General features: G+C 64.0%; 51 protein-coding genes and 1 tRNA gene (2 of these 52 cut by a window edge). 23 read left to right on the forward strand and 29 right to left on the reverse strand.

The features are described from left to right. A protein-coding gene (locus A4R29_RS28690) for a hypothetical protein (protein ID WP_063173382.1) crosses the window boundary here: on the reverse strand, positions 1-749 show its 5' portion. 94 nt of this gene lie to the left of the window's left edge; only the first 749 of its 843 coding nucleotides appear in the window; it begins with the start codon at positions 747-749; its stop codon lies off the left edge, out of view. A 422-nt stretch (positions 750-1171) separates the two neighbouring features. On the opposite strand from A4R29_RS28690, the gene A4R29_RS28695 reads away from it, so the two are divergent. Together A4R29_RS28695 and A4R29_RS28700 are read left to right on the forward strand one after the other, a co-directional pair. Then, positions 1172-2395, forward strand: a complete 1224-nt coding sequence (locus A4R29_RS28695; RefSeq protein WP_063173827.1) for an argininosuccinate synthase — start codon at positions 1172-1174, stop codon at positions 2393-2395. A 5-nt stretch (positions 2396-2400) separates the two neighbouring features. Then, positions 2401-2922 carry a hypothetical protein gene (locus A4R29_RS28700; RefSeq protein ID WP_063173383.1) on the forward strand — a complete coding sequence of 174 codons (522 nt, stop codon included), beginning with the start codon at positions 2401-2403 and terminating at the stop codon, positions 2920-2922. Positions 2923-2994: 72 nt separating this feature from the next. Here the strand turns inward: A4R29_RS28700 and A4R29_RS28705 are convergent, their stop codons facing one another. After that, positions 2995-3792 (reverse strand): lytic murein transglycosylase, encoded by a 798-nt coding sequence (locus tag A4R29_RS28705; RefSeq protein ID WP_024504026.1) that lies wholly within the window; start codon positions 3790-3792, stop codon positions 2995-2997. 141 nt (positions 3793-3933) lie between these two features. On the opposite strand from A4R29_RS28705, the gene A4R29_RS28710 reads away from it, so the two are divergent. The 7 genes from A4R29_RS28710 to rpsP all read left to right on the forward strand — a co-directional run bounded on the left by A4R29_RS28710 (position 3934) and on the right by rpsP (position 10822). Then, the gene (locus tag A4R29_RS28710) at positions 3934-5175 is read left to right on the forward strand and encodes a flavin monoamine oxidase family protein (protein WP_063173384.1); all 1242 of its coding nucleotides are present in this window, start codon (positions 3934-3936) and stop codon (positions 5173-5175) included. A 91-nt stretch (positions 5176-5266) separates the two neighbouring features. After that, positions 5267-6364, forward strand: coding sequence for a zinc-binding metallopeptidase family protein (locus A4R29_RS28715; protein WP_013528805.1), 1098 nt, complete (start codon positions 5267-5269; stop codon positions 6362-6364). Positions 6365-6427: 63 nt separating this feature from the next. Then, a complete protein-coding gene (locus A4R29_RS28720) occupies positions 6428-7027 on the forward strand; it encodes a DUF1236 domain-containing protein (protein WP_063173385.1) in 600 nt (199 codons plus the stop codon). A 170-nt stretch (positions 7028-7197) separates the two neighbouring features. Beyond that, positions 7198-8148 carry a CPBP family intramembrane glutamic endopeptidase gene (locus tag A4R29_RS28725; protein ID WP_063173386.1) on the forward strand — a complete coding sequence of 317 codons (951 nt, stop codon included), beginning with the start codon at positions 7198-7200 and terminating at the stop codon, positions 8146-8148. 290 nt (positions 8149-8438) lie between these two features. After that, a complete protein-coding gene (gene ffh / locus A4R29_RS28730; RefSeq protein ID WP_063173387.1) occupies positions 8439-10049 on the forward strand; it encodes a signal recognition particle protein in 1611 nt (536 codons plus the stop codon). A 7-nt stretch (positions 10050-10056) separates the two neighbouring features. Further along, positions 10057-10383 carry a chorismate mutase gene (locus A4R29_RS28735; protein ID WP_013528801.1) on the forward strand — a complete coding sequence of 109 codons (327 nt, stop codon included), beginning with the start codon at positions 10057-10059 and terminating at the stop codon, positions 10381-10383. Between the two features lie 37 nt (positions 10384-10420). Then, entirely contained in the window at positions 10421-10822 is a 402-nt protein-coding gene (gene rpsP, locus A4R29_RS28740; RefSeq protein ID WP_013528800.1) for a 30S ribosomal protein S16, read from the forward strand. An 84-nt stretch (positions 10823-10906) separates the two neighbouring features. On the opposite strand, the gene A4R29_RS28745 is transcribed toward rpsP, so the two are convergent. From A4R29_RS28745 to A4R29_RS28755, 3 genes are all read right to left on the reverse strand, one after another. Then, positions 10907-11170: a YMGG-like glycine zipper-containing protein gene (locus tag A4R29_RS28745; RefSeq protein ID WP_013528799.1), complete on the reverse strand. Its 264-nt coding sequence runs from the start codon at positions 11168-11170 to the stop codon at positions 10907-10909. Between the two features lie 134 nt (positions 11171-11304). Then, on the reverse strand, positions 11305-11715 hold the full coding sequence (locus A4R29_RS28750; RefSeq protein ID WP_013528798.1) for a DoxX family protein: 411 nt from the start codon (positions 11713-11715) through the stop codon (positions 11305-11307). Between the two features lie 112 nt (positions 11716-11827). Then, positions 11828-12733 carry a bestrophin family protein gene (locus A4R29_RS28755; RefSeq protein ID WP_063173388.1) on the reverse strand — a complete coding sequence of 302 codons (906 nt, stop codon included), beginning with the start codon at positions 12731-12733 and terminating at the stop codon, positions 11828-11830. Positions 12734-12921: 188 nt separating this feature from the next. Between A4R29_RS28755 and A4R29_RS28760 the strand changes: the two genes are divergently transcribed. Next, positions 12922-13329, forward strand: a complete 408-nt coding sequence (locus tag A4R29_RS28760; protein ID WP_013528796.1) for an ACT domain-containing protein — start codon at positions 12922-12924, stop codon at positions 13327-13329. 156 nt (positions 13330-13485) lie between these two features. On the opposite strand, the gene A4R29_RS28765 is transcribed toward A4R29_RS28760, so the two are convergent. Both A4R29_RS28765 and A4R29_RS34700 read right to left on the reverse strand, forming a co-directional pair. After that, entirely contained in the window at positions 13486-14520 is a 1035-nt protein-coding gene (locus tag A4R29_RS28765) for an aspartate-semialdehyde dehydrogenase (RefSeq protein ID WP_013528795.1), read from the reverse strand. A gap of 106 nt (positions 14521-14626) precedes the next feature. Beyond that, on the reverse strand, positions 14627-14776 hold the full coding sequence (locus A4R29_RS34700; RefSeq protein ID WP_167355191.1) for a hypothetical protein: 150 nt from the start codon (positions 14774-14776) through the stop codon (positions 14627-14629). A gap of 198 nt (positions 14777-14974) precedes the next feature. Here A4R29_RS34700 and A4R29_RS28770 point away from each other — a divergent pair, with 198 nt between their 5' ends. Then, positions 14975-16849 carry a DEAD/DEAH box helicase gene (locus A4R29_RS28770; protein ID WP_063173389.1) on the forward strand — a complete coding sequence of 625 codons (1875 nt, stop codon included), beginning with the start codon at positions 14975-14977 and terminating at the stop codon, positions 16847-16849. A gap of 117 nt (positions 16850-16966) precedes the next feature. Beyond that, positions 16967-17677, forward strand: coding sequence for a DUF805 domain-containing protein (locus tag A4R29_RS28775; protein WP_063169563.1), 711 nt, complete (start codon positions 16967-16969; stop codon positions 17675-17677). Here the strand turns inward: A4R29_RS28775 and A4R29_RS28780 are convergent. From A4R29_RS28780 to leuD, 6 genes are all read right to left on the reverse strand, one after another. Continuing rightward, on the reverse strand, positions 17667-18089 hold the full coding sequence (locus tag A4R29_RS28780; RefSeq protein WP_244506877.1) for a GNAT family N-acetyltransferase: 423 nt from the start codon (positions 18087-18089) through the stop codon (positions 17667-17669). The two genes, A4R29_RS28775 and A4R29_RS28780, sit on opposite strands and share 11 nt — an antisense overlap. 69 nt (positions 18090-18158) lie before the next feature. Further along, positions 18159-19262 (reverse strand): 3-isopropylmalate dehydrogenase, encoded by a 1104-nt coding sequence (leuB, locus tag A4R29_RS28785; RefSeq protein ID WP_013528791.1) that lies wholly within the window; start codon positions 19260-19262, stop codon positions 18159-18161. Positions 19263-19435: 173 nt separating this feature from the next. Beyond that, on the reverse strand, positions 19436-19786 hold the full coding sequence (locus A4R29_RS28790) for a VOC family protein (RefSeq protein ID WP_063173390.1): 351 nt from the start codon (positions 19784-19786) through the stop codon (positions 19436-19438). A 13-nt stretch (positions 19787-19799) separates the two neighbouring features. Next, positions 19800-20183: a RidA family protein gene (locus A4R29_RS28795; RefSeq protein WP_063173828.1), complete on the reverse strand. Its 384-nt coding sequence runs from the start codon at positions 20181-20183 to the stop codon at positions 19800-19802. Positions 20184-20404: 221 nt separating this feature from the next. Next, positions 20405-21334, reverse strand: coding sequence for a hypothetical protein (locus A4R29_RS28800; protein ID WP_063173391.1), 930 nt, complete (start codon positions 21332-21334; stop codon positions 20405-20407). Positions 21335-21403: 69 nt separating this feature from the next. Further along, a complete protein-coding gene (gene leuD / locus A4R29_RS28805) occupies positions 21404-22009 on the reverse strand; it encodes a 3-isopropylmalate dehydratase small subunit (RefSeq protein ID WP_013528787.1) in 606 nt (201 codons plus the stop codon). 128 nt (positions 22010-22137) lie between these two features. Between leuD and A4R29_RS28810 the strand changes: the two genes are divergently transcribed. Further along, the gene (locus A4R29_RS28810) at positions 22138-22563 is read left to right on the forward strand and encodes a GNAT family N-acetyltransferase (RefSeq protein WP_013528786.1); all 426 of its coding nucleotides are present in this window, start codon (positions 22138-22140) and stop codon (positions 22561-22563) included. A 76-nt stretch (positions 22564-22639) separates the two neighbouring features. Here the strand turns inward: A4R29_RS28810 and A4R29_RS28815 are convergent, their stop codons facing one another. Genes A4R29_RS28815 through A4R29_RS28830 form a run of 4 tightly spaced genes read right to left on the reverse strand, consistent with a single transcriptional unit; the run spans position 22640 to position 27662 of the window. Next, positions 22640-23806, reverse strand: a complete 1167-nt coding sequence (locus A4R29_RS28815; RefSeq protein ID WP_013528785.1) for an NAD(P)/FAD-dependent oxidoreductase — start codon at positions 23804-23806, stop codon at positions 22640-22642. A 29-nt stretch (positions 23807-23835) separates the two neighbouring features. Beyond that, positions 23836-25437, reverse strand: coding sequence for an ATP-binding protein (locus tag A4R29_RS28820; protein WP_013528784.1), 1602 nt, complete (start codon positions 25435-25437; stop codon positions 23836-23838). Beyond that, complete coding sequence (locus tag A4R29_RS28825; protein ID WP_013528783.1) at positions 25428-26120, reverse strand: response regulator transcription factor; 693 nt, start codon at positions 26118-26120, stop codon at positions 25428-25430. Before A4R29_RS28825 ends, A4R29_RS28820 begins: the two co-directional genes overlap by 10 nt. A 3-nt stretch (positions 26121-26123) precedes the next feature. Continuing rightward, positions 26124-27662: a DUF4153 domain-containing protein gene (locus A4R29_RS28830; RefSeq protein ID WP_063173392.1), complete on the reverse strand. Its 1539-nt coding sequence runs from the start codon at positions 27660-27662 to the stop codon at positions 26124-26126. Between the two features lie 340 nt (positions 27663-28002). On the opposite strand from A4R29_RS28830, the gene A4R29_RS28835 reads away from it, so the two are divergent. Continuing rightward, on the forward strand, positions 28003-28878 hold the full coding sequence (locus tag A4R29_RS28835; protein WP_024504050.1) for an HpcH/HpaI aldolase/citrate lyase family protein: 876 nt from the start codon (positions 28003-28005) through the stop codon (positions 28876-28878). Between the two features lie 51 nt (positions 28879-28929). After that, positions 28930-29136, forward strand: coding sequence for a DUF1737 domain-containing protein (locus A4R29_RS28840; protein ID WP_013528780.1), 207 nt, complete (start codon positions 28930-28932; stop codon positions 29134-29136). A 187-nt stretch (positions 29137-29323) separates the two neighbouring features. Here the strand turns inward: A4R29_RS28840 and A4R29_RS28845 are convergent, their stop codons facing one another. Next, on the reverse strand, positions 29324-29746 hold the full coding sequence (locus A4R29_RS28845; RefSeq protein ID WP_013528779.1) for a metallopeptidase family protein: 423 nt from the start codon (positions 29744-29746) through the stop codon (positions 29324-29326). 182 nt (positions 29747-29928) lie between these two features. On the opposite strand from A4R29_RS28845, the gene A4R29_RS28850 reads away from it, so the two are divergent. The 3 genes from A4R29_RS28850 to A4R29_RS28860 are packed head-to-tail and all read left to right on the forward strand — an operon-like array spanning position 29929 to position 35730. Beyond that, positions 29929-30966 carry an ImuA family protein gene (locus A4R29_RS28850; RefSeq protein ID WP_063173393.1) on the forward strand — a complete coding sequence of 346 codons (1038 nt, stop codon included), beginning with the start codon at positions 29929-29931 and terminating at the stop codon, positions 30964-30966. Further along, complete coding sequence (locus A4R29_RS28855) at positions 30908-32386, forward strand: DUF6504 family protein (RefSeq protein ID WP_063173394.1); 1479 nt, start codon at positions 30908-30910, stop codon at positions 32384-32386. The genes A4R29_RS28850 and A4R29_RS28855 overlap by 59 nt, the downstream gene beginning before the upstream one ends. Beyond that, the gene (locus tag A4R29_RS28860; protein WP_063173395.1) at positions 32383-35730 is read left to right on the forward strand and encodes an error-prone DNA polymerase; all 3348 of its coding nucleotides are present in this window, start codon (positions 32383-32385) and stop codon (positions 35728-35730) included. The genes A4R29_RS28855 and A4R29_RS28860 overlap by 4 nt, the downstream gene beginning before the upstream one ends. 96 nt (positions 35731-35826) lie before the next feature. On the opposite strand, the gene A4R29_RS28865 is transcribed toward A4R29_RS28860, so the two are convergent. From A4R29_RS28865 to A4R29_RS28880, 4 genes are all read right to left on the reverse strand, one after another. Next, a complete protein-coding gene (locus A4R29_RS28865) occupies positions 35827-36066 on the reverse strand; it encodes a Trm112 family protein (RefSeq protein WP_013528775.1) in 240 nt (79 codons plus the stop codon). A gap of 9 nt (positions 36067-36075) precedes the next feature. Further along, positions 36076-36747: an LON peptidase substrate-binding domain-containing protein gene (locus A4R29_RS28870; protein WP_024504054.1), complete on the reverse strand. Its 672-nt coding sequence runs from the start codon at positions 36745-36747 to the stop codon at positions 36076-36078. A 106-nt stretch (positions 36748-36853) separates the two neighbouring features. Beyond that, complete coding sequence (trxA, locus tag A4R29_RS28875) at positions 36854-37855, reverse strand: thioredoxin (RefSeq protein ID WP_027162862.1); 1002 nt, start codon at positions 37853-37855, stop codon at positions 36854-36856. A gap of 84 nt (positions 37856-37939) precedes the next feature. Continuing rightward, positions 37940-38437, reverse strand: a complete 498-nt coding sequence (locus A4R29_RS28880; RefSeq protein ID WP_063173396.1) for a prolyl-tRNA synthetase associated domain-containing protein — start codon at positions 38435-38437, stop codon at positions 37940-37942. 255 nt (positions 38438-38692) lie between these two features. Here A4R29_RS28880 and A4R29_RS28885 point away from each other — a divergent pair. After that, a tRNA-Gly gene (locus A4R29_RS28885) sits at positions 38693-38767 on the forward strand. A gap of 195 nt (positions 38768-38962) precedes the next feature. Next, the gene (locus tag A4R29_RS28890) at positions 38963-39526 is read left to right on the forward strand and encodes a type 1 glutamine amidotransferase domain-containing protein (RefSeq protein ID WP_063173397.1); all 564 of its coding nucleotides are present in this window, start codon (positions 38963-38965) and stop codon (positions 39524-39526) included. A 43-nt stretch (positions 39527-39569) separates the two neighbouring features. On the opposite strand, the gene A4R29_RS28895 is transcribed toward A4R29_RS28890, so the two are convergent. After that, positions 39570-40361, reverse strand: a complete 792-nt coding sequence (locus tag A4R29_RS28895; RefSeq protein ID WP_244506878.1) for a SapC family protein — start codon at positions 40359-40361, stop codon at positions 39570-39572. Between the two features lie 233 nt (positions 40362-40594). On the opposite strand from A4R29_RS28895, the gene A4R29_RS28900 reads away from it, so the two are divergent. Beyond that, positions 40595-40990: a DUF6916 family protein gene (locus A4R29_RS28900; RefSeq protein WP_244506879.1), complete on the forward strand. Its 396-nt coding sequence runs from the start codon at positions 40595-40597 to the stop codon at positions 40988-40990. Positions 40991-41149: 159 nt separating this feature from the next. Here the strand turns inward: A4R29_RS28900 and A4R29_RS28905 are convergent, their stop codons facing one another. The 6 genes from A4R29_RS28905 to A4R29_RS28930 form a co-directional block, all read right to left on the reverse strand. Further along, a complete protein-coding gene (locus tag A4R29_RS28905) occupies positions 41150-41698 on the reverse strand; it encodes a GNAT family N-acetyltransferase (RefSeq protein WP_063173398.1) in 549 nt (182 codons plus the stop codon). 3 nt (positions 41699-41701) lie between these two features. Next, a complete protein-coding gene (locus tag A4R29_RS28910) occupies positions 41702-43015 on the reverse strand; it encodes a DUF8189 domain-containing protein (protein WP_063173399.1) in 1314 nt (437 codons plus the stop codon). Between the two features lie 27 nt (positions 43016-43042). Beyond that, positions 43043-43567 carry a phage tail protein gene (locus tag A4R29_RS28915; protein ID WP_013528766.1) on the reverse strand — a complete coding sequence of 175 codons (525 nt, stop codon included), beginning with the start codon at positions 43565-43567 and terminating at the stop codon, positions 43043-43045. A gap of 9 nt (positions 43568-43576) precedes the next feature. Beyond that, on the reverse strand, positions 43577-44077 hold the full coding sequence (locus A4R29_RS28920) for a phage tail protein (RefSeq protein WP_063173400.1): 501 nt from the start codon (positions 44075-44077) through the stop codon (positions 43577-43579). Between the two features lie 13 nt (positions 44078-44090). Next, positions 44091-44597, reverse strand: coding sequence for a phage tail protein (locus tag A4R29_RS28925; RefSeq protein WP_063173401.1), 507 nt, complete (start codon positions 44595-44597; stop codon positions 44091-44093). A gap of 139 nt (positions 44598-44736) precedes the next feature. After that, positions 44737-55452, reverse strand: coding sequence for a beta strand repeat-containing protein (locus tag A4R29_RS28930; RefSeq protein ID WP_244506989.1), 10716 nt, complete (start codon positions 55450-55452; stop codon positions 44737-44739). A gap of 269 nt (positions 55453-55721) precedes the next feature. Here A4R29_RS28930 and A4R29_RS28935 point away from each other — a divergent pair, with 269 nt between their 5' ends. Both A4R29_RS28935 and A4R29_RS28940 read left to right on the forward strand, forming a co-directional pair. After that, complete coding sequence (locus A4R29_RS28935; protein ID WP_013528762.1) at positions 55722-56312, forward strand: invasion associated locus B family protein; 591 nt, start codon at positions 55722-55724, stop codon at positions 56310-56312. A 68-nt stretch (positions 56313-56380) separates the two neighbouring features. Beyond that, positions 56381-56779, forward strand: the start of a protein-coding gene (locus A4R29_RS28940; protein WP_063173403.1) for a M24 family metallopeptidase. It continues 840 nt past the right edge of the window; 399 of the gene's 1239 nt are visible here — the first part of the coding sequence; it begins with the start codon at positions 56381-56383; the stop codon falls past the right edge of the window.

The following is a 56779-nucleotide window of genomic DNA, read 5'->3' on the forward strand; positions in this document are numbered from 1 at the left end:
GCGCGCACGCCGATCAGGACTTCGTGGCTTGAATAACCCGTTTCGGAGACCGTGGTCCGCTCGAACTGATAGCGCCCAAACAGCGACCACGGCGTATCGTCGAAGCGGTATGTGGCCTGAACGGCGGCGTCAAACATGTCCTCGTTGGAGCCCACGAGCGTTCTGTGGAAATCGAGTTCGGCATCCAAGCGAAAATTCTTCTGGACGAAATAACGCGCGACGCCGCGGACACCCCATTGGTCGAAACGTTCGATATCGAAATGTTCGGAATCGAAGGTGAACTGGCCATAATAGGCTTGGCCGTAAAGGGTCAAATTGCCGAGATAGACCTGGGCTTCCGGCCCCACCTGATAGTCGTACACACTTACGTCGCGAAGGAAATTGGAGCCATAGGATTTGTAGGCAGCGAAAACGCCAGCCGCAAAACTGTCGGGATCGCGATAATAGCCATGGATCGCGGCGCCGGTGCCATCCAGGTGAAAGTCGTCCTGCCAGATGCGGTCGTAGGTGAGGTCGCCTTGCAGGTTCCAGCGCCCGGCAAACGGAATGTTGACGCGACCTGCACCACCGCCGCCCCGGACCGTGTCGTCGTTGCCGTCGGGAAACCTTAGTCCGCCAAGGTAAAGTTCGCCGTAGCCGGAGATATGCGGCGTGACCACCGTTTCTTCTGCGATCGGCTGCAAGATGTCGGCCGCGTAGGAAGACGTCGCCACGACCAATGACGCGACGACAATAGGAAAACGCTGCATGTGACCCCCGAGTATTGCGAATATACTGATGCAGCTAACACGCGGAAGGTCCTAAAAGTAAAAAGAAATGGACGCGACCGCTCGACTTGGCCGATTGCAGCCAAGGTGCAGCATTTTTGCAACGAAAGCTTGTCTTCGGCCGCTAAAATCAAGTGCTGCCGCATCTTTCGCGTGTCTGAAGCACGCGCGGCGCTGTAACGCCAGCGTTCCGAGCCGGGTTGACGGCGAAGTTCTCAGAGGACTGAAAAGAGATAAATCGGAACCCACGCGATCAGCCAAGCCACAACAGCGAAAGCTCGTCACCCGCGTTCGTCACCCCTGCCGTGCGCCGTTCATCTCTTGCGCAAGGCCGTTCATCTCTTGCGCAAGCCGGAAACCCCGTGATACTCGCGCGCCAAGAACTCCTGTCGCGGAACCGCCAAATGTCCAAAACCAAAGACATCAAGAAAGTCGTGCTCTCCTATTCCGGCGGTCTCGACACATCCATCATCCTGAAATGGCTGCAGACCGAGTTCGGCGCCGAGGTCATCACCTTCACCGCCGATCTCGGTCAGGGTGAAGAGCTGGAACCGGCGCGCCGCAAGGCCGAGATGATGGGCATCAAGGACATCCGTATCGTCGATGTGCGCGAGGAATTCGTCGCCGACTTCGTCTTCCCGATGTTCCGCGCCAACACCGTCTATGAAGGCACCTATCTGCTCGGCACCTCGATCGCCCGGCCGCTGATCTCCAAGCATCTGGTCGATATAGCCCGGGAAACCGGCGCCGATGCGATCGCGCATGGCGCCACCGGCAAGGGCAACGATCAGGTTCGCTTCGAGCTCTCGGCTTACGCACTGAACCCCGACATCAAGGTCATCGCGCCGTGGCGCGACTGGACGTTCAAGTCGCGTACCGACCTGATGAATTTCGCCGAGCAGCACCAGATCCCGGTGCCGAAGGACAAGAAGGGCGATGCACCGTTCTCGGTCGACGCCAACCTCTTGCATTCGTCCTCTGAGGGCAAGGTGCTGGAAGACCCGTGGGTAGAGCCGCCGGAATTCGTTCATCAGCGCACCGTTTCGCCGATGGACGCGCCGGACAAGGTCACCGAGATCGAGATCGAGTTCCTGAAGGGCGATCCGATCGCGCTGAACGGCAAGAAATTGTCGCCGGCAACCATGCTGACGGCGCTCAACGATCTCGGCCGCGACAATGGCATCGGCCGGCTCGACCTGGTCGAGAACCGCTTCGTCGGCATGAAGTCGCGCGGCGTCTACGAAACGCCAGGCGGCACCATCCTGATCGCCGCCCACCGGGCCATCGAATCGATTACGCTCGACCGAGGTGCGGCCCACCTCAAGGACGAGTTCATGCCGCGTTACGCCGAGCTGATCTATAACGGCTTCTGGTTCGCACCCGAACGGCTGATGCTGCAGGCGATGATCGACAAGAGCCAGGAAGACGTCGAGGGCACGGTGCGGCTCAAGCTCTACAAGGGCAACGTCATGATCACCGGCCGCAAGTCGAAGAAGACGCTTTACTCCGATGCGCTGGTCACCTTCGAGGATGACCGTGGCGCCTATGACCAGAAGGACGCCGCCGGCTTCATCCGCCTCAATGCACTGCGGCTGAGAACGCTGGCAGCGCGCAACCGCGCCAAGTAGGGCGGATGCGCGGTTTCGGTCGCTGCCTGGCGCCGCTGATTGTTCTGGCGACGCCGGCGGCCAGCCAGGAGTTCGACCCCGCCTCTCTTGACCTTCCGGCGCTGATCGAGTGCAGGGCGGACGTTCCGACCTACAACGACTTTGCCCTGTGGCTATCCAGCGCACCGGGTGCCGTTGAAACGCTTGGCTGGAAGGAGGTTGCCTCCGGCAATCCGTTTCTCAGCCAATACGAACTGCCGGCCAAAATCCGCGTGTTCAACCGCGAGACAGGATCGATCGTGTTTACCGCTGCGGGGCCGATGGCCGTGCTCGACGGCGTTGCCGCGCCGGAGCTTGCAAAAGAACTCGACGTCATGGCCGTGTTTTCCACGCCGCAAAAATTCCTTGGCGAAAAGGTCGTTGTCCAAAGCACCGAAGAGTCGGAAGGATTGACCTTCTCCACCGACGTCAAGCTCAACGTCTCGACCGTCGAGTCCCATCCCGGCAAGACCCTGGCCGGCTGCTCCTACACGCTCGAAATCAAATAAAAACCCGGCATTCACGCCGGGTTTTCGATCAAGTCAAAAATGGCCGGGGCCTTCTGCCCGGTGCATGTTCCGTCAATCGCCGTCGATCGCCGTGGCAATGCGGGCGATGGCCTGCTGATAGACGCTCGCGGAATTCCAGCCGGCAATCGCGCCCATATTCGCACTCGCGCTCGCACCTGCCCGCCAGCCATGGCCCTTGAGGAAGTTGGCGGTGGAAGCCAGCGCCGTGCCCTTGTCGCGCAGGTTTCCGCCGCCGACGCCATATTTCAGGACGTTTCCTGGCAGGAACTGCGTGTGTCCGATCTCGCCATGCGCGGCCCCGACCGACGAGGCTGTCAGCGCCCCGCGATCGACCAGCTTCAGGGCGGCGATCGCATGCGGGTAGAAGAACCCCGGGCGGCGGCAATCATAGGCAAGCGTCAAAATGGCAGAGACGGTGTTCTGGTTGCCCATGGCCGAACCGAAGCCGGTTTCCATACCCCAGATGGCCAGCAACACGCCCGGCGACACGCCGTAATTCGCTTCGATCTTGGAGAACAGCGCCGCATTCGACTTTTTCAGCGACCGGCCCTTGGAGATAATCGCCGCGCCGCCGCGCCGCCGCATGAAATCGTCCACCGAGCCGCTGAAGGCCTTGTGAATGCCGCGGTCGACGGAGATGGTCTTTGTCGCGTAGTTCGCCCCGGCCAGAGCGGCCAGCCCCTTGGCGCCCACACCTTCCGACCTGGCCTGCGCGGCAAAGTCCTGCTTCCAGGCCTCGAAGCCGGCGCCGGTCTTGCCGCAGCTGGCCGCTGCCTGTGCGCCCGTCGCCAGCGCAAGCACCGCCATCGCGGCCGCTGCAAACATCTTTCCCTTGGCAAGAATTGCCATGTTGATCTCCTGGTTGCCTGAATCACGTCCCAATTGCGAACTTGCCAGCGAAACGCGCACTTGTCACTGTCACCGCTGCAATGCTGGCGAATGCCGTGGAATTTGCCTAGGATCAAGTGATTATTGTGGCAAGGGGGCTGCATGCAAGACGTTGATGTCGTCATCATCGGCGCCGGCTCGGCGGGTCTTGCCGCTGCCAAAACCCTGCAGGCGGCGGGGCTTTCCTTCACGCTGCTCGAAGCGATGGACAGAATCGGCGGGCGAGCCTGGACCAGCGACCAGCATTTCGGCGTGCCTTTCGACATCGGCTGCGCCTGGCTGCATGCCGCCGACCGCAATCCCTATTTTCCCGAAGCGCAAGTGGCAGGCTGGACGTTGCATCATCACGACATGAATGTCGATCATCTCTACTACCGCGAGCGCAAGGCGAGCGAAGCGGAAGAAGCCGACATGAAGGCCGCCGACGCCAAGCTGTTCGAACTGCTGGCCAGGCATGAAGTGAAGGACGGAGATGACGATCGTCTTTCGGCGCTGTTGGCAAAAGGCCATGCGCCGCGCGCCGCCGCCACCTTCGCCGGGCCGATGGATTTCGGCGCCGACGAGGACGAAATCTCGATCCTGGACTTCCAGGCCGCCGCCGATCTCGACCCGAACTACTTCAGCAAGGAGGGCCTTGGCGCGCTGGTGGCGCGTTTCGGCGCCGGCGTGCCGGTCGAACTGTCGACGCCGGTACGCAAGATCCTGTGGGACGTGCCCGGCGTCGCCTGCGTCACCGATCGCGGCACCGTCCGCGCCAAAGCGGTGATCGTGACCGCTTCGCCGGCGGTGCTCGCCTTCGAGGAGATCGCGTTCTCGCCGGCCCTGCCCGACACCCATGCCTTCTTCGACCTGCCGATGGGCATGCTGACCAAATTGCCGGTCGAAATATCGGGCACAAGGCTCGGGCTGCAGCCTTTCGACGACCTGCTGATCGAACGGATGGCCAGGCACGACATCTATTTCCTGTGCTTCCCGTTCGACCTTGACCTGATGGTCGGCTTCGTCGGCGGCGATTTCGCCTGGGAAATGTCGGCGGCCGGCGAGGCGGCCGGCATCGACTTCGTCGTCGACCGGCTGTGCGGCATCTTCGGTGGCGATACGCGCAAGCATGTCGGACGCGCCATGATGACCAATTGGGGCGGCGAGCGCTTCGTGCGCGGCGCCTACGCCGCCGCCCGCCCTGGCCGTTCACTGGCGCGCGCCGCGCTCATGCAGCCGGTGGCCGACAAGATCTTCTTCGCCGGCGAGCACTTGGCCGGCCCGCTGATGCAGACCTGCGGCGGCGCACGGCTGTCGGGCGAAGCGGTGGCAAGACAGGTTGTCGCCCAGCTTGCGGCCAAATAGCTTCAGGAAAATGTGGAACGCCGCGCGGCTGTTCGCGTTGGGCACGGGCCGCCGTGAACATCTATGTCACCTCCGGTGAATTGAGACCGACATGAAACTCTTCGACTGCCCGCATTGCGGCCATCGCATCTATTTCGAGAACGCCCAGTGCCTGAACTGCGGGAACCCCGTGCTCTACGATCCCGAGCACGCCTGTTTCGCGCTGGCGAGCGCCGACGGCATCTTCCAGTGCACCAACGCCGATGAATGCGCCTGCAACTGGATGGCCGAGCCCGGACACGCCTTTTGCCGCGCCTGTGCGCTCAACCAGTTGATCCCGGATCTCTCCGTCGACGGCAACCGCCGCCGCTGGATCCGTGTCGAAGCGGCGAAGAAGCGCGCCATCTATTCGCTGCTGGCCTTCGGGCTGCCGGTGGCGCCCAAGCAGAACCCCGCCGACGAGATCGGGCTGGCCTTCGACTTCCTCGCCGATCCGATCGGCGGCGGCCCCGGCGGCGAGCGGATCCTGACCGGCCACGACAATGGCCTGATCACGCTCAACGTCGCCGAGGCGGATTCGGCCGAGCGCGAGAAGCGGCGCGTCGAGATGGGCGAGAACTACCGCACCTTGCTCGGTCATTTCCGTCATGAGCTTGGGCATTATTATTGGGACCGCCTGATCCGCGACGATCCGCACCGGCTCGAAGCTTTCCGCGCACTGTTCGGCGATGACCGCGCCGATTACGAACAGGCGCTGAAGGCCTATTATGCCAATGGTGCGCCGCCCGACTGGCAGCAAGGCCACATCTCGGCCTATGCGACCTCGCATCCATGGGAGGACTGGGCCGAGACCTGGGCTCACCACCTGCACATCACCGACACGCTGGAAATGGTGCACGCACTGAACTTTCCGCTCGGCCGGCTGGAGACGGTGGAGGCCAACGACTTGCCGCGCGGCGACACAGGCGGCGAATTGCAGGCCGCACCCTCGGAGCCGCCGACCGCGCCCGAGTCTTTCGAAAAGATCCTTGCCCGCTGGCTGGTGCTGTCGGAAGCCTCCAATTCGATCAACCGCTGCATGGGCCTGCCGGACCTCTATCCCTTTGTCATTTCGGACGTCACGGCGCGGAAATTGGACTTCGTTCACGAACTTCTGACCGATTTGCCTGGAGAACAGGGAACAAATCGTGAGTTGGCACAGGCGCTTTAGCGGGAACGCATGAGCTGCTGCCCCGTTTTCGCTGGCGAGGGACCATGAAAACGGAGAGAAACCATGAAATCCCTGTTGTTTCCGGCGGTCGCCGGAATGCTGACCGTGATGTCGGGCGCCGCGTTTGCCGACACCGCCGTCTCAGCCATCACCGACCTTAACGTTCGCGCCGGACCCGGCCCGCAATACCCTGTCATCGGCGTGCTCGCCGCCGGTCAGTCGGCAACGCTCAATGGCTGCATCGAAAACAGCAAATGGTGCACCATAGCCGAGGCCGGCGGCCAGGGCTGGGTCTATTCCGACTATGTGACGGCCGATATAGGCGGCAGCCGGGTGGTGCTGGCGCAACGGCGCGCCAGCGTTGCTGTCGTCTCGCCGCCGGAGGACATCGGCAACTACTCGACCGATTATACCGGCGCGATCATCGCCAGCGATCCGGTCGTGGATGACTTCCCGCCGCCCCCGGCTGAAGTCCGCACCTATGTCGACACGCATCGCCTCGATCCCATCTATCTGGAAGGCGAAGTGGTCACCGGCGCGACCCTGCCCGACACCGTCGAGCTGCGCGAGATTCCGGACTACAATTACCGCTATGTCTATGTGAACGGCCAGCGGGCGCTGATCGATCCGCAGACCCGGCGCATCATGTACGTCGTGCGCTGACGACAATTGACATAAGCGGCCGCTGCCACAGCAGCGGCCGCCGGCAGGCGGCACCGCAGCGTCGCCTCTTGTGCGCCGACGCTGCTCTGAGCATTGTCCTTTGCGGAAAACTTCCGATTTTTCCGGCGGTCGGTTAGTCAATAGGCGATGACTTTGGCAAAGGAGCCCGCGTGACCATCGATCCGGCCGCCTTCGAGCGCTACAGGCATTCGCCGAACGCCAGGACGACCTTGCCGCGCCTGTTGCTCGGAACGGGGATCGTCGTCCTTTTTTGGGCAGCAACCACCGTGGCCGTGCTGGTCGGCGGCACCTATGCCTTCTTCGCCCGGCAGGCGGCCCCATCATCCGGCATGCAGGGTTTCCTCGCCTCGCCCATCGGCATCCTCACCGCGCTCGTCTCGTTCGCCGGCATCTGGATCGGCCTGTGGGTCGCGATGCGCTGGGTGCATGGCGAGAAGCTGTCGGCGCTGCTCGGCAACAGCCGGCGTGTTTCATGGTCCGGCTTCCTCAAGGGGCTGATCGCGGTGCTGATCACCTCGTTGATCTCCGAAATCCTGCTCTATCTCTTGCAGCCGCAGATCGCGCGCGGCCCGATCAGCCTGTCGTCCTGGCTGCTGTTTGCGATCCCGATCGCCGCGCTCACTCTGTTGCAGACCTCGTCGGAAGAGTTGCTGTTTCGCGGCTACCTGCTGCGCGGGCTGGCCAGCCGGTTCAAGAGCCCGTTCATCTGGGCGCTGCTGCCGGCCCTGCTGTTCACCTCGCTGCATTGGAGTGCGAGTTCGTCGCCAGCCATCAACGCCTGTGTGCTGGCGTCGATCGCCGCTTTCGCGCTGCTGCTGACGCTTGTCGTTTACGCAACAGGCAATCTCGGCGCCGCGCTGGGTGCTCATCTCGGCAACAACCTGACCGGCTTCCTGCTGATCTCGCATCAGGAAAGCTCCAATTCCTTCGCCCTGTTCAACGCCAGGCCGCTCGAGGGACCGGGCTGGGCAACGTCGGATGCGGTTCTCATCGCCTTCATCGGCATCGCCTGCAGTCTGCTGACCATCGGGCTGCTTTTGCATCCGCGCTCGCCGCTCAAGGTCGCCGCCGAGCTTCCGGACCGCGCGAGCACGGCCTGAATGCGGGTCCGGGAATGACGCCACCCGGCCCTTGTCTTGACTCTTGCGCAGATTTCCTGTCTACACGCCCCGAATTCCGCGACGAGTATCCCTCCGAGCAAGCCGACCAGGACGCCGACACCTGTTTGAGGTGAAGTGCTGTAAATCGATCCTGGAGGCCAACACCCGGCAGCGCTGAGCGCCCCCGGGTGCTTTTTGGTTTTGGCTTTTGCTTGGACTTTTGGTTGGACACTGGGCGCGAACGCATTACCTCTCGGGCACCATCCGGGTGCCAGGGAAAAGGAAAACGAATGTTTGAATCGCTACAGGAACGTCTTGGTTCGATCCTGAACGGCCTGACCGGCCGCGGCGCGCTGTCGGAGGCTGATGTCTCGGCGGCGCTGCGCGAGGTGCGCCGTGCGCTGCTCGAAGCCGACGTGGCGCTGGAAGTGGTGCGCTCCTTCACCGACAAGGTGCGCGAGAAGGCCGTCGGCGCTGCCGTGGTCAAGTCGATCAAGCCCGGCCAGATGGTCGTCAAGATCGTTCATGACGAACTGGTCGACATGCTCGGCGCCGAAGGCGTCGCCATCGATCTCAATGCCCCGGCGCCGGTCGTCATCATGATGGTCGGCCTGCAGGGTTCCGGCAAGACGACCACTTCGGCCAAGATCGCCAAGCGTCTTTCCGAGCGTCAGAACAAGAAGGTCCTGATGGCCTCGCTCGACACGCGGCGCCCCGCCGCGCAGGAGCAGCTTCGCCAGCTCGGCGAACAGGTCAAGGTCGCCACGCTGCCGATCATCGACGGCCAGTCGCCGGTCGACATCGCGCGCCGCGCCGTGCAGGCGGCCAAGCTCGGCGGCCACGACGTCGTCATCCTCGACACCGCCGGCCGCACCCATATCGACGAGCCGCTGATGGTCGAGATGGCCGACATCAAGAAGGTATCGAGCCCGCACGAAATCCTGCTGGTCGCCGATTCGCTGACCGGCCAGGACGCCGTCAACCTGGCCAAGAGCTTCGACGAGCGCGTCGGCATCACCGGTCTCGTGCTGACCCGCATGGACGGCGACGGCCGTGGCGGTGCTGCCCTTTCGATGCGCGCCGTCACCGGCAAGCCGATCAAGCTGATCGGCACCGGCGAAAAGATGGACGGGCTGGAGGAATTCCACCCCAAGCGCATCGCTGACCGCATCCTCGGCATGGGCGACATTGTCTCGCTCGTCGAAAAGGCCGCCGAGAACATCGACGCCGAACAGGCGGCGGCGATGGCCAAGAAGATGCAGTCGGGCAAGTTCGACCTGAACGATCTCGCCGGCCAGCTTCAGCAGATGTCGAAGATGGGCGGCATGGGCGGCATCATGGGCATGATGCCCGGCATGGGCAAGATGAAGGACCAGATGGCCGCCGCCGGTCTCGACGACAAGATGTTCGGCCGCCAGCTCGCCATCATCTCGTCGATGACCAAGGCAGAGCGCGCCAATCCCGATTTGCTCAAACATTCGCGCAAGAAGCGCATCGCTGCCGGATCCGGCACCGACGCGGCCGAAATCAACAAGCTGCTCAAGATGCATCGCGGCATGGCCGACATGATGAAGGCAATGGGCGGCAAGGGCAAAGGCGGCGGCCTGATGCGTGGCATGATGGGCGGCCTCGCCTCCAAGATGGGCCTCGGCGGCATGATGCCCGGCGGTATCGGTGGCATGATGGGCGGCGGCATGCCGGACCTGTCGAAGATGGATCCCAAGCAGCTCGAAGCCTTGCAGAAGCAGGCGCAGGCAGCCGGCCTAGGCGGCGGCATGAAAGGCCTTCCCGGCGGCGGTGGCCTGCCCAGCGGCATGCCAGGTTTGCCCGGCGGCATGAAACTTCCCGGGCTTCCCGGCCTCGGCGGTGGCGGGCTGCCCGGCCTTGGCAAGAAGAAGTGAGGACGCCATGAACGAAGAAAAGGACATGGCCGACGCCCGCGCCCTCCTGGCAGATTACCGGGCGTCGATCGACAACATCGACGCAGCCCTCATCCACATGCTTGCCGAGCGCTTCCGCTGCACCAAAGCGGTTGGCGTGCTGAAGGCGACCCATGGCTTGCCGCCGGCCGACCCGGCACGCGAGCAGCAGCAGATCGCCCGGCTTCGCCAGCTGGCGAAGGATGCCCATCTCGACCCGGATTTCGCGGAAAAGTTCCTCAACTTCGTCGTCCGCGAAGTGATCCGCCACCACGAACAGATCGCCGCTTCCAACGGCGTGACGAAAACCAACTGAAACCCAATCAACGAACTTAGTTTTTAGGAGAAAAGAAATGCCGTTGAAGATCCGACTGGCCCGTGCGGGCTCGAAGAAGCGTCCTTACTACCACGTCGTCATTGCCGACGCCCGTTCGCCGCGTGACGGCCGGTTCATCGAGTCCATCGGCTCGTGGAACCCGCTGCTGCCCAAGGACGGCGAACGCGTCAAGGTCGACGCCGACCGCGTCAAGCATTGGCTGGCGCATGGCGCCCAGCCGACCGACCGCGTGCTGCGCTTCCTCGACGAGGCCGGCCTTGTCAAGCGCGACGCCCGTTCCAACCCGAAGAAGGCCGAGCCGGGCAAGAAGGCGCAGGAACGCGCTGCTCTTCTGAAGAAGGCGCAGGAAGATGCCGCTGCTGCCGTTGCCGCCGCCGCGGCTGCACCGGCCGAGGCGGAAGCCGCAACCGCCGAATAAGTATTTGCTCTATCGCATCCAGGAAAACGGCGGGCCATGTGCCCGCCGTTTTTTCATTCGACCCTGTCTGTAAAAGCCGCCCGGTCAATAGCCGCGCGGGCAGCGGTCAATATAGACGCGGCCACGGCTATCGCGGTAGCGGCATTCGCCACGCTCGCTCGCCCGGCCGATCAGCGCGCCGGCAACAGCGCCGACAGCACCACCGACGACGGCGCCTTCAACCGGATCGCCGGCGACCGCCGCACCGACGGCAGCGCCACCGAGGCCGCCTACGGCCGCGCCTTTTTCCGTTTGCGAACAAGCGGCGAGCGGCACCAGCAGCGCCATCAAAAGCATCGTTTTCTTCATCGTCGTTCCTCTCCGATAGGAGCCGCCTCCGCCGCCGGGCGAATCTCTAACTCGCAACTCGGCGATTCGATCCCTGAGATATTGCCCGGCAAAGGGTTCAGGCTTCGAGCCGAAAGCGGTGCTTCGATCCGAATCTAACGGCTGAACGGGATCAGCGCGCGGAGCCTGGGATCGCGCAGATACAGGCCACCCCACAGGATAATGCCGAGATAGACGCCGAACAGAATGTGCGAGAACAGCGGGTTGTCGACGCGGACATTGGTGGCGATGGCGCCGCCCATATAGGCGGTGAGCAGGATGGCGCCGAGCACCGAGGTGCGCGGCAGCGCATAGAGAGCGGTCGAGATAAGGCCGATGACGCCAAGCATGCGCGCGACATTCGGATCGGCCGGCCAGCCAAGCGGTACCATCGTCTGGACGACGATATCGAGCGGCGGCAGCTTGATGGCGCCGTCGAAGATCATGAACAGCACGATGACGCCGCTGAGCGCGCGGCCGGTCCACAAAGCGCCCGGCGAGACGGGCGCGGTTTCGGAAATGCTCATGATGGTCCCTCCTGATGGTTCTATCCCCTTCTTGCTGGGGTCGAACCAAGGACGTGGCATGGAGCGGCGATCCGACAGCGGGGCAGATTCTTTTAAGCCCGCGCGCCTTTGCCTACGAAAAATAGAACTTTTCCGCCGGGATCATCTTCGGCGGCGTTTCGCCAAGCGCCTCGAACACCGAGATTTCGCAGACACGGCAGAGGCTGTCGAGAGCGAGGTCGTTGGCTTCGGTCCCGAACGGATCCTCGAGCTCTTCCGACAGCGCGTCGAGGCCGAAGAAAGTGTAGGCGATCAGCGCGGTGAACAGCGGCGTCGCCCAACCGGTGGTCGAGATCAGGCCGACCGGCAGCAGCAGGCAGACGATATAGGCCGTGCGATGCACCAGCAGCGTGTAGGCGAACGGCAAGGGCGTACCGGCGATCCGCTCGCAGCCGGCCTGGATGGCCGCGACCGACGCGAGCCTCTCATCGAGGATACGAAAGCCGATCGTGTCGACGTCGCCCGCCAGGCGCTGCGCATTGGCACGCCGGCCCATCCGCCTGACCATCTCATCCGCCGGATTGGAAAAGGCTGCTGCCTTGTCCGCCTCCGCGTCGATGAAGGCACGGGCATCCTTCATGCTGTCGATCTTGCGCAGCTGCCCGCGCAGGAAATGACAGAAGGCGAGCGCTTCCATCAGCAAGGCGCGCTGTTCAGTCTGGTCCGGGATGAGGCTGGTGGTGGCGCGTGCCAGGTTGCGCATTTCGAAGACCAGCGCGCCCCACAGCTTGCGCGCCTCCCACCAACGGTCGTAGGCGGCGTTGTTGCGGAACGAGAGATAGATCGACAATGTCACGCCGACCAGGCCGAAAGGCGTGATGTTGAAGACGCTGAAATCAAGCTGGAACCGGCGCGCCGCGGCCAGGACGATCGCGGAATAAAGCGCGAAGCCCAATATTTGCGGCAGAATGCGTGGCACGACCGAACCGCGCATGATGAAGAACAGCTGCAGCAATGTGGGGCGCGGGCGAACGATCATCGAAGGCCTTTCACGGACCGGCACTGGCCCTCAGCTTCTCTATTGTGCGATGCGACAGCTCTGCAAGCCCAGCCGCCAGCGACATCGCCATGTCGTCCTTGCAGCGCCTGGACTATCGGCACGCGCCGGTCGCGGATATTGAAGAGCACGTGGGCTGCGGCCCGTTTTTTGCAGGCGAGGGAAGACAGATGGCCGGCGAAACCGATCTCAAGACACTGCTGGCGTCGATGACACCGGAGCTGCTCGCCGGCGCCTATGTCTTCGTCACGCTGGCACCCGGCGTCCCTCAGCCGGAAGGCGTTGAGCCGGTGATGGTGTTTCGCGAGCGCGAGGGTGTGACGCTGATCGTGACCGAGGAGGAGGCCAACGCCGCGGCACTGACCGCTTCGTTCCGCTGCCGGATGCTGACGCTGAACATCCATTCGTCGCTGGAAGCCGTCGGCTTCCTCGCCGCCATCACCACGCGCCTAGCCGCCGCCGGCATGGGCGTGAACCCGGTTTCGGCCTTTTATCACGACCATCTGTTCGTTCCCGCCGATAGGGCGGAGGAGGCACTGAAGCTGCTGATCGGGCTGGCCGAGGACAACCGAGTGTAGCGCATCGGCGAAGCTGCCGATCTCCCCCTCGTGGGGGAGATTGGCCTTCATCAATGCTCCGCAAACCTTCAGCATCCCGGCCGAGGGCGGAGCCCGCGACCGCGGGCCAGCCGCGCTAGCGGCGGTGCGGCCCGTGAGCGAAAACTAAATCAGCCGTCAGGCCGCCTTCTTCTTCGGCTGGATCAGGCCGCGCTCGACCAAAAGCTCGGCGATCTGCACCGCGTTGAGTGCGGCGCCCTTGCGCAGATTGTCGGAGACGATCCACATCGACAGGCCGTTGTCGATGGTCGAATCCTCGCGGATGCGCGAGATGAAGGTGGCGTCCTCGCCGGCCGATTCCAGCGGCGTGATGTAGCCTCCGTCCTCTCGCTTGTCCAACACCTGGCAGCCTGGGGCTTCACGCAGGATATCCCGCGCGTCGTCGGCGGTGATCGGCTTTTCGAACTCGATGTTGACCGCTTCCGAGTGGCCGATGAACACCGGCACGCGCACGCAGGTCGCCGTCAGCTTGATCTTGGGGTCGAGCATCTTCTTGGTCTCGGCGACCATCTTCCACTCTTCCTTGGTGGAGCCGTCGTCGAGGAAGACGTCGATGTGCGGGATGACATTGAAGGCGATGCGCTTGGTGAACTTCTTGACCTCGACGCCATCGGCGACGAAGACCGCGCGGGTCTGGGTAAAGAGTTCGTCCATGCCTTCCTTGCCGGCGCCCGACACCGATTGATAGGTGGCGACGACGACGCGCTTGATGGTGGCGAAATCGTGCAGTGGCTTCAATGCCACCACCAGCTGCGCCGTCGAGCAGTTCGGATTGGCGATGATGTTCTTGCGCGTGAACAGCGAGATCGCGTCCGGGTTCACTTCCGGCACGATCAGCGGCACGTCCTGGTCGTAGCGGAAGGCCGACGAATTATCGATGACGACGCAGCCCTGCTTGCCGATCTTCGGCGACCATTCCTTGGAGACGCTGCCGCCGGCCGACATGATGCAGATGTCGGTGTCGGAAAAATCATACTGGTCGAGCGTCTTCACCTTCAGCGTGCGGTCGCCGAACGACACTTCCGTGCCCTGGCTGCGCCGCGACGCCAGCGCCACGACTTCGCTTACCGGAAAGCCGCGCTCTTCCAATATGTTGAGCATTTCCCGGCCCACATTGCCCGTGGCGCCGACGATCGCTACCTTGAAACTCATCGAAAAATCTCCTGTCCCTCTCCGCTTGGTTTTGGAGAAACCCGCTGGCCGCTGCGGGTTCCGTCCCCCGGGCCGAACCCGGGAGAGGGTGGTTAGGCCAAGGGAATCACACCGTTTTGGTGGTGGTTTTGCCAGTTTTCTCGGCCAAGAATGCGGTTTTGCTGAAACGAGGAGATGCGCCGACGCGCCCGGCCCAATGATGTGCATTGAGGCTGGGGGCATCGAATGCAGGAAGAGCCGTCAAAAGGCCGCGCATCGAAACTGTCCCGTTCGGTGCCGGCTTTTACGCGGTTTGCGGCAAGAGTCAATTGCCGAGCGGCGCCTGGTTTTGCGCGCGCCCTGTACAATCGCGGCTGCGCGAAGTACGAACGGCCAAGATTGTTTGGCTGGCGCGAGGCCCGCCCCGGCATGTGCTCCGTGATGAGCGCGGACCCTAAAATTCCGAAAGAGTGAGATGTCCAACTTCGAAGCACTTGTTCCAGCGCTTGCCAGGGCGCTGGAGAAACGCGGCTATTCCGAGCTGACGCCCGTCCAGAAGGCGGTCGTGGCGCCCGAGCTCGGCGAGGCCGATGCGCTGGTTTCGGCGCAGACCGGCTCCGGCAAGACGGTGGCCTTCGGCCTCGCTCTGGCGCCGACCCTGCTTGAGGGCGCGGAGCGCTTCGGCCACGCCGCCGCACCACTGGCGCTGGCGGTGGCGCCGACGCGCGAACTCGCCTTGCAGGTGACGCGCGAACTGGAATGGCTCTACGAACTGACCGGCGCCACCGTGGCGTCCTGCGTCGGCGGCATGGACATGCGCTCGGAGCGGCGGGTGCTGGAGCGTGGCGCCCATATCGTCGTCGGCACGCCCGGCCGGCTGCGCGACCACATCACCCGGCGCTCGCTCGACATGTCGGCGCTGAAGGCGGTGGTGCTCGACGAGGCCGACGAGATGCTCGATCTCGGCTTTCGCGAAGACCTCGAATTCATCCTCGACGCCGCTCCGGCCGAACGCCGGACGCTGATGTTCTCGGCCACGGTGCCGCGCTCGATCGCCACGCTCGCCCAGGGCTATCAGCGCGATGCGGTGCGCATTTCGGCCGCCGGCGAGGAGAAGCAGCATCTCGACATCGAATATCGGGCGCTGAGCGTCGCCCAGCCCGACCGCGAGAACGCCATCATCAATGTGCTGCGCTATTACGAAGCCAAGAACGCGCTGGTGTTCTGCAACACGCGTGCCGCCGTCAATCATCTGACCGCGCGCTTCAACAACCGCAACTTCTCCGTCGTCGCCCTGTCGGGCGAGCTCAGCCAGAATGAGCGCAGCCATGCGCTGCAAGCGATGCGGGACGGCCGCGCAAAAGTCTGTATCGCCACCGATGTCGCGGCGCGCGGCATCGACCTGCCCAATCTTGAGCTGGTCATCCACGCCGATTTGCCGACCAACCCGGAAACGCTGCTGCACCGCAGCGGCCGCACCGGCCGCGCCGGGCGCAAGGGCGTCAGCGCGCTGATCGTGCCCAACAGCGCCCGCAGGCGCACCGAACGGCTGTTGCAGAACGCCGGCCTCAAGGCGACATGGGCGAGCCCGCCCTCGGCCGACGACGTGATGCGGCGCGACGACGAGCGCATCCTTGCCGATCCGGCTTTCGATGAGCCGGTGAAGGAGGACGAGCGCTCCTTCATCGACGCGCTGCTCGCCAGGCATGGCGCCGAACAGGTGGCCGCTGCCTTCGTGCGCCAGTGCCGCGCCAGCCGCTCGGCCCCCGAGGACCTCATGGAGATCGCGCCCTTCACGCCGTCGCGTGAAAGACCGGCGGGCGAAGGTTTCGCGCGCCGCGACGAGGCGCCCAGCCGCCGCGACGATTTCGGCGACAGCGTCTGGTTCTCGCTGTCGATCGGGCGCCGGCAGAATGCCGAGCCGCGCTGGCTCATCCCGATGCTATGCCGCACCGGCAGCATCTCGAAGCGAGAGATCGGCGCCATCAAGATGCAGCCGGAAGAGACCTACGTGCAGATCGCGGCGGATTGGGCAGACCGCTTCCTGGCCGCGATCGGTCCCGACCGGAAGCTGCAAGGCAACATCCTGGTGAAGCGGCTCGACGGTACGCCCGATCTGTCGCGCGCCGGCTATCAGCCGCCAAGCCCCGACAAGAAGCCGCATCGCGGCAAGGCGCCGTTCGATCCCAACGCGCCGAAGCGCAAATTCGAAAAACGTGCACCGGCAGCAGCCGATCAGCGCCCGACCGCCCCGCATGATGCAAAGCCATGGGCGAAGAAGCCGGGCAAGCCGAAATTCGACACCTCTGGTGCACCCAAGCACAAGAAGGCGAAGAAGCGGCCTTCGTAAGACCGGGCAACGAGCCTCATCCGCCCGCATGACGCCGGCCGCATCCCGATGCGGTCTTGCCCATCGGTTCGGCCATGTGCCACAGCTTGGCAGGGACGTGGCAAGTGGGGGTGGCAAATGCGCGGCAAAGTGCTTCACTATGACGAAGTCCAGGGCTTCGGCTTCATCACCGGAGCCGACGGCAACCGCTACACCTTCACCCGCGAAAACCTGCGCCGGGAAACCACTATGCGGAAGGGCGCGGGCGTGGAATTCCAGGCGGGCGGCGGCCAGGCGCGCGACGTCTTTTTGATCGCCGCCGAGACGGCTGCACCGGCCGGCGACGCTGGTACGAGCGCCGCGCCGACTCAAGCCGGTAACGCACCATCCGCTTCTGCGCCACAGGCCCAGCATTTCGGCCGTTCCTCCGGGCCGGCCGAGCCCACCGATCTCTGGGGCTATTTCTGGCGTGGCGTGACGCAGAACTATTTCAATTTCGCCGGACGTGCCCGCCGCAAGGAATATTGGGGTTATTTCCTGTTCTGGGTGGTCTCGCTGCTTGTCATCGGCGGTATCGGTCTTTTCGCCGACAACGAAATGGGCAATTTCGACAGCAGCGTATCGGCGGCGGTAACCGTCGGCCTTTGCGGCACCTTCGTCCTGGCGACACTGCTGCCCAGCCTCGGCATGACCGTTCGCCGCATCCATGACATCGGCCTCTCGGGCTGGCTTTATCTGGTGGTGCTGATCCCGACCATCGGCAGCCTGATCATCCTGGTCTTCGCGCTGATCCCGACGCAGGCTCGCGAAAACCAGTGGGGACCGGTGCCGGCGGGCGTCAGGGTCTAGGGATGATCGCCTTCAGCGCCTCGCCCGAAAGCCTGAGAAAGACCTTCTGGCCGTGGCGTTCTGCGCCAAGCCGGTCGTAGAAACGCTGCGCGCCTTCGTTCCAGTCCTCGCTGGTCAGGTCGATGCGGCCGATGCCTTCGCGCAGGCAATGATCGGCGAGAAAGCCGATCAGCGCCCGGCCGACACCAGCGTCGCGGGCTTTGTCGCGCACGAACAGGTCCTTGAGGAACAGCAGCCGCTCGAGATCGATACCGGGATGCGCGATCGCCACCGACGCCAGGCCGCTGACCTCGCCCTCGACGAAGGCGAGCGCGAAATGCGGATAGGCCGGGCTTTCCTCGCCAAGCCATTTTCGTGCCGCAGACAGGGCCCGGTCGGCATCGAGAGGCGGTTGCCGATAATGTTCCGCCATCTCGCAAACATGGTCGCGAGCGTCGTCGCGTCCTCGATCGTCGCCCAGCGGACGTCGACCGTCACGGTATCAGCCCAGGAATTTGGCGATGATCGCGTCGCCCATCTCAACCGTACCGACCTCGGTCATGCCATCGGACATGATGTCTTTCGTCCGCAGGCCCGCGTCGAGCACGGCGGCGATCGCGCCTTCGACGCGGTCGGCTTCATCGACCATGCCGAAGGAATAGCGCAGGCACATGGCGAAGGAGGCGATCATGGCGATCGGGTTGGCAATGCCCTTGCCGGCAATGTCGGGCGCCGAACCGTGCACCGGCTCGTAGAGCGCCTTGCGCTTCTTGGTCTTCACGTCAGGCGCGCCGAGCGAGGCCGACGGCAGCATGCCGATCGAGCCGGTCAGCATAGCGGCGATATCGGACAGCATATCGCCGAACAGATTGTCGGTGACGATGACGTCGAACTGCTTTGGCCAGCGCACCAGCTGCATGCCGCCGGCGTCGGCCAGCATGTGGTCGAGCTTGACGTCGGAATAGCGCGCCTTGTGGGTCTGGGTGACGACCTCGTTCCACAACACGCCCGACTTCATCACATTGCGCTTTTCCATCGAGGTGACGTGGTTCTTGCGGGTGCGCGCGAGTTCGAAGGCGACGCCCGAAATGCGCTCGATCTCGAACGTGTCGTAGACCTGCGTGTCGATGCCGCGCTTCTGTCCGTTGCCGAGATCGATGATCTGCTTGGGCTCGCCGAAATAGACGCCACCGGTCAGCTCGCGCACGATCAATATGTCGAGACCTTCGACCACCTCCTGCTTGAGCGAGGAGGACGCCGCCAGCGCCGGATAGCAGATGGCCGGGCGCAGATTGGCGAATAGCTCCATGTCCTTGCGCAGGCGCAGCAGGCCGGCTTCCGGGCGCACCTCGTAGGGCACCGCATCCCATTTCGGACCGCCGACGGCGCCGAACAGCACCGCGTCGGCCGCCATCGCCTTTTCCATGTCGGCATCGGAGATCGCCGCGCCATGCGCGTCATAGGCGCAGCCGCCGACCAGCCCCTCATCGGTGGCAAAACCGCTGCCGAGCCTGTCGTTCATGACCGCGATCAGTTTCTTGACCTCGGCCATGGCCTCAGGACCGATGCCGTCACCGGGGAGCAGGAAAAGATGCTTCGTTGCCATGGAGAAACCGTCCTGGAAAGAATGTGTTTCGATTTGCACAGCGTCCTTTGCGCCCCAAAAGGCGCGCGTCGCTGTGCGACCGCGGTCTTGCTAAACGCCAAGCGAGTTGCATGCAAGGGGACGAGCGCCGAGATCCTTCTGTCCCGCCAGCGTCGGAAGCGTCCTGTGGCCGTCTACCGATGCGAGAGAATGTTGATCAGCCGGCCGAACGGATCGCGGACGTAGAAGCGCCGCACGCCCCAGGGCTCGTCGGCCGGTCCGTATTCGATGGCAAAGCCCGCCGCCTGCATGGCGTCGAGCGCCGCATCGACATCGTCGACCTCGATGGAGAGGTCGGGCACCGGCGTGCCGGAGCCGCCTTGCGCCATGAAGCTGACCTGGACATCCATCTTTGCTTGCGAGCCGTAGGTCGCGATCCAGCCGAGGTCCATCAGCAGGTCGAGACCGAGCACATCCTGGTAGAAACGCTTCGCCGCCGCGACATCCGCTGTCTCGATATTGGCAACGATGCGCTGGACTTTCATCGTCGGTCGCCCTTCAGGCCGTGCGCCGCAGCGCCGTCACCTCGATCTCGATCTTCATTTCCGGTTTGTTGAGCTGGCAGACGATCATCGTCGCTGCCGGCCTGATGTCACCGAACGTCTCGCCGAGGATCGGGAAGACTACATCCACGAAGGCCTGGTCGGTGATGTAGTAATGCGCCCGCACCACGTCAGCCATCTCGAAGCCGCCGTCCTTCAGCGCGTTGCCGATCGTCGCCAGGCAATTGCGCGTCTGCGCCTCCACCGTCTCCGGCATCGTCATCGTCGCATAGTCGTAGCCGGTGGTGCCGGACACAAAACACCAGTCGCCCTGCACCACGGCGCGCGAATAGCCGGCGGTCTTTTCGAACGGCGAACCGGTGGAGATGAGTTTGCGCATATGAGGGGCCTTGCTTGGGTTGTCGGCCAGCATTAGCAGGCGGAACGGCGCGGGTCGTGGGCCAAGCCAGGCAAACTGTTATCCCGGAAGCGAAGCGCGAACCTCCGAGATTGGTTGAAGCATCCCTTCCGTCGTCATCCTATGGCGGAGCAAGGAGCGTAGCGACGCGGCGCAGACCATAGGATGACGAAAGCGAGGGGGTGCTGCGCAACGCTAAAGCTTTAATTTGCCGCCCCCAGCGCCTTGTCCAACGCCGCCTTCACATCCGCCGGCCATGTCGCCACACCAGGCCACGCCTGCGGCTGGCCATTGTCGCCGCGGCGGGCGAAGTAGAGTTTGTGCTGGGCCGGGTCGACCGCCATGAAGCCGTCATTGCCGCCGCAGTCATGCGGCACGCAGCCGCTGGCGTAGAAGGCGCCCGAAGCGGTCTTTTCGGTGCCGCCGCCGACCAGCAGGCTGGTCGCCATGTCGGCCATGTCCTTGCCGAGCAGCTTTTCCGCTTCCTTGTAGACGGCCTCATTGTGGAAGGCGTCGATGATGTTCTGGTACTTTTCCGGATCGATGTCTTTCCAGTCCGTTCCGGGTTCCGGCATGTAGGTCAGATTGCCCGAAATCGTCAGCCCGTCGGTCGGCGACCATTGCAAAGCCGGCTTCTGATCTCCCGGCAACAGGTAGGGCACGAAATAGATGGCGTTGTCGGACACCGCCGAGGGCGGCGCGCCGCACTGGTCCTGCTCGACCGTGGTGCTCTGGATCGTGCCGCCTTCCGGTTTCCAGACGATCACCGTCGCCGGCCCGCATTGATTGCCGCCGTCGCCGACATCGAACAGCGCCACCTTGACGCCGCCGACCTCGACTGTTTTGTCGAAGAAGACATCGTAATTGCTGGCCAGCTGCTGACCGTCATAGGCGAGCACCTTCTCGCCGTACTGTTCCTTCTGGGTGATGGTCAGCGTGCCGCCTTCGAATGGGACGGGAGCTTGCTTGTCGTCATCGGAAGCATCGGCGGCGTTCGTCCCCTGATCGGCGGACGGCTGCTCCGTCGCCGGGGCCGGCTGTGTGGCGGGCGTCTGGGTCTGCGCAGACGCGCTGGCGATTTGCCCCAGCAACAAGGCCAGCCCGCAAAGGCCGGCAAGAAGCGAACGTGTCATGACTGTCCCTCCACTCAGTCGCCGCGAACCGGCCCGAAAGGCCAGATCCATCCGTCCGGAGCGCGCCGCTCAGGCCCAGGGGCGCTGTTCGGCGTTGCGCTTCTCGAACGAAGCGATGGCGCCGGCTTTCTCCATGGTCAGGCCGATGTCGTCGAGCCCGTTGAGCAGGCAGTGCCGCTTGAAGTCGTCGAGGTCGAATTTGACCACGCCGCCATCCGGCCCACGGATTTCCTTGGCTTCGAGGTCTACCGACACCGTGGCATTGGAGCCGCGCGAGGCGTCGTCCATCAGCTTCTCGAGATCCTCGGGGCTGACGGTGATCGGCAGGATGCCGTTCTTGAAGCAGTTGTTGTAGAAAATGTCGGCGAACGAGGTCGAGATGACGCAGCGAATACCGAAGTCGAGCAGCGCCCACGGCGCATGCTCTCGGCTGGAGCCGCAGCCGAAATTGTCGCCGGCGACCAGGATCTGCGCCTTGCGGTAGGCCGGCTTGTTGAGCACGAAATCCGGGTTTTCCGAACCGTCGTCCTTGTAGCGCATTTCGGCGAACAGGCCGGTGCCGAGCCCGGTGCGCTTGATCGTCTTGAGATAATCCTTGGGGATGATCATGTCGGTGTCGACATTGACGATCGGCATCGGAGCGGCGACGCCGGTGAGCTTGGTGAATTTTTCCATGGCTTTTGCCCGTGTTTTCGTTGCGGGGGAATTTGCTGAGGCCCGGTTTACACAAAGCCGGCGGCAAATAAAAGGCAACTGTTCGTGCATGGTGGCACAAGCCAGCCCGATGGTGCAATCTGGCGGCCATGGCAGAAAACGCACACGTCCTCTACGAAAGAGAACCCGCGCTCGACATCGCCGAATTCCGTCGCGTGCTGGTCGAATCCGGCCTCGGCGAAACACGGCCGATCGATGATGAAGCGCGGCTGCGGGCGATGCTGTCGGGCGCCAATCTGGTGCTGACCGCGCGCCTTGATATTCAGGGCAAGCCGCTGATCGGCGTCATCAGGGCGATCACCGACTTCTCCTGGGTCTGCTACATCTCCGAACTCGCCGTTTCCCGATCGGCACAGGGGCTCGGCATCGGCAAGGGCCTGATGGACGAGGCGCGCCGGCAGCTTGGACCATCGGTCGCCATCAGCCTGATCTCCATGCCCGATGCCGTAGGCTTCTACGAACGTATCGGCATGAAGCGCATGGCCGACGCCTTCTGGTTCGACCGCAAGGGCTGAGGCTCGCTGGAAATACTGTTCCGCAACCGTGGCGATCCTTCGCGCCAGCGTCAAAAAGGACATTCCCTTTGCCCGCTCAAATCACATTCAATTCCCGGAACGCCCTTCCCTCCGCCACCCGCTCATACCCGAACGCCGAGCAATCCACCGTGCGATAACCGCCATGCACGATCAGCTCGGCCAGCGCTTTGCCCACTGCTGGCGCCTGCTGCAGGCCGTGGCCGGAAAAGCCGTTGGCGAACAGGAAATTGCCGACGTCGGGATGCGGACCGATCACCGCGTTCTGGTCGAGCGTGTTGTAGTCGTAGTGGCCGGCCCAGGCACGGGTCGGCTTGATCGCCTCGAAGGCGGGAATACGGGTCGCCAGCACCGGCCAGATCACCTCTTCGAACAGTGGCCAGTCTACCTCGAAGTCGCCGGGATCGGGTGCGCAGTCGCCTTCCTCCGGTTCGGCGCCGCCGGTGAGGTAGACCGAGCCTTCCGGACGGACATAGATGCCGGAGGGATCGACCAGCAGCGGCATGTCGGCATATTTCTCGCGCGCCTCGAAGACGAAGACATTGCGCTTGCGCGGCTCGACCGGCAGCTCGAGCCCGGCCATGGCAGCCACCTTGCCGGCGTTAGGGCCGGCGGCGTTGACGACGATGCCAGCCTCCAGCGTCTCGCCATTGCCCAGGCTCACTCCCGTGACGCGGTTGCCATCGCGCGCGATGCCGGTGACATCTGCGGCGATGAAATCGACTTTCTTCTGCCGCAGCGCCTTGCGGAACAGCGTCAGCATCGCATGCGCGTCGAACCAGCCTTCGCCGGTGCGGCCATAGGCGCCGGCTGAAATGCCCTCGGTCGACAGCCATGGGAACCGGCGCACCAGCTGATCCGCGTCCTCCAGCACAATGTCGGCGCCCTCGGCGATCTGCGCCTGGTGATTGCTCCTCAGGATCGGCAAGCCGTCCTCGCCGGCAAGGATGAGGTAGCCGCCCTCGCGAAAGCCGATATCGGCGTCATCCCCGAACTCTTCCTTCAGCCGCCGGAACAGCTTCAGCGTGAACTGCGACAGGCGGATGTTTTCCGGGATCGAGAATTGCTGGCGGATCGAGGCCATGGACAGCGTCGTTGCCGCATGCGCGAATTGCGGATCACGCTCGATCAGCGCGATCGTGCCGGAAAACCCTTGCTCACGCAGGTAATAGGCGACCGAGGAGCCGACGATGGCTCCGCCGATGATGACGATGTCGTAGCGCATGTTCTCTCCGATCCGGCCGATAGTGTCCTTCATGCCACCGGCAGAATGACCTCGAAGCGCGTGCCGCGCTCGCTGTCAACCAGCGCGATCATACCATCATGCGCTTTCAGGAGGGCCAGCACGATGCCGAGGCCCATGCCGGTGCCGCCCTGTTCGCGCCGCGTGGTGAAGAACGGCTCGAAAATGCGCGCCCGGTTGCTCGGCGAAATGCCGGCACCGTCGTCGCTGACCAGGATGCTCGCCTTGCCGCCGGCGCTCGTAGCGGAGACAGAAACCTGCATCGCGCCATGCCTGGCCGAATTGTCGATGAGATTGGCCAGCACGATAGCCGCGTTCTCGGCCGATATGCGCAATCTGATGTCGCCGCCGGCCCCGATGCTAACCGCGAGCCTGTTGTCGACGGGCAGCAGCGACAGTGCCGCACCGAGCGATGTGCTTTCGCCGCTCGGCGCCAGGTTTTCGGCGCGTGCCAGGTCGAGCAGGCGCCGCACCAGCAGATTGAGCCGCCCCGCATCGGTGACGATATTGTTGGAGAAACGCCGCCGCTCCGCATCGTCCATCGCGCCACCGGAATCGCGCAGCAATTCGGCCGCGCCCTGGATCGCCGTCAGCGGCGATTTGAGCTCATGCGAGACATGTGTGGCGAAAGTCTGGACCGAGTCCGAGCGCGCCTGAAGCTTCTCGGCCATGTCGAGGAAGGCGGCGGACAGCTCCGCCATCTCTCGCGTGCCGTGGTGGTCGAGCGGCCGGATCGCCGTGCGGTCGCCGGCGGCGATGCGCTCGGTGCGGTCGATCAGCGCATAGATCGGCCGGCTGACGGTGCGCAGGAAGATGAGACCGATGAGCAGCGTGCCGCCGAGAATGGCGATCGCCGCCAACGTCACCTTGCCACGTTCGCCATAGAGATGCTTGATGATGTTGTTGGGCGTCCGCGACACATAGACGACGCCGGCGACCTGGCCGTCGACAGCGACCGGCAGGGCGACGAAGACACGCACCTTGGTGCCGCGGCTGACCGAATAGAGCGGTGGCGTCGGCTGGTCGGGAATGCGCAGCCTGAGCGCGCTGGCATAGTGGCCGGCAAGTGCTGTGCGCACCTCTTCGACCGCACTGAGCGACTGGCCGACCTCGCCGCGCCCGGCAATGACGACGCCCCGGGGGTCGAGCAGCCGGAAGCCGGCCAACGTGGTTTTCTGGGTGGCGTCGAGGATGCCGGACAGGCGCGCGCCGATCACCGCGAAGGCGGGATCGACGATCGCCGGCATCGCCGCCGGCCGGGTCGGCAGGACATAATCCGAGGCAAGATCGAGCTGCGGTTCGATTGGCCTGTAGAGCGGGTCCGGATTGACGCTGCGGCTTGAATCCCCACTTGGCTCCGGCATCGGCGCACCGAGCTTTTCCGGTGGGATGCCGGCGTCACGTACATCCCGCGCATAGATGGCGGCGATGGCAGCGCCTTGCGCGATCAGCTCCGCCTCGGTCTGGCGGATCAGCTGGTTCTCGTAGAGGCGGAAGAAGAACAGGCCGACCAGTGGCAAGGCCATCACCATGATCAGGATGGCGACGACGACCGTGGCAAGCCGTGGCCGCCATTTGCGGCCGATCCATTTGCTGGAGGCCGTCAGCCGCATCGGCCAAGCCGGAAGCCGACGCCATGCACCGTCTCGATGACATCAGGGCAACCCACGGCTGCCAGTTTGGCGCGGATGTTGCGGATGTGGCTGTCGACGGTGCGGCCGGCGACGTGGATGTTTGCGGCATAGGCGCTGGCCGTCACCGCGTCGCGGTCGAGCACATGCGCCGGCCGCGCCAGGAACCCCTTCAGGATCGAGAACTCTATTCCTGTCAACGATAACGGCTTGCCGTCGAAGCTGGCGGTATGGCTGGCCGGCGCCAGAGCCAGTTTGCCATGCGAAAACCGCCTGTCGTCGGCCGGTTCGGGCACCGCCGGGCGGGCGCGCCGCAGGATGACGTTGACGCGGGCAACCAGCTCGCGCGGGCTGAATGGTTTCGTCACATAGTCGTCGCCGCCCATTTCGAGCCCGAGGATGCGGTCGATCTCCTCGTCGCGCGCAGAGAGGAACAGCACCGGCACATCGGATATGTGCCGCAGCCGCCGGCAGACCTCCAGCCCGTCCATTTCCGGCATGCCGATATCGAGCACGACGAGGTCCGGTGCCCGGCGGCCGATTGCCTGCAAGGCGGCGGCACCGTCGGCCACCCCTGTCGTTTTCATGCCGGCCTTCTCCAAGGCAAAGCAGATCACCTCGCGGATGTGCGGGTCATCGTCGGCGACGAGGATGTGATGCGGCATGGATCAGCGGCCCGGCATGGAAGGTTCGATAGCGGAGGGAATCACGAACGGCTCCTTGGTGTCGAGATATCGAAGCAGCCGCCAGTCGCGAAAGCTCCAGGCCCGCCAGTTCTGCTGGATAGTTCGATACCAGATTTCGTCGCTGCCGCGCACGCCGGCCAGTTCGCGGACAGTGCCGGCGGCCGCCGTCTTGCCCTGGTGCTCGAGGAAGCGATCAAGCGCGGGAAACGCGCCCGGACCGAGCGAGTGAAGATACCAGGCGTCTAGGGGAATGCCCTGGCCGGTCATTTCGAGGGAATGGTCGACATTGTAGTTGGCGATCGTTGCTGCGAAATTGATGAAACAGCCGGCATAAAGCGTCAGGGATAACGTCAGAAGATTGGCGGACAGCAGCCATTCGTTGGATTTTCTAAGCGCGATGCGGGCAATGATCAGGGCAAGGCCTGCTGCCACCAGCCCCATCCAGACAAAGGCGGCGACGCGCCAGTAGGTCAATGCATAGATGCCGATATAGAGGTCGAGCCGCAGGATCGACGAGATGACCAGCATGATGTTCTGCGCCACCCAGGCATAGACCAGCCGGCGGATCAGCGGATCGGCCGAGGTTTCGCTGCCGGGTCGCAGCGCTGCCAGCACGAAGCCGGCGGCAAGCAGTGCCGTGACGATCAAGGGATAGGCGCCACGATGCGCGTAGGAGGCGTAGCTCAGCCCATCGGGAAGCGCTGCCCCGCCCCACAGATAGGCGGCGTCGAGCGCCGTCTGCAGCGCAAACAGGATGTTGAAGACGATCAGGGCGCGCAGGATGGCGGCCTTGCCGAACAGGATGTCTTCGATGGTGGTGGCGGTTTTGCCGGCTTGAGCGCTGACCGCCGGCAACGCGCGCGGGATGCGGCGAATCAGGCGCGGCAGGCGCGGTCGCAGAAAAGCCCAGACAGCGGCGAGCACGAACAGCCAGAAGGCAATCCGCGCCAGCTGGATAAGATCGAGCAGCCTCACGAGATCGATCAGCGACAGCCAATAGTCGATGACCGGATTGGCGGCACCGAACAGCGCCAGGAAGACCGCGCCCAGCGTCAGCGGCATCACCCAGACGGCGATCGCCGCCAGCCGGATGCGACGCCCACCGAACCGCCGCGCCGTCCTGCGCCAGCGGATGAAATCAATGACGAAGCGGAACGGCGCCGCCAGCCCGAACAGCACGATCTGCCCGGCAATGCGGGCGATGCTGTGCCGCAGCCGGCCGCTCAACGAAAGCGCGAAGACGGTCAGCGCCGCCAGCGCGATCGAGACCGACAGGGTGCTGACGTTTTCAGCCAGCGGCAGCAGCGCGACAAGCATGGCGATGGGCTTGAGCCAGACCCGGCCGTCGTTGAAGGCGGCCGGGTGCACAGCCACGACCGCCGCGGCAATCAGCAGGGCGAACAGGAAAACCGTGATCCCGGCGGGCTGGCCATAGAACAGAAAATCCGCGAGCGCTGCCAGCAGGATGGCGACACCGAAACGGCTGCAATAGCTCGGCGCGGCGGAGAACAACGCTGTCATGACCTGGCTTTCCTGATGGCTTCCAGCCGAACCGTTGGCGGGCTTCTGCGGACAAAGGGAATGAGGGTTGCGACGGGACACGCGCGCGGCGGATCGGCCAGCCACCAGCCCTCGCTACGCAGTCGGTGAGGCAGGGACCAACGGGGCTTTGCTCGCTTGTGCATGCCGCTTGTCTCGCAAGCGGGCGGGGAAACGGCAGGGCGGATCCGAGGAGGTTTTCCGCAGGCCCGTGCAGTTTTCGTGCAGGGGTAAACGCTGCCGATCTCCCCCCTCGAGGGGGGAGATTGGTAGCTTCATGCCCCGACTTGCCTCGACCAACCACAAGCGGCATAGATCATCCATGGAAACCTATCGCCCGCGCCGCTCCGTGCTCTACATCCCGGCCTCCAGCGACAAGGCCTTGGCCAAGATCGCGCAGCTTGCCTGCGATGCCATCATCATCGACCTGGAAGACGCCGTCGCTCCGGCCGACAAGATCGCCGCCCGCGAAAAACTGGCCGGCATTTTCGCCGGCCATTCCGAGAGACGCTGCGAGATGATCGTGCGCATCAATGCGATATCAGGCGAATGGGGCGCCGACGACCTGCTGGCGGCCGCAAGCTGCGAACCCGACGGCATCCTTCTGCCCAAGGTCGACACGCCGCGCGACCTGCTCGAGGCCGGCGACGTGCTTGACGACAATTTTACCCCCGACAGCGTGAAACTATGGGCGATGATCGAGACGCCCAAGGCGCTGCTCAACATCGGCGCCATCGCCGAACTTGGCCGCGATCCGGCCTCGCGGCTCAATTGTTTCGTTGCCGGAACGAATGATCTGGTCAAGGAGACCGGCATTCTGGCGACGCCTGACAGGCGCTACCTCGTGCCATGGCTGATGCAGATGGTGCTGGCCGCACGCGCCGGCGGCATCGACATGCTCGACGGCGTCTCCAACGATTTTCGCGACCTCGACGCCTTCGCCCATGAATGCGCGGAAGCCGCGGCCATGGGGTTCGACGGCAAGAGCCTCATCCACCCGGCCCAGATCGAAGCCGCCAACCGCGCCTTCGTGCCGTCCACGGAAGCGGTGGCCGAGGCACGCTCGGTGAAGGAAGCCTTCGCGCTCGCCGAGAATGCCGGCAAGGGTGTGATCGCGCTGAACGGCAGGATGGTCGAACGGCTGCACCTGGCGCAGGCCGAAAAACTGCTGGCGAAGGCAGCCGCCATCGGGTCATAAATGCTCGATGGATGCGAGCGGGCTACAGCTACTCACGACAGGAATTGAACAATGAAACTCTACCGCTTTCTGTCCGCTCCGGACGATGCCAGCTTCTGCCACAAGGTGACAGCGGCGCTGAACAAGGGCTGGCATCTGTTCGGCTCGCCGACCTATGCCTACGACAAGAAGGCCAAAGCGATGCGTTGCGGCCAGGCCGTGGTCAAGGATATCGACGGTCAGGAATACGGGCCCGATACCAAGCTGAGTGACTGGTAGATTTGAAAAGCTCCGACGCAGGGTGTGTTGAGATTCAGGTCAGGCCGAGTCGAAAATGGTGGTTTCCGAGAACCGGAGCGGAGCGTACTTTTGGGTACGTGAGCACAGTTCTACCGCGACGCGGTAGAGCGGGGAAGCGCAGGAAGCCATCATTTGCAGGCGGGCATCACCTGAATATCAGCGCACCCTACTCCGCCGCCTCTTCGATCTTCTCCATATCTTCGTCCGACAGGCCGAAATGGTGGCCGATCTCGTGGATCAGCACGTGGGTGACGATGTCGCCCAGCGTCTCTTCGTTCTCGGACCAGTAATCGAGGATGGCGCGGCGGTAGAGCGTGATGCGGTTCGGGCCTTCGCCGGTCTGCGGGTTCCAGCGCTCGGCGATGCCGCGTCCCTCGAACAGGCCGAGCAGGTCGAATGGCGTTTCCAGCGACAGATCGTCCATGATTTCGTCGGTTGGGAATTCGGCGATCTGGATGACGATCTCGCCGGTCAGCTTGCGAAAATCCTCCGGCAGATGGGCGTACGCCTCCAGCGCCAGGAACTCCATTTCGTCCATCGAGGGCGAGAGTTCGTCGTGCCAGGTGCGGGTCTTGTAGATGCGGGCCATGCTTTGTCCTTTGATCCCGGCATATAGGCTTTCGCACCGGAATCGGCAAATGAACGGGCCGATGCGCCTGCGCCATCCCTGCAGAGAGGAATAAATTCCCCATGACTCTGCTTGACTCTTGGGATGCGCTCTGGAATCTATAGGAACATAACAGGAACAATTGTGAATGGAAGCTGACCGTCATGGCGATGACCGCCGTGGCGCGGGAGACTGTTTTTGCCCTGCGCCGCCAGATCGCGAAAATCGAGGGAACGCTGCCCGAGCGCTTGGCTGCGCCGGCAGCCGCACCCTTTGATGCTGACGTCAACACTGATCTCACAATCGTCCGGCGTGGCATTGCCGCGGCGTTGCCGGATGCGTTCCTGCCTATCGGCGTTGGGCGCCTCGATGCCGCCCTGAGCGGCGGGCTGCCGAAGGCCGCCCTGAGCGAAATCCATGGGCTTGAAACCCGCGATGCCGGGGCCGTCGCCGGCTTCGCTTTGTCGCTCACCAGCCTGATCCTCAAGCAAACGCCGGGGCTGCCGGTGCTGTGGATCGGCACATCGGAGATTTTTCGCGAGGCCGGCTTTCCCTATGCCAGGGGGCTTCACGCCTCGTTCGGCATCGAGCCGGAGCAATTGCTGTTTTCCGAGGCGCCAAGGCTCGTCGATGCACTGTGGGTCGCCGAGGAGGCGGCCCGGATGACGGCGCTCGCCGCCGTCATCCTGGAAATCCGCGGCAATCCGCAGCGGCTTGACCTGACCGCGACACGCCGGCTGCATGCAAGGGCGCAAGCGGCCGGCCGGCCGGTGTTCCTGCTGCGGCAGGCGGCTGGGCCCGAACCGACGGCGGCACCCGTCCGCCTCATCGTCGCCTCGGCGCCGGCGGTGCCGCGCGACACCATCGCCGGGCCGCTGGCCGGCTCGATCGGCCGCCCGGCCTTCACCCTCACCATCGGCAAGAGCCGCACGGCCCTGCCTGGACAATTCACACTGGAGTGGAACCCCGATGAACGCGCATTCGACGAAAGAGCGGGCGACGAAGGAGCAGGTGGGGAAAGAAACCGGCCAAAGAATCCTGTCCCTGTGGTTTCCCTATCTGGCGGCGGAAAGGATCCTGCGCCAGCGTCTGGGGCGGTCCTGGCGTTCCCGGCCGTCGGATCACCCCTCTCACCCGCCGCTCGTGATCAGCCATCGCGACCGCAACGCACAGCGCATCTCGGCCCTCGACGAGCGGGCTGAGGCGCTGCACCTGAAGCGCGACATGGGCATCGCCGATGCGCGCGCCATGCATCCGTCGATCGACGTCGTCGAGGCCGATCCGGAAGCCGATCGCCGCCTGCTCGAAGGCCTCGCCGACTGGTGCGACCGCTACACCCCGCTGGTGGCGCTGGACGGGGCAGACGGCCTGTTTCTCGACGTCACCGGCTGCACCCATCTGTTCGGCGGCGAGCGCGCCATGCTGGACGACATCCTGTCGCGCTTCTTCCATCAGGGTTTCGATGTCCGCGCCGGGCTTGCCGCGACGCCGGGCGCTGCCTGGGCGGCGGCACGCTTTTGCGGCGACCGCATCATTGTGTCAGGCGAGGAGGAGGCGCTGCTGGCGCCCCTGCCGCTGGCCGCGCTGCGCATAGAACCTTCGACCCGCACCAGCCTGGAAAGTGTGGGCCTGCGCACGGCGGGCGCCGTCATGGCGGCACCGCGCGCGCCGCTCGCCCGCCGCTTCGGCGCCCTGCTGCTCCTGCGCCTCGACCAGGCGCTTGGCCGGCTCGACGAGGCGGTGTCGCCGCGCCTGCCCGTCGCGCCGCTTTCGGTCGAACGCCACCTCGCCGAACCCGTCACCCTGACCGAGGACATCGAACGGCTGGTGGGCATGCTGGCGGCGACCTTGAAGACCGACCTCGAGCGCCGCGGCGAGGGCGCCCGGACGCTGGCGCTGCTGCTCTTTCGCGTCGACGGCGCCGTCAGCCGCATCGCGCTCGGTACCTCGCGGCCGATGCGCGAACCCATGCTGATCCAGAAACTGTTCCATGAAAGGCTGGCCGCGCTCGAACAGGATATCGATGCCGGCTATGGTTTCGATCTGGTGCGGCTCTCGGTGTTGGCATCAGCCACCTTCGACATGCAGCAGGCCGATCTTGCCGGCGAGGTGACCGACGACGGCGCCGATATCGCGCTGTTCGCCGACCGCATCCGCGCCCGGCTCGGCGATGGCGCGGTTCTCCGGCCGGTCGCGGTCGAAAGCCATCTGCCGGAGCGTGCCGTCGCCACCATCCCCTTCACCGACGCGCCGTGCCGGACCACGCCGCCGAAGAAGCCGGACAGGCTGCAGGCACCAAAAACCATATTTCCGCCGGAACGACCGATCCGGCTGTTCCGCTCGCCCGAACCCATCGATGTGCCGGCCACCGAAATGCCGGAAGGACCGCCGCTGAACTTCCGCTGGCGGCGCGCGCTCTACCGGGTCAAGCGCGCCGAAGGGCCGGAACGCATCGCCGCCGAATGGTGGCGGGAAGCGCCAAGCGACGAGGCGGCATCGACGCGCGACTATTTCCGCATCGAGGATGCCGACGGCCGCCGCTACTGGCTCTACCGGCAAGGCCTCTACGGCGGCGCCTCGCAAGTCCCGCCGCGCTGGTTCCTGCATGGAGTCTTCGCATGAACGCGCTGACCGTCATTCCCTATGCCGAGTTCGGCATCCAGTCGAATTTCTCCTTCCTGCGCGGCGCCTCCAAGCCGGAGGAGCTGGTGGTCGCGGCCAAGCTCCTGGGCTTCTCGGCGATCGGACTTGCCGACCGCAACACGGTGGCCGGCGTGGTGCGCGCCTGGCAGCAGGCCAAGGTCGAAAAACTCTCCTATCACCCCGGCTGCCGGCTGGTTTTTGACGACGGCACGCCGGACATCCTCGCCTATCCCCAGGACCGCAAGGGCTGGGGGCACCTCTGCCGCATGCTGACGCAAGCCAATCTGCGCGACGAGAACGAAAAAGGCGCCACCCTTCTCCAGCGCGGCGACCTGCTCGAATGGGGTGACCTGATGTCGCTGGCGGTCCTGCCCGGTCTGTCGACGGGGGCGCAAGACAGTCTTGCCTTGCTTGGTGAGCTCAAGGGCCGTTTCGGCAGGAACCTGCGGCTTGGCGTTTCGCCCGACTACGCCGGCAATGACCGTTTCCGCATCGAGCAGGCGGCAGCACTTGCCGAGAGCGCCGGCATTCCGCTGATGGCGACCAACGACGTTCTTTATCACACCGCCGAACGACGCCCGTTGCAGGACGTGCTGACCGCGATCCGCCTCAACACGCCCGTTGCCGAGGTCGGGCTGCAACTCTCCGCCAATGCCGAGCGCCATCTGAAGCCGCCGATGGAGATGGGCCGCCTGTTCCGCCGGCATCCGCAGGCGCTGGCCGAGACGCTGCGGTTTGCGCAAGAGCTGACTTTTTCGCTTGGCGACCTCCAGTACAACTACCCCGACGAGCCGACGGAATCGGGTCTTGGTCCACAGGCTGAGCTGGCGCGACTGGCTCGGGAGGGGGCGGCGAACCGCTATCCGGCTGGTGTGCCGGATTCCGTGACCAAGCGCATCGAGGAAGAGCTCGCTTTGATCGAACGCCTCAACTATGCCCGCTATTTCCTGACTGTCTACGACATCGTCAAGTTCGCGCGCAGCAAGGATATTCTCTGCCAGGGACGTGGATCAGCCGCCAATTCGGTCGTCTGCTTCTGCATCGGCATCACCGAAGTGGGGCCGGAAAAAATCGATTCGCTCTTCGAGCGCTTCATTTCCGAGGAGAGAAACGAACCGCCGGATATCGACGTCGATTTCGAGCACGAAAAGCGCGAAACCGTAATCCAGTACATCTACGAGAAATACAGCGGCAAGCGCACGGCACTTGCCGCCGCCGTCATCAGCTATCGCGGCCGGTCGGCGCTGCGCGAAGTGTCGAAGGCGATGGGCCTGTCCGAGGATGTCAGGGCATCGCTTTCCGGCTCGATCTGGGGTTGGTCGACATCGGAGCTTGGCGAGAAGGAAGCCCGCGCCGGCGGCCTCGACCGCACCGACCCGGTGTCGAGGCACGTGATGGAGCGTGCCAATGAGATCATGGGCTTCCCCCGCCATCTCTCCCAGCATGTCGGCGGCTTCGTCATCACCAGGGACCGGCTCGACGAGATTGTGCCCATCGTCAAGACGGCGATGGACGAGCGCAAGATGGTCGAATGGGACAAGGACGATCTCGACGCGGTGAAAATCTTGAAAGTCGACGTGCTGGCGCTCGGCATGCTGACCTGCCTGCAACGCGCCTTCACCTTGCTCACGGATCACTATCCTAATGCGCGGGATGATTATGGGCAGCCCTATGTGTTGGCCACCCTGCCGCCGGAGGACAGGCAGGTCTACAAGATGATCTGCCGCGCCGACACGCTCGGCGTCTTCCAGATCGAATCGCGGGCGCAGATGTCGATGCTGCCGCGTCTCAAGCCAGACAATTTTTACGATCTCGTCATCGAGGTGGCGATCGTTCGGCCGGGCCCGATCCAGGGCGATATGATCCATCCCTATCTGCGCCGCCGGCAAGGCAAGGAACAGGCCGAGTATCAAAAGCCGGAGCTGGAAGCGATCCTCAAGAAAACGCTTGGCGTACCGCTGTTCCAGGAACAGGCGATGAATATCGCCATCGTCGCCGGCGGTTTCAAACCGGGCGAAGCCGATGAACTGCGCCGCGCCATGGCCACCTTCAAGCGCACCGGCACCATCGGCAATTACCGCGACCGTATGATCAATGGCATGGTCGGCAAGGGCTACACGAAGGACTTCGCCGAGCGCTGCTTCAAGCAGATCGAGGGCTTTGGCGAATACGGCTTTCCTGAAAGCCATGCTGCTTCCTTCGCCCTGCTCGTCTATGCCTCCTGCTGGTTCAAGACCTTCTATCCCGACGTGTTCTGCGCCGCGATCCTGAATTCGCAGCCGATGGGGTTTTACCAGCCGGCCCAACTCGTGCGCGACGCAAGCGACCATGGCGTCGGCATCCGCGACGTCGACGTCAATTTTTCGGTGTGGGATTGTACGTTGGAAAAGGCGCCATTCGATCCGGCCCGCATCCTGCCACGCCATGCCGAAATGCGCGGCGTCATCGAGACAAATCATGCGCTGCGGCTCGGCTTCAGGCAGATCAAGGGCCTGTCGAAGGAGCGCATGGAGGCTTTCGTCGAGCGGCGCGGCTCAGGCTATGTATCCGTCAGGGATGTCTGGCTGCGCTCCGGCCTCGATGTCGGCGAGATCGAAAAACTGGCGCAGGCCGATGCCTTTCGCTCGCTCGGTCTTGACCGTCGCGAAGCCCTGTGGGCGGTGCGCGCGCTCGACGGCAAGAGCGCCGCCGAAAGGCTGCCGCTGTTCGACCAGCCGGCGCTTCGCCTGCGCGAGCTGGAACCGGAGACGAGGCTGCCGAAAATGCCGCTCGGCGAGCATGTCATCCACGATTACCGCGCGCTCGGCCTGTCGCTGAAGGCGCATCCGGTCGCCTTCCTGCGCGAGCGGCTCGACCGCGCCGGCGTCATCCCCAATGCGAATCTTCCTTCCGTGCGCGACGGCAGGCGCGTCTCGGTCGCCGGCCTCGTGCTGGTGCGGCAGCGCCCCGGCAAGGGCAATGCGATCTTCCTGACGCTGGAGGACGACAAGGCGGTGGCCAACATCATCTTCTGGCAAAGAACCTTCGACCGCTATCGGCCTATCGTCATGGGGGCCCGGTTCGTCAAGGTAACCGGGAAATTGCAGTCGGAATCGGGTGTGGTCCACATCGTTGCCGAGAAGATCGAGGATCTGACGCCCTGGCTGACCGTGCTTCTGGAGAAGGTCAGCGAGGCTGCACCAGCGGTTCCTCCGAGAGACCTCGCCAAGGACGGTTCGGATCGCTTCAGCCCCGCCAAACAAAGCGCGCCGATCCGGCAGGATCTCGCAACGCTGTCGGAAGAAGCGGAACAGGTCATGCCCAAGGGGCGGAATTTTCAGTAGGCAAGGCCATGCCAAGAACGGAACGAAAGCGGACGTCGGCGATCCTTCGCGCCCCCCTCTGTCCTGCCGGCCTATTGGGTACAAGAAACGTGCCCCTCAGCCCGGCCCACCCAGACGCGGCGGTGGCGGGGCCAGAACATCCTCCACCGAAAGCGTCCGCGCCTCGGAAGGCAGCATGATCGGGATGCCGTCACGCACCGGATAGGCAATCTTGGCGACCCTGGAAATCAGTTCGCCGCGCTCCGGATCCCAGGCCAGCGGCCCCTTGGTCAGTGGGCAGGCCAAGAGTTCCAGCAGCTTGGGGTCGACCTTCTTCCCGTCACGTCCGTCCGCCATCGCGCCCTCTTACTGCAAACTCGACCCAAAATCCTCATTCTCGCGCGCCAGCGCCATTTCGGTGATGGCGATCAGCGTCTCGGCCCGGGTCTTCAAATCCGCCGCTTCGAGCAGCGCCTGTTTCTCGGCTGGCCCGTAGGGCGCCATCATCGACAACGCATTGACCAGCATGGCATTTTCGGCCCGGCTGACGCTTTCCCAGTCGGCCTCGAGGTCGTTGGCCTGCAGATAGGCGCGAAATGCCTTGAGCAGCGATGGCCGGTCGATCTCGTTGCCCGCCTGGTCCTCATCGAGATCGGCAAGGAAAGGCGAGGGCTTGCACTGGCGAAACGGCGTCTTGACCGTCAATTCATGGGCGATGCGGAACCGGCACACGCCCTGCAGCGAAATCAGGTAACGGCCGTCGCCGCTCTCGGAAAAGGCGATGATGCGCCCGGTGCAACCGACATTGCAGAGTTCCGGCTCGCCGTCGTCGCGCAAGGCGCCGTCGAGACTGGGCTGGATGACGCCGATGAGCCGCGAGCCGGCGATCGCCTCGTCCACCATCTGCAGATAGCGCGGCTCGAAGATGTTGAGCGGCATGCGGCCTCCCGGCAGCAAAAGCGCCCCCTCGAGCGGAAAGATAGGGATCGTCGACGGCAAATCCTTGGCGAGCCGGTAATGCGCGTTTCCCGCTTGCACCTCGTTCCTCCGATCGCGCCATCAAGAAGCGCGTGAGTTCTTGGCCCTAATCTGGCGCAATCATCGCCGACGCCAAGCCCGTGCGGCAAAACAACCGGCAGCCGGCTCAGGAAAACAGCAGCGCCGACAATTTGCGGCGCGCGGCCAGCGTCGCCTCGTCGGTCATGCCCCAGGCCTCGAACAGCTGCAGCAATTGCGTCCTCGCACCATCCTCGTTCCAGGCCCGGTCGGCCTTGATGATGGCCAGCAGATTGTCGGCTGCGGCCGTACGGTCGCCGTTGGCGTTCTGGATCATGGCCAGATCGAAACGCGCCTGGTGATCTCCGGGATTTTCCGCAAGGCGCCGCTCGAATTCGGCTGGATTGCCGAGAGCCGCCGCCTGCGCCGCAACCGCCATCCTGGCGCGCAGAGCTGCCAGTGGCGGCGCATCCTTCTTGGCCTCCGGGGCTGTTGCCAAAAGCGCCTCGGCGCCTTCCGTGTCGCCGGCCTCGAACAGCAGCTCTCCCAGTCCGGCGATCGCCTCGATCGTCTCCGGCGCCTGCGCCAGGATGGCGTCATAAATGTCGGCCGCGGTCTGCATGTCGCCGGCGTCGCGCGCCTCGGTCGCCGCAGCCAGAGCTTCGGCCACCGGCGGCGCGCCATTGCCCTTGCCGCCGACCTTGGTGATGAATTCGTTGATCTGGCTCTCCGGGATGGCGCCCATGAAGCCATCGACCGGCTGGCCGTCCTTGAAGGCGATGACCGCCGGGATCGACTGGATGCCGAGCTGGCCGGCGATCGACGGATGGTCGTCGATGTTCATCTTGACCAGCTTGACCCTGCCGCCGGCGGCCTTGACCGCCTTCTCCAACTGCGGCGTCAGTTGCTTGCAAGGTCCGCACCAGGGCGCCCAAAAATCGACCAGCACCGGCTGGCGGCGCGATTCCTGGATGACATCGGCGGCAAAGGCAGCCGTCGTCGTGTCCTTGATCACATCGGCGGGAGCGGCGGGCGTATCGCCAAGCGCGACTTTCGCCGGCGCCGGCGCGGTTCCACCATACTGCACCGAGGTGGTGTACTGGCCGCCATTGCCGCCAAAGGGGCCGCCGAACGGATTGTTGTCGCTCATCTCTTTACCCTTCCGTGGCGCCGCCGGCCGGCAGCCAGGCGCCCTATGCTTCAGACCATCGGTTTTAAGCCATCCATGTGGCGATCACGCGGAGACTTTCAAGATAGCAGCATCGTGCCCGGTTGCCTCGACGAATCTGATCAGGTCGCCCGCTGCGATCGATGTCGTCGCCTCATTGGTCAGCGGATGCCCATTGATCACCGCATGCTCCATCAAATCCTTGTCGAGCACGAGCTTGACCCTGTTTGCCGTGTCGTTGATGATGCCAAAGACCGTGACGGCGCCCGGCGTGACGCCGAGCAGCTCCATCAGCATCTCCGGTTTGCCGAAAGAAACCCGGCTGGCGGCGCCGATCACCTGGTGGATCTGCTTCAGGTCGACGACCGCGTCCTCACCGACGGTGACCAGAAAGAAATTGTCCTTCTTGTCCTTCAGGAACAGGTTTTTCGTGTGCCCGCCGGCGATCTCGCCGCGCAGCGCCTGCGAATCGGCGACGGTATAGAGCGGTGGATGGCGCTTGGTCGAGGCAGCAATGCCCAGCTCGGCAAGAAAGGCAAAAAGTTCGGCTTCGGTCTTCGGCATCGGTTTCGTCTTCGTCCCGTTTGTGAGCCCATGCCGTTTACGGCCAATGGGGCGGCCGACACAAGACCGTCATGCGACATCACGGTGAGCGGCACCCGCCCTTTGCGGTGGCGCCCCCGCCGCGTGCCACTCGCGCGCCCGCCGGCGGCTTGCCGGCCTCGCTTGCCGGGTCGTAAAAAAGCCTGCGATTTCCCTGTTGCAATCGCCGCGCTCTTCAGCCATATAGGCCCGGCTTGCGGCCAAGACGCCGTGCGAGCGGGTGTAGCTCAGGGGTAGAGCACAACCTTGCCAAGGTTGGGGTCGAGCGTTCGAATCGCTTCACCCGCTCCAATTTCCTCTAAGGAAATCAAGCATCGAAAAGCCGCGGTCCGCCGCGGCTTTTTCGTTTTTGGACATTGTCGAACTGGGAGCTTGGGCCGAACTGCGCTTCGTCCATCCGCCTCTCATGTCACATAAAGTTACAGCCAGGAACGCTTCCCGCCTCGCCTCGTTAGCCCTCCACCACCTAACGATGGAGAAAAACCAATGCAGGATATTTCCGGTAAGCGCGTCGCTATCCTTGCGACAAACGGGTTCGAACAATCCGAGCTTGAAGTTCCGCTCAAAAAATTACGCGAGGCGGGCGCCGAGGTCGATGTCGTGTCGCTCGCAAGCGGCAAGATCAAAGGCTGGGACCTCAAGGACTGGGGTCGGGAGATTCCTGTCGACAAGACGTTGGATGAGGCGCGGTCGGACGACTATGACGCGATCGTCCTGCCTGGCGGGGTCATCAATCCGGATCTGCTGCGCGTCGAGCGAAAGGCCCTGGACTTCGTCGAATCGTTCTGGTCGGCCAAGAAGGTCGTCGGCGCGATCTGCCATGCGCCCTGGCTTCTCGCCGAGACCGGCATCGTAAGGGGTCGCCGGGTCACGTCTTACAAATCGATCAAGACCGATGTGATCAACGCCGGCGGTCTGTGGGAGGACATCGAAGTCGTCACCGACCAGGGGCTCGTCAGCAGTCGCAATCCCGGCGATCTCGACGCGTTCTGCGACAAGCTCGCCGAGGAGATCAGGGAAGGGCGGCACGACAGAAGGGTTGCTGCCTAGCCGCCTGTCCGCCCAGACGATCGGTCGCGCAAGCTTTTCACAGTCAGCCCTTCGCCCCATCCGCCTTCCGCAGCGATGCCTGATGCACCAGCGAGGTCCAGCTGTTGGTCGAGGCGAGGTGGCAATAGAGCAGGCCGAGCGCGCCTGATTTGCGCAGGTCGAGAAACGCCTCGTCGCTCAATTTGTTGAAGGCCGGCTCGTCGATCACCTGGAAGTCGGTGAGGTTGAGAATTTCGCCGCCTTCCAGCGTTACTTTGCTCTGGCGCGGCGCAAAAAGGCCGTGCGCATCGATCTTTTCGACCATCTCGCGGGTAGCTCGGAAGTCGATCTGGAACTGGTTGCAGAAGGCAAGCGCCTGTCTGGTCGCTTCGGTCGGCTCGTTGCCGGCGAAGAACGGCAGGATCTTGTCGTCGCGCAACGGCGCCAGCAGCTGGTCGACGATGCGATTGCTGGCCCGTTCGACGCACAGCGTCAGCCGGCCGGCCGATGTCGGGTCTTCGGCCAGGATGAAGGGATAGCGGCGGACATAGGCGGGGATGTAGTGCGGCCCGGTCCATTTGCCGTCGGCATCGACGAACAAATTCTCGTTCTGGCGCACGCCGGTGATGATCACCGGCGACTTGGCCGGGCCGATGAAGACGATCGGGTAGGAGCGCATCGCCGCCGGCATTTCAGACGCGACCACCGGAATGGCATGCGCCGTGCGGGCGAAGCCGAAGTCGCTGCGCGCGGTCAGGCCGAGCGAGCCGTGCCGCGCCGGATTGAGCGCCTCGGGCCTCGAATAGAACAGCGGCAACGCATCGCTCGGCACGTCCGTCTTTGCATCCGCCATCATCCGTCTCCCGCACGCCCATCAGGCTGCCAATGGTCCCGAAGCCGGGATCTATGCTTTGTTTGCGCTGATCTTGGATCGAAAGGAATCCCGCGCAGGACAAAGTACTACAGCGTCTCTTGCGCGCATAAAAGGACAGGCGGTGCTGTATCTTTGGGATTTGCGGCGATCGATTGTCTTGGGGAACACGACCGCCGCCTGCCCGCCTCTGGACAGCTTGCGGCGAAGCGGCGACAGTGCCGCCGCTGGAGCAATTCCGGGAAAAGTGTGCAGCGGTTTTCCCTTGGCAATTGCGGAGAAACAAAAAGCTGGATCGGATCCGAACGCTGAACCGCTCCAGCGCACAGATTGAGGCAAACGGGATGGCGTCGGTGTCGGATTTCGAGCAGGGACAAACCTTCACCATCGAAGTCGGGGGCAAGCAGATCCCGCTCGAACTGAGCGCGGTCAAGCCCATCGCCGCCAGCCCGCGCCTGGGTGGCGGTTTCTCGCTGCTGTTTAGAGGCCCGCGCGACATCGCGCTGCCGCAGGCGACCTACCTTTTCACTGGCACAGGCGGCACCCACGAGATCTTCATCGTACCGGTCGCGGCCGACGCGACGGGGCGGCTCTACGAGGCGGTGTTTAATTGAGCTTAACGCAGCAGACTCATCGAAATCCATGCCGCTGCTGTGCAGAAATTTGCGAAAGGCTGGCGGGACAGCGCCCCCCTCTGTCCTGCCATCGTCTCACGAACCTGCGCACCGCTGCCGAAGTAACCGATAGCGCCGCCTGCGGTAGGCCTCCAGTCGTCACAAACCGACCCTCCCGCGCCCCGGCGCACATTCCATCAAATCATAAACGCCCTTGTCCTCGACAACCACGAAACCCAGCGCGACATAAAGCCGTCTCGCCGGATTGTGCTTCTCGACGTGGATCGAGGCTGATTTGCCGGCTAACCATGCCTCGTCGATAAGGTCGCAGAGCAGTGCGGTGCCGTGGCCCTTGCGGCGATGATGCGGCAGGAAGGCAATGTCGATGATGCGGTGCTGGCTTGGCCAGCGCTCGATGTAGAGCCGGCCGATGTCTTTCCCCGCTCGTTCCACCACCAGCCAGTCGGCCTCGGGATAATGTTTTCGGTAATGCGCGTGCTGCGCCTGGAACTGCATGCCGAGGAAGTCGGCCTTCTGCGCGTCGCTCCACGCCGTCACCGCGAGTTCCTCGAGACGCGTCGAAGCATAGAGCCGCGACAGGAACGGCATGTCCGCGTCCACTGCCGCACGAAAGCGGAGCCCGGCCTTGTCGGACCGCGACCAGACCGGACGGGCCTGCTTGCCTTCCGCCACGCTGCCGGAAATCAACCGTCAGACCGGCGGCGTCAGGTCGCGCACGACGACGATCTGCTTGAGATTGTTGTCGGTCAGCGACGTCCAGTTGTACTCCCATTCGGAACTGTCGATGCCCATCTGGTTGATCGTCCACAGGCCGTTGGTGCCGTCCGGCATGCGCGCCAGGCTGAACAGAGCAAGCCGGCCATCGGCATTGTAGTTGAGCGTCAGGCGCGTCGAGCGAAGGGATGCGCCGAAATCGCGCCATCCCGACCAGTTCTGGGTGTAGGCATCCCATTGCGCGTTGAATTGGAGGAAGTGCTGGTCGGCGGCGACCAGCACGATATCGCCGTCGCCCTGGATGCCGGCGGCAAGCGCCAGGTTGGACGCCCTGGAGTAGCCAGGTGTCGCCCACTGCGTCCACGTATCCGATCCGGCGGGCATCTGGCGCGTATGCAGCACCTGGCCGCTCTGGGTCAGGGCGAACAGATTGGTGGCGCCGAGCGGGCCGATCACCGGCGCCATCTCGATGAAGCCACCTGTCTGGGTCGTGTCGATCTGCACCCAACCCGTCCAGTCGGCGGCCCTCAAGGCCCGCGCCTTCGCCTGCTGGCAGCGATAGAGATGCAGGTTCGAATTGATGCCGAACAGCGCGATGCGGCCGTCACCCTGGCGTATCGCCGAAACCGTCACAAGCCCGCCGGGGATCTGGATCCAGTCGCTCCACGGTTTGGCCGGCGGCGCCGGCACGTCGACGGTGACGACGATCGGCGTCGTCGTACCCGGTGGCGTGATGGTTTTCTGCACCTGCACGATCTGGTCCGGATTCTGGTAGATCCACCAGATGCGGCCCTGATTGTCGGTGACGAAGACTTCGATGCGGCCATCGGCATCGCGCGCCATCGAAAGCTTCTGGTAGCTGGTGGCGCCGGGCGGCGTGCCGATGCTCATCGGCGCGGTCCATTTCTCGACCGGGCCGATCTGGTTGGCGTCCTCGGTGATGAAGGACAGGTTGGTGGTTCCCGATGGCTGCGCGACCACCGCGACGCGGCCGTCCCTGGTCAGCCCCGCCGTCATGATCACCCAGGCGCCGGGCGCGATGAACGACCAGGCCGAAGGCCATGGCCCGTTCGGCGAAAGCTGCGCCTTCTGGATCAACTGCCCCTTGGCGGAATCGATACCCACCACCATCAGCCGAGACAGTTCGAAGAACGAAGCGCCGGCCGGCTTGTGCTGGTAAATGGGTGGGGGGCTGGACGGCGCCGGGCGGGCCCTGGCCCTGGAGGGCGCTTTCCGCGCCGGCGTCTTCGCCGCGGGGGCCTTCGACTTCGGTTCTGCGTTCTTGGCCATGATATCGGTCCTGCCCTGTTGGCTCGGTCAGCCTCTTGGTGGGAAAATGCCTTGCAGCGCAATGCAGAAGGTTAGTGTGAGGTAGGGCATCCGGTTGTTGTGCGGCAGGCCGCCACCCGCCGGAGCCAGCATGTTGGCCGCCATCGGCACCATGTTGACGGTCGTGTTCTTGTAGGCGTTGGCGTTGGTCGACCTGGCGATCGCCCGCGTCGGCGTCGGGATCTGGAGGTCGGCGGGGTCGGTTACGGCGCGGATGCTGTGGTTGTGCATCGGCATTTCCGATTCGAGCAAGGTGACCGTGTCCGAGCCGCCGAACTGCCCGAGATCATAAAAGCTCAATCCTGGACCTTGGCCGGGCTGCATCGGCACACTGCCTTGCATGTCCGGCAAGGCGAAGGTCGACTTGCCGTCGCCGCCATAGGTCGTACCCAGCAGCGAGAACAAGGCCGTGTTTTGCGAAATCGGCAGGATCTGGCCGTCGCAGACCGCCCAGCCCACGGGCGCGAAGTTGAGCGGGAAAATTCGGATTTCTGCTACGAATTGGTCCGACATGGTCCTGTCCTATGTTGGGGTCGGGAAAACGCCGAACAGCGAGATGATGAAATTGACGCAGAGATAAGGCTGCAGGTTGGTGTGGGGCCAGCCACCGCCAGTCATGCCGACCACGGGATTGGCGAGGTTCGCCGTGGGCGTGTCCTCGACATAGAGCTTGCCCGTGGAAGACTGGGCCACGACATTGTTGGCGGGGCTCGTCTGGCTGGAGATGCTGGTCGTTGCCAGCATCGCGTGCGTGTGGCCGGTCATTTGCTGTATGTTCAGCGTCACGTCCTCGACGCCGCCGGTTTGCCCGATGATAAATCCGGTCCCCTGATGGAGCGGCACGCGGCTGGCCAGGTTCGGCAGTTTGAATGTCTCCTCACCGTCGCCGCCATAGGTGGTGCCGATCAACTGGAACAGGGCATCATTTTCGGAAATGGGTATCGTCTGGCCCTGACAGAACATCCAGCCGGCGGGCGCGAAGTTTCCCGCGAACATGCGAATCTCGCCGATGTAAACTGTCATGGCTGCGCGTCCTTCAATTCCGCGACGGGAAGATGCCTACCAGAGCAATGCAAAAATTCAGCACCAGATAGGGCTGCATGTTGTCGTGTGGCTGACTGCCGCCCATCGCGGTGACGCTGCTCGGTGTCAGCGCAGTCAGATTGGACGTTCCCGGCGCGTAAAGCTGCGCGGGCGATGCCGCAAGCACATTGCCGGTGGCGACGAAGAGATCGCCGGAAGCCGATGTCGCGCTGGCGCTGTGAAAATGCTGGGGGATCTCCAAAAGTGTGAGCGTATGCGCCTGCTCGCCGCCCCGTTCGCCGAGAAGATGACCTTGGCCACCGGTGTGCGTCGGAACGCGCCCACGCAGGTCGGGCAATGCAAAATTCGTTTGCCCATTGCCGCCATAGGTCGTGCCCAGCAGAGCAAACAATGCCTGGTTCTGGTTGATCGGCAGGAACTGTCCGTCGCAGAACGCCCAACCTTGGGGAGGGAAGTTGAAAGAAATCAACTTGATTTCCGAGAGATACGGCTCGGCCATATACACCCCCAAACGTTCAATTTGTAGTAAAAAGCCAATCTCTACATGACGTTACGTTAGATCACCCACCGCCACAAAGCAATCTGCTCGGCCAATACATTTTGTAATTTATTCCAGCGCCACCGCGCGCAACGCCCGCTTATGGCAGGGGCGGCTCCGTAACCCCAACAATGGTCCCGAAGCCGGTGTTGTTGTGGTCGGCGGCCACTGTCGCGGCACCGCCACCCGAATGGCTGTTGAGACTGGCGAGATAGGCCTGAACCGCCGTGTCGTCGGTGGCGCTGCCGGCATAGCCTTCGATCTTGTCGATCACATTGAACCGCTGCCGCACGCGGATATCGGTGACGCCAGCTGACGGATCGACGCTCAGCGTATTTCCATGGATATCAAAAGTCAGCGTGCCATTGTCGGGCGTGCCGGAGGCACCAGCCTGGCTCGAGGTTATCCCGCCATTGACGCGGATCGCCTCGAGCGCGGCTGCGGTCGTCGTGCTGACGGTGTTGTTGGTGATGGTGGCATTGACGATCCCATTGCCGTCGCCGTTCGCGACCAGGATGCCATAGTTCGCGACGTGCGTGACAGTGTTGCCGTCGAGCTTGACGGTCACCGTGTTGCTGCCGGTGGCGGTCCCGTTGACGGAGACACTGATACCTGGTCCGGTGCCGGAATCCGCGTTGTTGATGTTGTTGTTGAGGATGTTGCCCGTGAACAGGCCACGCACGACCGGCGATGCGGCACCGCCGCGGTTGACGTTGATCTGCGAGCCCGCGCCGCCGGCACCAAACAGGGTCGCATAGTTCGCCGTGGTGAAGGTCGCGTTCAGCACATTGAAATTATAGGTGCCGGCGCCGTTCTGATCCATGTCCACGCCAACGAAATTGTCGGTGAAGGTGCCGCCGCTGCCGGCGACGCCGGCCTGGCCGACATCGAAATCGATGTTGCCCGAGCCGTTGTTGATGAGCTGGATACCTCTCGCGAAATTGCGCAGGAACGACGAGTTCGTGACAAGGCCGGTGATGTTGGCGGTGCCGTCGGCCTGCAGCAGCAGGCCGACATTGCCTGGCGGTCCCACGGAGGTGTCGCGGAAGGTCGAGCCCGAAACAGTGATGTTCAACGTGCCGCTGTTGTTGAAGACGTTGAAATTGTCCTCAAGGCCGTTCGCGATCACCGAATTGGTGATGGCAACCGTGCCGGTCAGGCCGTTATGGGCGGCATCGGCGGCGCGGAAGCTGATCGAGCCCTCGTCCGCCGCGGCGCTGGTGCCGTTCACGCCGGAGGCTGCGTTCACCGTGCTGTTGGCGAGCGTGAAGCCGTTCACCTCGAACCCGCGGATACCAAAGTTGTCGAAATCGTTCAGCTGCAGACCATTGAGCTGCACATCCTTCGTATTGCTGAGGTAGATGCCGGTGCCTTGCGTGGCGCTGCCATCGGCGCCGGTCTTGTTGGCGATGACGCCCCCGCCGGTCGCGCCGACGTTGGTGCCATTTCCAGTCACATGCAAGCCGCCATTGCCGAGCGCCGTGCCGGTATTGACCAGGATGATGCCGTTGGCGCTACCGCCATTCGATGTGATGCTCTGGAAGACAAGGTTCCCCGAGCCGATATTCGTGTTCTCGACATCGAGCGCGGTGCCGGTCCCCGAATTGATCGTGCTGCCGGGGCCGGTGGCGGTAACCGTGCCGCCGCCGGTGGCGCTGAAGCCGGTGGTGTCGCTGGTTGAGGTATCGATCGCCAGCTTGTTGGTGAAGCTGATCGTCGTGCCGTTGGTGCCGCCATTGGCCACCAGGTTGATGCCGTCGCTAAAGCTATTCGATGTTATGGCGCCGTCGAACGAGATCGTGCTGCCGCCGCCGGCGGTGCCGGTGTGGTTCTGGACGTCGATCGCGGTGGCGTTGGCGGTGTGGGTAATGGTGCCATTGTAATCGATATTGGCCGAACCGCCCGAAACCAGGAACGCCGTACCCGTTGCACCGCTCAGCGCGCCGGAACCGAGGTCGACCGTGCCGCTGACGTTGGTCAGCCTGACATTGTTGGCGCCGCCGACCGAATTGGTCGAATCGAGCGCGATGCTGGCGGCGACGCCAGAGAGATTGATCGCCTGGCCGGTGGTCGCCCTCACCGTTTCTGCGGCAGCGGTAGCTGTGATGCCCATCGTGCCGCCGGTTCCAACAATGCCGGTGCCGCTGGCGGTGTCGATGGTCACGCCGCCGGTGAAGCTGACCGTGCCGCCGGTTTGCGAGACGCCGACGCCGGTGGTCGTGTCAATGTTGGCGAGGCCGGTGATGTTGAGCGTACCGCTCGCCACCTGAATGCCGCCGCCCACCGTGACGGTGCTGTTCAGGGTCACCGTGTTGAAGGTGAAGACGCCGGTGTTACCGGCGTTGATCGTCATAATGCCGGCAGTCGTCGCCGCGGCAACGCTCGTGTTGCCGGTGACGGTGAAGGTACCGGCGACGCCGTCGAAAATGATGCCGCCGCTGCTGCCGCCTGAACTGATGCTGGTCACCACCATATTGACGGTCAGCGGATCGAGATCGAACGCCGCGCCATTCCCCGTGAAGACGCCGCCGCTGCTGCTGTTCAGCGTGAAATTGGTGGTCTTGGTGTTGGCGAGGACGCCGGTGCCGCCATTGTTGAAGACGCTGAACGCGCCGAGATCGAGGGTGCCGCTGGTGTTGGTGAAGCTGAGGCCGTCGCCCTGGACGCGCCCTGGGCCTGGTGAGCCAACACCGATCGTTCCGGCGCTGACAGTGCCGCCGGCGCCGTTGGAGTCGAAGCGGACATTGTTGAAGGCGATGCCGCCGCCAGTGCCGCCGAGCACAGTGTTGTCGGCAAAGGACTGGATCTCGACCGAGTTGTCCGTCGCGCTGATGTTCTGGCCGGCAAAGGACGCGGCCAGCGCCGATCCCGTCGATTTCAGCGTATTGCCGTCGATCGAAAGCAGAAGCGTGTTGGCCGGCGCAGCTGATGTGGAGAAATCGAGCGCCCTGCCGCCGGCCGCGATGTCGTTGTTGCGGAGGAAGAAACTGGAGGCGGACGTCGCGTTGACGGCGACACCAGTGCCGGTGCCTGTGTTGCGGATGATGAGGTTCTGGAGGCCGCCGGTGACGACGCCCGAGCCTGATGTCGCCAGATCGACCACCGAGCCGGCTGTGTTGCTCTGCAGGATCGGCCGTAGCGTGTCGATGCCCGCCGGTGCCGCGATGATCGGCGAGTTTTGCACGGTGGTGAAATGGAACGCAGCCGAAGCGCCGGCGCTGGTATCGACGCCGAGCTGCGAGACATCGACGGCCGCGTCGTCGCTCTTGAAGGCGAGCAGTACCTGCCCGTCATCGAGCTGGAACGACGTACCGCCGAGGTCAATCGTCGCCTGGCCGCCGTCGACGTTCTTGTCGATGAGCACAATGACATTGGCGGTAGATGCCTGGGCGTTGGTATAGGTGCCCGGATTGAGCAGGCTGCCGTCGCCAAGGGCGGTGGCATCGGCGGTGACATAGTAGACCTTGTACGAAGACAGGTTCGACGTGTCGCCGCTGAAGTTGACGTCGTTGAAATTGTAGTCGCCCGATGTCGGCAGCGTGTCGGTGGCGTGGATGACCTGGCCGTTGCCGAAGGTCTCGATCTTCGATTCGGCCGGGCTGCCGCCGTCGCCGAACACCAGCCTGGCGTTGGTGGCGCTGGAGAACTGGACGCCCTGGGCGACCTTGGTGATGGTCGACGTCTGGCCAGCCGGGCCAGGATTGTTGTTGAGGAGGTCACCGAGCTGGATCGTGCCGGTGCCGGTCGTGCCGGCCATGTCGATGCCGATCGACCCTGTGGAGTTGCCTCCATTGACATCAAAATCGTCCGCCGTGATGGTGCTCGTGCCGAGCGCCGCACCGTTGAGGTCGAGGCCGACGGCGTTGGTGGCGCTGGCCGCGATCCCGATGTTCAGGCTGTCGAAGCTCAGCGCCGAACCGAGCGTGCCGGAAATGTCGACGCCGCGCGAGGTGATGTTCTGCAGGTTGACCGCGCCGAGGTCGATGGCGCCGCCGCCGACATTGTTGAGCGACACCCCGGTCGCGGCGCCGTTGCTCGAAATCGAATCGAAGGTGATGCCGCCTGCGCCGACCGCCGTCGCATCGCCAAGCTTCAGCGCGGTTCCCGTGCCGGTGGTGATGGTGTTGCCGGTGCCGCTGACGCTGATCGTGCCGGCGCCGAAGGTGCTGGCGCTGAAGCCGGCGCCGCTGGCGGTGGTGATCTTGAGGTTGCCGCCGGTAAAGGCGAGCGAGCCCGTGCCCTGGGTCGGGCCGATGCTGGGGAGCTTGACGATGGCGCCGTTGGCGCCGCTGCTGGTGTCGAATATCTTCGAGGTGCCGGAGAAGGTGGCCGTTCCCTCGGACGATCCGTCAAACAAGACGCCGACGGCGCTCCCGGTATGATTGATCGTGCTCGAAATATTGTACACGCCCTCGGCGTTGCCGCTGAAGGTGAAGACCGCTGTCCCCGGCAGTGCTACTGCCGAGGTCGAAACGACCGAACCGCTCATGTTGAGCTCGCTCCAGTCGCCGCCGCCGACTTGCAAGACGCTGCCCGCGCTGACGTTGATCGAGCCGGTGTAGTTCAGTGTGGCGTGGACAAGATCATTGCCGCCGGCGAGCGTGATCGCTGAACCAGTGGTGCTTGTCGTCGCGCCGATGCTGGCGCTGCCGCCATTCCCGCCAACGTTGACGGTCCCGCTCGAGGTCGTCAATGCGATACCGATCTCGGCGCCATCGATGTTCAGGGTGGATCCGGCGACATTGGCGATGTTTATGGTGCCGACCAGCGGCCCACCAATATCGAACCCTCTGTAGCTGACGTCGAGATCGGTCTTGCCGGTGAAATTGACCACGCCGGCGCCGCTCAGGCCGATCAATGAAGCGCCGATGTAGCCGGTATCCCTCAGGCCGCCAATGTTGACGTCGCCGCCGAGATTGATACCTCCAAGCAGCACACCAGCGCCGGTACTCGTGGATACGGCCGAGACGCTGTCGAAGGCAACGCCGCCGGCGCCGACATTGGCGCCGAACAAGATAAGACCGTCGGCGCCGGAATTGATCTCGTTGCCCGTGCCGATGACCGTAACGGCGCCGGTGGTAAAATCTCCGAAGGCGATGAAGCCGGTGCCGGTCGTCGTCGTTATGTCGAGACCGCCATTGGTGAAATTGATCGCGGAATTGGTGTTGGGGGCCGGTGTGCCTGCGGGGAAATTGCCAACGAGACCCAGGCTGACGGCGTCCGTCGCGCCCGAGCTGATCACCTTGCTGGTGCCCGAGAAGGTGATCGCGGCCGAGTCGTTGCCGGCAATGACGATATTGCCGCCAGCGGCCGCGTTGGTATCAGTCAGGTTGCCCGACAGCGTCACCGAGCCGCCAGTCATGCTCTGGATCGAAACAGCCGCGGCGGTGCCGTTGCTGTTGATGGTGCCGGCATAGGAGATGATCGCGCTGCCGCCGCTCCCGGCAGTCGTCGAGCCGACATTGAAAGCCGTGTTCGCGCCGGTGTTGGTCAGCGTGCCGTCGCCAATGGTCACCGTGCCGGTCAGGTTCTGCAGGTTGATGCCGCCGCCGGTCAGCGTGCCCGCCGGACCGCTGTTGGGCAAGCTGCCACGCGTGACCGTGATGTCGCCGCTGCCGCCATTGGCGTCGAGCAGCGTGCCGGCGACGTTGATGTTGTTGTTGGTGATCGACAAATTGGTGTCGAGGCCGACGACCTTGAACGCTGTCTGGCCCACGGCGACATTGCTGACCGTGACGCCTTCGATGAAGATGCCGCCGGTATTGACGAAGCCAGCCGCGCTCCCGTCGACGAGGAAGACCGAGCCGCTGCCGCCGCTGAAGTCGAAAGCGGTGTCGCGCACCTGGTTGTTGCCGAGCAGATGCAGGGTATCGCTGCCCGTGCTCTTGACCACGCCCTCATCGCCGGTGACGTTGCCGCCAGTAGCGCCGAGATTGCCCTGGACATTGACCGGCTGGACGGTACCGGAGGTGAGGATGGAGGCGCCGTTGCCGAAGCCGATGATCGACTGGCCGGAATCGAGCGTGAACGGGGTGCCGCTGAGATCGACGGTGCCGACAAAGGCGAAGTTCAGCGTGCCGGTCATGGCATCGGCCTCGGCGACCGTGTAGGTGGTCACGTCGGCGCTGAGCCCGTCCGTGTTGGCGTGGACGATGCCACCGCCCTGGGAAATCATGATGGTCCCACCGACCGCGCTGGCCAGATGGGCGGCGCCGGTGAAGTTGACGTCGTCGAAATCATAATTGCCGAGCGTCGGATCGAGCCCGATCGTGTTGACGGTGTAGCCGCCGGCGGCGGCGCTGATGGAGGACTGCAGCCCATCGGCGGACGTGCCGTCGCCGAAGGTGAAGTTGGCGTTGGCCGAGGTCGCGGTGGCGCCGCTCGACGACAATTCGACGCCGACGCCGACATTGGAAATGCTGGAGCCGCGCAGGAAGGTGATGGTCTTGTTGCCGGTCGTCGACGACAGGTCGATGCCGCGCGAGGTCAGGCTGCCGGTGCCGGTGATCGTGGTCAGGCCGAAATCGGCCCTTGTCGAGGAACCGCTCGAGGAACCGCTGAAGTCGATGCCGGTCTGGTTGGCGCCAACCTCGTCGATCGTGGTCGTGCCGAAGCTGATATGTTCGTTGATGTCGAGGAACTCGATGCCGGCGGTGCTTGCCGCTCCCAGCGTAACCTGGGTTGTGCCGAAGGTGACCGTGCCATTGTCGGCAATGAAGATGCCGGTGCCGCCAGGCGTCGTCACGGTGACCTCGCCAAAGCTCGCCGATGCCGTGCTGGCGACATTGGTGACGGACAGGCCGGTGCCCGTGGCATTGGTGATCGACAGCGGCGCGGTCACGTTCAACGTCGCGGTGCCGCCGAGGCTGCTGACAAGCGCCCCGCCGCCACCCGTCGCCGACAAGGTCGGGCCAGTGAAGCTGATGGCGCCGCCGGCCGGGGTCAGCGTCGAGCCGATCGCGAAAAGATTGCCGGTGCCGGTGGAGGTGATGGTGCCGCTGAAGGTCACCGAGCCGCCGGTGGTGCCGTCGACCTTGACCGCCGCGGCTGGCGCGGTTGCCGAGCTGGAGACGTTGGCCGCTACGCCGACTGTCGCGCTGCCGCCGGAAACGACGACACCGTCGCCAGCGCCCGAATTGGTGATGGTGCCGCCGAGGATCGTGATCGAGCCCGTATTGTTGGTCAGGCTGACATCGGTGCCCGCGACATTGGTCGTCACCAGATTGGTGATGGTGAAGGTCGATGACGAAGCGTTGATTGCAAGGCCGTTGATGCCGGCAGCGGTGCCGCCGACAGTGACATTGCCACCCAGGAACTGGCCGCCCGAGACGGCATTGAAGTTGAGCGCCGTGGCCGTCGCAACGCCTGTCGTGATGCTGTCGAACGCCATGCCGCCGGTGCCGATGGTGATGCCGTCGAGATTGATCGCCCGGCCGGTGCCGGTGGTGATCTGCTCCGTGCCCGCGGCCGCGACTGTGATCGTGCCGCCCCCGGTGGCATCGAAGCCGGTACCGGTCGTCGTGGTCAGGTCCAGCCCGCCGGTGAATTTCACCGTGCCGCCGGTGTTGGCGGACAGGTCGATCGCGTTGGCCGAGCCCGTGCTGGCGGTGATCTTGCCGCCGAAGGTGGCGGTGCCGCCGGTCTGGCCGATGATCCTGACCGCGTTGGCCGCATTGGCCTGGTCGATCGTGCCGTTGTAGGTGACGTTGGGCACCGCACCGTTGATGTTGAAGGCTACATCGCCCGTGTTGGTGATGGAACTCGCGGCCGCGAAAGTCAGCGTGCCGCTCGAGCCGCTCCAGATGGCCACGCCCCTGCCGCCGCCACTGATGTCGAGATCGTCGAAGGTGGCGATGCCGTCGAAATTGTTGGCGAACAGCCCGACGTTGGCGGCACTGGTAATCTTGGTGTTGCCGGTGAAATCGACGGTCGCGCTCGAATCGACAAGCACGATGCCGGTTTGAGATGCGGTCTGGACGGTCAGGTCGTCGACCGAGACCGTGCCGGTCACACCATTGAGGTAGAGGCCGGACCCGACATTGCTGGCCATCACGCCCTGGACGGTCAGGCCGTTGATGCCCAGGCCGTAGATCGCCGAGCCGGAACCCCCGGAAATGTTGAAATCGAGCAGCGTGTTGCCGTTGCCCAGCGTCACGACATTACCGCCGCCGGAACTGGTCAGCGTCGCCGCACCCGCTGAATCCGATATGGATTCGTCATGATGGATGTTGGTGCCGGTGACATTCAACGGCACCCCGCCGAGCGAGAACGCGCGGTCGTTGCCGAACGAGGCCAGTTCCTGTCCGTCGCTCAGCGAGAAGCCGGTGGCGTCGTCGATTGTCCCGCGGTTGACCAGGACAATGATGGCGTCGCTGGCGGTAATGCTGTCGGCATATTCGATCGAGGCGAGGTCGGTGATCGACGTGCCGCCGCCCGAAGCCCCGGCCGCAACGAAGATGTAATTGCGCAGATCGTAAAGTTGCGGGCCGGAAAACGCGGTCGTGCCGAAAGCGTAGTGGCCGCTGCCCTCATTGAGCCCGCGCGCATCGAGCGAGGCGGTGATGCCGGAGATGGAGCTGGAATTGCCGCCGAAGGTAAATTCGGCGTTGGCCGTGGCGCCCGGCGTGCCGGCAATGCCCAGCCGCACGCCGGTATCGACATTGGTGATGACGCCGCCATCGGTGATGATGATCACCGCGCCGCCAACGCTCGGCGACGTCAGATCGATGCCGATCGAGCCGGCAGCACCGGTGCCGGTGATGCTGAGCGACTGCGCGGTGAAATTGGTCTTGGATCCGGAGAAGTCGAGGCCGGTGCCGACACCCAGTCCGGAGATGACGATGTTGCCGGCGACCACCGCCGCATTGACGCCGGCAAACGAGATGCCGTCGGCGCCGGGGTTGGTGATGCTGATGTCGCCGAAGCGGATCGTCGCCGGCGAATCCGAAATGGCGATCGCCGGTCCGGTCGTGTTGGAGATCGTCGTCGCACCGTTGACGGTGAAGCTGCCCGCGACATTCTCCAGCACGACACCCGACGTGCCGCCGCTCTGGCTGATCGAGTCCAGCACCACATGGGCGGTGATCGGATCGATGAAGACGGCGGTGCCGCCATTGCCTGACACGGTGCCGCCGGTGGTGGTGAACGTGCCTCCGGTCGACGTGCCCTGCACGGTGATGCCGCGGTCGGTATTGTCCTGCGCATTGACGGTGGCGAAGGTGTAGGTGCCCGTGCCGGTGATATCGAGACCGTCGTCGAGATTGCCCTTCAGCAGCGTCGTGCCGGTGAAATTGTAGGTGCCGTCGCCGTCGATGTGCAGGCCGTCGAGGCCGTTGCCGGTGGCGGTGAAATTGGCGCCGGTGATGCCGGTCGAACTGCCCGTGAAGTCGGCGCCGTTGCCGCCCGCACCGGTGACCGTCACATTGGTCAGCGTCGCGCCGGTGATGTTGTTGCCGAAGATGCCGTCGCCGCCGCCGGTGATGGTGATACCGCTGAGCGTGTTGCCGTTGCCGAGCGTAAAGACGGGGTTGGCGACGTTGGTGCCCTGGATCGTGCCGTCGCTGCCGCCCAGGTTGAAGGTGCTGGTGCCGCCGCCGAAAAGCCTTGCGGTGACGCTTTCGCCGCCGCCGATGACGGTCTGTCCATTGGCAAGCGTCACCCCGCCAGTCGTCAGATTGCCGTTGCCGCCGAGTGCCACGACAAAACCGTTCGCACCCGACTTGGTCACGGCGTCGTCCAGCGTCGTCGGGTCGGCCAGCGTGCCGGCACCGGCGAGGCCGCCATCGGCGTAGTAGAACTTGCCGAAGGCGGCATTGGTGGCGGCGTTGATGGCGACACGCGTCGTCGAGCCGCCGGTCAGCGTCTGCGACTGGACGCGGACGCCGATATCGCCACGCACGCGCTCGTTGACGCGCTTGCGCAGGCCTTCGCTGACCGGATAGACCGGCTCCGGCCCGCTGTCGGCCCCATTGTCCGAGCCGCTGCCGGGATTGAACGGGATGTTCAGCCGCACACTGCCGGCGAACTGGGTGTCGTCGCGATTGTCGTTGCGGACCTCGCCGGCGAAGACCAGTTCCGTGTTGCTGCCGAAGACATCGCCGATCGTATACTCGAAGCCGGCCTTGGCGCCGGTGACGCTGCCGTCGTCGCCATGCGGATCCTCGAAATGATAGCCGCCAATGTCGAGCCGCAGCGAATGCTTGTCGGGCAGGTTGACCGGCACCTGCGCGCCGATCTCGCCCTCAATGCCCCATGCCGCGTAATCGCGGTGGTCGAGGACCGAGATCTGCTCGATCAGCTGGTTGCTGACCATCGACAGGGTTGAACTGGTCGAGTGATCCGTCGAATCACCCTTGATAGGCAGATAGACGTTCACATGCGCATCGAAATGAGGCGTGATCGCTTCGGCGCCCAGCGTGGCCGCGGTGAACTGGGTGGAGTTGTAGTTCTCGAGATTGAGATAGGCGTAGCCGCCGATCATCAGGTCCGGGTTGACGATGCGGCGAATGCCGAGGCCGACATCCTGGCCGGAACCATCCTTGAAATCGTGCTTGGCCCGGACATCCAGGAACAGCACGGATTCGGCCGTCTGCTTGAGCGGGATGAAACCTTCGAGCGCGCCGTTGCCGCCATTGTTGTCGGCGCCGATGATGGCGCGGATCTGCGGCTGCCATAGCCCGTTGGGATCGCCATAGGCGGCCATGCCTGAAAGGCCGAGCGCCAGCGTCGTCAGTGCCGTCGTCTTCCAGAGATGCCTGGCGATTCGCGAACGGCGATAGCCGGCGTGCACGCGGAAATCCTCCCCACGCGCCGCCATCTCACCAACTTGCCGAGGCGTCTCGGTAGTTCCCATCCCTGGCGAGTCCTTCGGGGACTGCACGCACCCCGTGTAAAATCTTACTCGAATTCTATTGTATAGCGAGTCTCCGGCGCTTCGATTTCTGAGGGCCTCCTGCAATATTGTTCGTTGTATCCGAAAAGCCACAGTAATTTCGCCGGCTTGCTTGCCTCCTGCTCGGCTTTCGGAACAGTCGCGGGTGTTGTATCAAGCCATGCTCGGGAGAATACCGGGCGCGGCGAGGAAACATGCAAGGCATCCGGCAAAACAACATGACATTTACTTTAGCTAGATCTAATTTACTCGGCATGGCCGCGGGACTGGCCGCCCTGTGGCTTGCTCTGGCCACCGGCCCAGCCCTTGCCGAAGATGCCAAGCCGGCCCAGCCAAAGCCGGCTGAAAGCAATGCAAAACCGGCCGATGCCAATCCGTGGGCGGTGAACTGCTCCAGCGGTTCGGCGACCACTGAGCTTCAGTGCCAGCTTTCGCAGAACCTGACCGAGGCCAAGACCGGGCAGCGCGTGCTGACCGTGACCGTGCGCCGCGACAACGGCAATGGCAGCCTCGCCATGCTGCTTGCCCTGCCGCACGGCCTGTTCCTGCCGTCCGGCGCCTCCTTCCAGATCGATCAGGGCCAGAAGACGACGATTGCCATCCAGACCAGCGACCAGAACGGCGCCTATGCCGCCACGCCGCTGTCGGCGGATCTCATCAAGGCCATGAAGTCGGGGACCAATCTGAACATCGGCATGGAATCGGTCACCCGCAAGCCGGTCACCATCCCGGTGTCGCTGGCTGGCTTCACCGCCGCCGTCGCCAAGCTGGAATCGATCAAGTAGCTGTTGTCAGCGGCTTGATTGTACGCACCCGGAATGCTCCGTTGCCGCTTCGGACAGTGGAGAAACCCATGACAGGCTTTGTCGACCGCCAGCGCGCGGCACAACTGATGGACCGCGCCGGCATCGAGGCGCTGGTGCTGTGCGCGCCCGAGGCCTTCCACTATGCGACCGGAGCCTCGATCGGCCCGGCGGGACTGTTCCGGCGCGCCGGCGCCGGCTTTGTCGTCATCCCGGCTGGCCGAGACCTGCCGATCGGCGTCGTGGTGGCGGACTTCAATGCGGGACAATTGCAGCGGGTTCTGCCGGACGCTGTTATCCGCAGCCACCCGATCTGGATCGAAGCCGCCACGCTGGACGCCTCGACGTCAGGGCAAGGGTTGCCGCAACGCATCGAGGCCGGCCTTGCCGGCCGGGCGCCTGGTTTTTCTCGGCCCGCGACATTCGAACTCGCTCGTGCCGTCGACGAG

Origin of the sequence: Mesorhizobium ciceri biovar biserrulae (assembly GCF_001618845.1) — a bacterium.
Taxonomy (GTDB): domain Bacteria; phylum Pseudomonadota; class Alphaproteobacteria; order Rhizobiales; family Rhizobiaceae; genus Mesorhizobium; species Mesorhizobium ciceri.

Coding starts and splice junctions, on each gene's coding strand:
- A4R29_RS28790 (WP_063173390.1), bottom strand. CDS start 19,786: ATGAAAGTCCAGCGCATCGTTGCCAATATCGAGACAGCGGATGTCGCG.
- A4R29_RS28720 (WP_063173385.1), top strand. CDS start 6,428: ATGAAATCCCTGTTGTTTCCGGCGGTCGCCGGAATGCTGACCGTGATG.
- A4R29_RS34700 (WP_167355191.1), bottom strand. CDS start 14,776: ATGCGCGGCCTTTTGACGGCTCTTCCTGCATTCGATGCCCCCAGCCTC.
- A4R29_RS28850 (WP_063173393.1), top strand. CDS start 29,929: ATGGCGATGACCGCCGTGGCGCGGGAGACTGTTTTTGCCCTGCGCCGC.
- A4R29_RS28920 (WP_063173400.1), bottom strand. CDS start 44,077: ATGACAGTTTACATCGGCGAGATTCGCATGTTCGCGGGAAACTTCGCG.
- A4R29_RS28835 (WP_024504050.1), top strand. CDS start 28,003: ATGGAAACCTATCGCCCGCGCCGCTCCGTGCTCTACATCCCGGCCTCC.
- A4R29_RS28915 (WP_013528766.1), bottom strand. CDS start 43,567: ATGTCGGACCAATTCGTAGCAGAAATCCGAATTTTCCCGCTCAACTTC.
- A4R29_RS28695 (WP_063173827.1), top strand. CDS start 1,172: ATGTCCAAAACCAAAGACATCAAGAAAGTCGTGCTCTCCTATTCCGGC.
- A4R29_RS28775 (WP_063169563.1), top strand. CDS start 16,967: ATGCGCGGCAAAGTGCTTCACTATGACGAAGTCCAGGGCTTCGGCTTC.
- A4R29_RS28865 (WP_013528775.1), bottom strand. CDS start 36,066: ATGGCGGACGGACGTGACGGGAAGAAGGTCGACCCCAAGCTGCTGGAA.
- A4R29_RS28925 (WP_063173401.1), bottom strand. CDS start 44,597: ATGGCCGAGCCGTATCTCTCGGAAATCAAGTTGATTTCTTTCAACTTC.
- A4R29_RS28770 (WP_063173389.1), top strand. CDS start 14,975: ATGTCCAACTTCGAAGCACTTGTTCCAGCGCTTGCCAGGGCGCTGGAG.
- ffh (WP_063173387.1), top strand. CDS start 8,439: ATGTTTGAATCGCTACAGGAACGTCTTGGTTCGATCCTGAACGGCCTG.
- A4R29_RS28745 (WP_013528799.1), bottom strand. CDS start 11,170: ATGAAGAAAACGATGCTTTTGATGGCGCTGCTGGTGCCGCTCGCCGCT.
- A4R29_RS28845 (WP_013528779.1), bottom strand. CDS start 29,746: ATGGCCCGCATCTACAAGACCCGCACCTGGCACGACGAACTCTCGCCC.
- A4R29_RS28895 (WP_244506878.1), bottom strand. CDS start 40,361: ATGATGGCGGATGCAAAGACGGACGTGCCGAGCGATGCGTTGCCGCTG.
- A4R29_RS28760 (WP_013528796.1), top strand. CDS start 12,922: ATGGCCGGCGAAACCGATCTCAAGACACTGCTGGCGTCGATGACACCG.
- rpsP (WP_013528800.1), top strand. CDS start 10,421: ATGCCGTTGAAGATCCGACTGGCCCGTGCGGGCTCGAAGAAGCGTCCT.
- A4R29_RS28840 (WP_013528780.1), top strand. CDS start 28,930: ATGAAACTCTACCGCTTTCTGTCCGCTCCGGACGATGCCAGCTTCTGC.
- A4R29_RS28780 (WP_244506877.1), bottom strand. CDS start 18,089: ATGGCGGAACATTATCGGCAACCGCCTCTCGATGCCGACCGGGCCCTG.
- leuD (WP_013528787.1), bottom strand. CDS start 22,009: ATGGAAAAATTCACCAAGCTCACCGGCGTCGCCGCTCCGATGCCGATC.
- A4R29_RS28795 (WP_063173828.1), bottom strand. CDS start 20,183: ATGCGCAAACTCATCTCCACCGGTTCGCCGTTCGAAAAGACCGCCGGC.
- A4R29_RS28735 (WP_013528801.1), top strand. CDS start 10,057: ATGAACGAAGAAAAGGACATGGCCGACGCCCGCGCCCTCCTGGCAGAT.
- leuB (WP_013528791.1), bottom strand. CDS start 19,262: ATGGCAACGAAGCATCTTTTCCTGCTCCCCGGTGACGGCATCGGTCCT.
- A4R29_RS28815 (WP_013528785.1), bottom strand. CDS start 23,806: ATGCGCTACGACATCGTCATCATCGGCGGAGCCATCGTCGGCTCCTCG.
- A4R29_RS28930 (WP_244506989.1), bottom strand. CDS start 55,452: ATGGCGGCGCGTGGGGAGGATTTCCGCGTGCACGCCGGCTATCGCCGT.
- A4R29_RS28890 (WP_063173397.1), top strand. CDS start 38,963: ATGCAGGATATTTCCGGTAAGCGCGTCGCTATCCTTGCGACAAACGGG.
- A4R29_RS28820 (WP_013528784.1), bottom strand. CDS start 25,437: ATGCGGCTGACGGCCTCCAGCAAATGGATCGGCCGCAAATGGCGGCCA.
- A4R29_RS28880 (WP_063173396.1), bottom strand. CDS start 38,437: ATGCCGAAGACCGAAGCCGAACTTTTTGCCTTTCTTGCCGAGCTGGGC.
- A4R29_RS28765 (WP_013528795.1), bottom strand. CDS start 14,520: ATGAGTTTCAAGGTAGCGATCGTCGGCGCCACGGGCAATGTGGGCCGG.
- A4R29_RS28700 (WP_063173383.1), top strand. CDS start 2,401: ATGCGCGGTTTCGGTCGCTGCCTGGCGCCGCTGATTGTTCTGGCGACG.
- A4R29_RS28935 (WP_013528762.1), top strand. CDS start 55,722: ATGCAAGGCATCCGGCAAAACAACATGACATTTACTTTAGCTAGATCT.
- A4R29_RS28830 (WP_063173392.1), bottom strand. CDS start 27,662: ATGACAGCGTTGTTCTCCGCCGCGCCGAGCTATTGCAGCCGTTTCGGT.
- A4R29_RS28910 (WP_063173399.1), bottom strand. CDS start 43,015: ATGGCCAAGAACGCAGAACCGAAGTCGAAGGCCCCCGCGGCGAAGACG.
- A4R29_RS28750 (WP_013528798.1), bottom strand. CDS start 11,715: ATGAGCATTTCCGAAACCGCGCCCGTCTCGCCGGGCGCTTTGTGGACC.
- A4R29_RS28800 (WP_063173391.1), bottom strand. CDS start 21,334: ATGACACGTTCGCTTCTTGCCGGCCTTTGCGGGCTGGCCTTGTTGCTG.
- trxA (WP_027162862.1), bottom strand. CDS start 37,855: ATGAGCGACAACAATCCGTTCGGCGGCCCCTTTGGCGGCAATGGCGGC.
- A4R29_RS28755 (WP_063173388.1), bottom strand. CDS start 12,733: ATGATCGTTCGCCCGCGCCCCACATTGCTGCAGCTGTTCTTCATCATG.
- A4R29_RS28810 (WP_013528786.1), top strand. CDS start 22,138: ATGGCAGAAAACGCACACGTCCTCTACGAAAGAGAACCCGCGCTCGAC.
- A4R29_RS28705 (WP_024504026.1), bottom strand. CDS start 3,792: ATGGCAATTCTTGCCAAGGGAAAGATGTTTGCAGCGGCCGCGATGGCG.
- A4R29_RS28825 (WP_013528783.1), bottom strand. CDS start 26,120: ATGCCGCATCACATCCTCGTCGCCGACGATGACCCGCACATCCGCGAG.
- A4R29_RS28710 (WP_063173384.1), top strand. CDS start 3,934: ATGCAAGACGTTGATGTCGTCATCATCGGCGCCGGCTCGGCGGGTCTT.
- A4R29_RS28715 (WP_013528805.1), top strand. CDS start 5,267: ATGAAACTCTTCGACTGCCCGCATTGCGGCCATCGCATCTATTTCGAG.
- A4R29_RS28860 (WP_063173395.1), top strand. CDS start 32,383: ATGAACGCGCTGACCGTCATTCCCTATGCCGAGTTCGGCATCCAGTCG.